The sequence below is a fragment of the Aromatoleum toluclasticum ATCC 700605 genome, assembly GCF_000378245.1.
Lineage (GTDB): Bacteria > Pseudomonadota > Gammaproteobacteria > Burkholderiales > Rhodocyclaceae > Aromatoleum > Aromatoleum toluclasticum.
Genome location: NZ_KB899494.1, coordinates 344447 through 402117 on the forward strand (window position 1 = coordinate 344447; position 57671 = coordinate 402117).

The window sequence follows — 57671 nt, forward strand, 5'->3', positions numbered from 1 at the left end:
CACCGAGCGCGTGCGGCGCCTGGAGCGTGAAGGCGTGATCACCGGCTACCACGCGCACGTGAATCCGCATGCGCTGGGCAAGAACCTGCTGGTGTTCGTCGAGATCAAGCTGTCGGCGAAGTCGGGCGAGGTGTTCGATCGCGTGAAGAAGGAGCTGAGCTTCGTGCCCGAGGTGATGGAGTGTCATCTCGTGTCGGGCGACTTCGACTATCTCGTGAAGGCGCGCATCACCGAGATGGGCGAATACCGGCGTCTGCTCGGCAACATCCTGCTCAAACTGCCGTCGGCGGCGGAGTCGCGCAGCTACGTGGTGATGGAGGAGCTGAAGGAGACGCTGTACATCCCGGCCGAGTGAGCGGCCTCAGATCAGGCCGGGGATGTCGGGGCGGAACAGGCTGTCGGCGATCGGCGCGTCGTATTCGACCGACTCGATGACCGAGTGGCCGGTGTAGCGTCCCATCGCGTAGTGGTGTTCGACGGCGGCGTAGAGACGGCCGTCCGTTGTGCGGAAGTCCTCATACACGGTACCGAACACCATCTCGCTGCCGCCCGGGTGGGTGAGGATGCCGCGCGAGCGCAGGATGCGGCCCGACTCGGGGTCGACTTCGGCGACCACGCGCAGCTTGTCGCCGAGCGGCATTTCGACGAAGTGCAGGCGCGTGTCGCCGATGCGGTGCTCGCCGCCGTCGCGCAGTTGCTCGCGTGCCGCGAGCAGGTTCCACGGCAGGGCGACACGTGCCGCCTGCAGGATCAGCGCGCTGCGGAAGGCCTCGCTCATCGGCCTGCTGCTCTGCCAGGCTGCCGGGCCGTCGATGATGCGGGTCTCGACGCCGGAACGGTAGTGGATCTCGATGCGGAAGCGTTCGGCGCCGCGGTAGGCGCGCAGCAGTGTGCCCTCGCCGCGGCTGTGCGAGAGCGTGCGTCCGCGTTGCAGGATGGAGCTGGGCAGCGTGAGCGTGCCGTAGGCGCGTTCGATGCGTTCGAGCAGGGGGCCGAGTTCGGCCGCGCCTGCCGCGCCGGCGAAGACCAGCACCGTTGCAGCGACGAGCAGCCGCAGCCAGGATGCCGGGCCCGACACGCCGCGCATCGCCTTATTCCTTCTTCCAGCGGTTGTGACCGATGAATTCTTCCCAGTCGAGGAAGCCGTCGCGGTTCTTGTCGAGCTGGTCGAAATTGTCGTTCAGGTAGGGGCGGGCGTTGACTTCCTCGCGCGACAGCTTGCCGTCCTTGTTGGCGTCGGCGCTGTCGAAGCGCTCGATGGCCTTTTGGCGCGCAGCGCGGCCGACCTCGCCGAGGTGGTCGTCGCGGTCGAGCGAGGGAATGCGCGACTGGGCTGCCGCGGTGAGAGGGGTCGCCAAGGGGGCGGCCAGCGCGAGCGCGAGCAGGGTGGCGGCCAGGGGGTGGGCTGGGGAGTTCATGATCGCTTTGATGCGGAGGCGAGAGTTGTCGCCGGCCTGCGGTGGACGCCGGAGCATGGGGGGATGTTCCGCCAAATCACCTGCGCTGGCAATCGTGGCGGGGCGAATGTCCCCGCTTGCGCTGGCCGGAGGTGTTCCACCCTGTAACAACTGTGTCGCCGGCCGCTTGCCCGCTGTGTCAAAGCGGATCACTTCTGTGTGGCGATATGGGGGTAATGCGTAGCGAAAATCGCGAAAAATGCGGCGAAAGTGCAGTAATCCGGAATTGGCCCGGAGTTTGCGAAGTGCGCCCAGGCCCGCCGATCGGCGCGGCTGTACGCACCGGTTGTCGCCCTTCGGGACAGGGGCGCGGGGGCGGAACGCAAACAAAGAAGGCAGCAAAACCAAAGGCCAAGGAGGAAAACATGACTATTCGTGCGAAATCGGGTGTATTGAAGCGGACGGCGATGGCGGGCGCACTGTGCGCGCTGGGGCTGGGGCAGGCCCATGCAGTGAGCTTCACGCAGGGCGACTCGACGATCGACATCAACGGGACGATCAACGGCTTCTATTCGAACCGCACGTCCGAGTCCGGCGGCGTGAAGACGACGAACTCCGCGCTGACCAACGGCCTGCTGCCGGGCTGGATCAACTTCGTGTTCACGACCAAGGTCGATGGGCTGGACATCAAGGCGCACGTGGGTTTCGCGCCCGGCATCAACGACAAGTCGGACGTCGTCGGCCTGCCGAGCAACCCGGGCTGCGGCGGTGCGACCGGCTGTGACAGCCCCTTCTCGCAGATCGATACCCGCAACCTGTACTTCCAGTTCGGCGCGCCCGACTGGGGCACCGTGAAGCTCGGCCGCGACATCGGCCTGTTCGGGCAGAAGATCATCCTCTCCGACATGACGCTGCTGGGCCTGGGCGGCAACAGCTACGCGGCGACGCCGTTCAACACCACCTTCGGCATGATCGGCCACGGCTACATGTACACCGGCTTTCAGCCGCAGATCACTTACACGACGCCGACCATGGGCGGCTTCTCGGCTTCGGCCGGCATCTTCGATCCGAACAAGTTCGCTGGCGACGAAACGCAGGATCCGGGCTTCCAGGCGATGCTGAACTACGACTGGAAGGCGGGCGCGAGCACGACCGGGTCGCTGTGGGCCGGCTACGTCCATCAGGGCACGAGCGGTGACGGCAGCTTCGACGCGAACGGCTACGAGCTCGGCGCGAAGATCGGCGTCGGCAACTTCGAGGCGGTGGCCTACGGCTTCGATGCGAAAGGCCTGGGGCTGTCGACGGTCGGCGCGCTGTACTTCTCGCCCTTCGAGAAGACCAAGGGCAAGGGCTACTTCGTGCAGGGCACGTACAAGTTCGGCAAGACCAAGGTGGGCCTGAACTACGGCGAGAACCGCGACAGCAGTGGCACGCTGACGGAGACCAACAAGTTCCGTTCGGCGACCCTCGGCGTGTATCACAGCCTGAACAAGTACGTAACGCTAGTGGCCGAGTACAACCGCGAGAAGGGCACCGGGGCGGACATCTTCCCGGGCGACCTGAAGACCCGCACGATCTCGCTGGGCGGCATCCTGTTCTTCTGAGTCAAGTAACCCGGTGGGCAATAATGTGATCTCAGGTTGAGTTCTGCACGATTGCTCCCAGAAGTCTCCGCTTCGCTCCGCCGTTCCGCTGGCGCGGAGCGGTGCTCCGCGAAAACCCCTGCTGCACCCCCTTCAAGGGGAGGGTTGGGGTGGGGATGGGTTAGACGAAGGCAGCAGAAACCCATCCCCCTCCTGACCTCCCCCTTGAAGGGGGAGGGACCACGTGCCCAGGCAGACTCCATGTACTTGACTGCCGCCATGGCTAATGGGCATGCGGACGGGTATGGCGGGAATCCCGATATAATCGGAAGTGCGTCGCATCCCGTGGCGCGCCGCCCCTCATCCTTGCCGCCGTTCCGCCGACCTTGATCGAGAATCGACCCGCCAGACTCCTTGTCGTCGATGACGACCCGGTGACCCGTGCCCGGCTCGAAGCCTATTTCTCGAACGAGGGCTACGAGGTGCTGGCCGCCGCGAACGGCGAGGACATGTGGCGCTCCCTCAATTCGGCGCCCATCGACGTCGTGTTGCTCGATGTCGGCCTGCCGGGCAAGGACGGGCTGGAGCTGGCGCGGGAGCTGCGCGCCCATGACGAGCGCCTGGGCATCATCCTCGTGACCGGTCGCAACGACGACATCGACAAGATCGTCGGTCTCGAATCGGGCGCCGACGACTACGTCACCAAGCCCTTCAATTCGCGCGAGCTGCTTGCGCGCGTGAAGATCATCCTGCGCGGCAACCGCAATCGGCCGGCGACGCAGGAGCGCAATGCCTACCGCTTCGGCGGCTGGACGCTGGACGTCGCCCACCGGCGCCTCGTCGCGAGCGACGGCAGCCGCGAAAGCCTGACGCGCGGGGAGTTCGAGTTGCTGGCGAGCTTCGTGCGCCGGCCGGGTGTGGTGCTGAGCCGCGACCGGCTGATGCAGACGGTGAGCCACCGCGCGTGGGATCCCAACGACCGCACGATCGACGTGCTGATCTCGCGCCTGCGCGAGAAGCTCGAGGACGATCCCAAGCAGCCCGAACTGATCGTGACGGTGCGCGGCGAGGGCTATCTGTTCGCGGGCGACGTCACCCCGGTCTAGGCGGCGCTTCCTGCTGCTGCGCGGCGAGCCAGTCGTCGAGTGCCGCGCAGGCTTGCCGGCAGTCCGTGCGCAAGGCCTCGATCATCGGCGGGAGCACTTCCCTGTTCGTCGCCGGGGCCGTCGCGGCGCTCTCCAGGCGGTGCGATGCCGCCATCACGCGCAGGAAACCCAGGTTGCCGGCTGCGCTGCGCAGGCGGTGGGCGCGCTTGCCGAGCGCCTGCCGGTCGTCGGTCGCGAGATGGCCGTCGAGCTCGTTCAGGGCGGCGTCGGCGTCCGCGCGGAACAGCGCCAGCAGGCGCGCGAGTGTGGCGGCGCCGAGGCTGTCGAGCTCGCCGGCGAGGTAGTCGAGGTCGAGCAACCCTTCGTCCGTTCCCTTGCCCGCGCCCGGTTCGGCCTGGCGGGGCGTTTCGTCGGCGCATCCGGCCGTGGCTGCGGCGAGGGCGCGGGCGAGTTGCGCACGGTCGAAGGGCTTGCTGAGGAAGCCGGCCATGCCGGCGCCGACGTAGCGTTCGACGGCGTCGGCGGACACGTGCGCCGACATCGCGATGACCGGCACCGCGGCCCAGCGTCCGCCGTCGAGCGCGCGGATGTCGCGTGCCACTTCGACCCCGGACGCCCCCGGCAGGCTGATGTCCATCAGAACGGCGTCGATCGGCTGGCGGCGCTGGCCGAGGAGCGCGATGGCCTCCTCGCCGTCGCCGGTGACGAGCGGGCGGTGGCCGAGCGATTCGAGATAGCGCACGCAGACGATGCGGTTGATCTCGTCGTCCTCGACCAGCAGGACGTCGAGCGGGCGTTGCGCGGCGTCGGGGCGCGTGTCGGCGGCCTGCTGCGGCAGGGCGTCGGCCAGCTCGAAGGCGATGTCGAAACCGACCTGGGTTCCCTGCCCAGGGACGCTTTCCAGCCCGATACGGCCACCCGTCAGCTCGACCAGCCGCTGGCAGATCGCGAGCCCGAGTCCGGTGCCGCCGGGGCGGTGGTGCCCGGCGTCCTCGACCTGCACGAAGGGCTTGAACACTTCCGCGCACTGCTCGGGCGGAATGCCGATGCCGGTGTCGGTGACGGTGAAATGCAGCTGCGTTTTTCCGGCCGCTCCGGCCGGTGCGCTGCGCACGGAAACGGTTACCGAGCCTTCATCGGTGAACTTGATCGCGTTGCCGATGACGTTGAGCAGGATCTGGTTGAGCTTGCGCCGGTCGCCGACGAGGATGTCCGGCACCTCGGGGGCGATGTCGCGCACCAGCGCGATGCCTTTCGCGCGCGCCGCGACGCCCTGCAGCGCGAGCATGTTGTCGATGGTGTCGCGCAGCGCGAACGGCAGGTGCTCGAAGTCGAGCTTGCCGGCCTCCAGGCGCGAGAAGCTCAGCATGTCCTCGAGGATCTCCAGCAGGGTCGCGTTGGCGTAGCCGATCATGCGCACGTATTCCTGCTGGCGCGCGTCCAGGCCGGTGTCGCGTAGCAGTTGCACGCTGCCGCTGACGCCGGAGAGCGGCGTGCGCAGCTCGTGGCTGAGGGTGGCCAGGAACACGGCCTTGGCGCGGTTGGCTTCCTCGGCTTCGCGCCGCGCGACCGCATGCTCGGCGACTTCGTGTTCGAGCAGGGTGTTGCTCTGTTGCAGTTCGGCGGTGCGCGTGGCGACCTGCTCCTCCAGTTCCTGCTGGTGGCGCAGCAGTTCGCCTTCCAGGCGCTGGCGCTCGCGCGCGTTGTCGCGGAACTGCTCCAGCGCGCGGGCGAGCGGGGTGAGCGGGTCGTTGTCGCGTGTGGTGATGCGGACGTCGAAATCGCCCCGTGCCAGCGCGCGCACGGCACTTTCCATGCCCTGCAGCCGGCCGAGCACGTGATAGCGGAACAGCACCCACAGGGTCGCCATGAGGGCGACGAAGAGCAGCGCGCCGACCGCGAGGAAGCCGATGATGCCGCGCTCGACGGCGCGCTTCGAGTGGTCGCCGGCGACGTCGATCGCCTTGTGGGCAGCGGCGACCATGGCGCCTGCCTGGTCGGTGAGCCGTGCTGCCTGCACGCCGCCATCGTCGCGCAGTTGCATGAAGTTGTGCACCAGTTCCAGGCGCTGCCGCCGGGTGGCGAACAGGCCGTCGGGCGTCGTCGCGGTCGCGAGCACCGTGTAGTGCGCGACGCCGCTCGCCTTGCGGCCGGGGTCGATGATGTCGTCCAGGCGGCGATGCAGGATTTCCAGGTTGTCGTCGAAACCGGACTGCAGCGTCGCGAGAGCGTCCGGGGCGTCCTCGCGTTCGAGGCGTTCGAGCAGCGTCTTGAGGTTGAAGCATGCCAGCTGGAACTCGCCCATGCGCTCCATGCGGTCGAAGTTGACCTCGACGAGGCGGTCGAGCGACTCGAAGACGCGTTCCTTGGGCGGGTTGCGCTCGATCAGCGGATAGAGGCTGGAAATCGTCGCCGTCGTCGCGGTCGAGGCGTTGGCTGCGAGCGATTCCGACAGCATCACCAGCGCGAGCACGGCCTGTTGCTGGCCGGCGAGCAGCTCGCGTTCGCGCCGGTCGAGCGCGAGGCGCCGCCGCACGTCGTCGGCCTGCCTGCCGAGGTTGGTCGCGATCGCATCGAGGGTCGACGCGACCGCAGTGCCGAGTGCGGGCTCGAAGCGACGTTGCTCAAGTCGCTGCAGCAAGCCGTGCATCTCGGCGAGTTGCTCGCCCGCGGCCTGCTGCAGGCGATCGACCTCCGCGGGCGACTCCGCTCGACCCAGCCGTTCGACCACGACGCCGACCCGCAAGTTGAGGCGTGCCACGGCCTGCACTGCGTCCATCGCGGGCACCGCGTCGTCGATGATCGCGCGCTGCGTCGCGACCACCTGTTGGAAGCTGAACCACGCGATCGTGGCAACCGTGAATGTCAGCAGAGCAGCCGCGCCCAGGACGAGGACGAGCTTGCCGATCAGGCCGAGGCGCGCATCGAGGCGTGCGATCCAGGCTTTCATCTAACGTGTGCGTCCGGTCGGGGCGGGGCTGGCGGCATGTCGGAATGGCGCGTGGGAGGAATTTCCCGTGGGAGCGGCTTCAGCCGCGAATGGGCCGCGACGCGTGCGATGTCGCCGATTCGCGGCTGAAGCCGCTCCCACACGAACCTCTGCCTCGTGGTTCGTGCGAGGGCTCTGGACTTTGTCCCCGCATGGCGATTGGAATACCATTTTGCGCGCAAGGCGCGAACTCAGGCAACGCGGGTGTTTGCGCCTTGCCGCGGCGGCAGTCGTGCCGCCGGCGCACCTCACTTCCTCCGGGACACCTGCATGCGGCATTTTCCTGTCGTCTTCGCGAGCGCGCTGCTGGGACTGGCCGGCGCTGCCGCTGCGGGCGCGGCGTCGCGCGAGATCACGCGCTGGGAGGCGCCCTACGACTATTCTCAACCGGGCGTGGCGGTGCCCTACGTGCCGGCCAAGACGGCCACGCGGCGCTGGACGCTGTGCGCGGCCTTCCCGCACATCAAGGACGCCTACTGGCTGGGGGTGAACTACGGCATGGTCGACGAGGCGCGGCGGCTGGGGGTGGCCTTGCGCCTGGTCGAGGCCGGCGGCTATCCGAACCTGCAGATCCAGCGCGAGCAGCTGATGGCCTGTGGCAGCGACCCGGAAGTCGATGCGGTGATCCTCGGCACGGTGTCCTACGACGGCCTCGCCGACGTGATAGCCGAGGTCGGGCGGCGGATCCCGGTGCTCGCGACGGTCAACGACGTCGCGGCCGAGGGCATCGCGGCCAAGGTCGGCGTGTCGTGGTACGAGATGGGGCGGCTCGCCGGTGAGTATCTCGTGCGACGCCATCCGGGAGGCGGCGGCGAGATCCCGGTCGCGTGGTTTCCCGGGCCGCAGGGCGCGGGCTGGGTGCCCTTCGTGGATCGCGGTTTCCGCGAGGCGATCGCGGGCAGCCGTATCACGGTTCGCACGACGGCATGGGGCGACACCGCCAAGTCGATCCAGCGCAACCTCGTGCAGGGTACGCTCGACCAGCATCCGGAAGTGCGCTACGTCGTCGGCAACGCGCTGATGGCCGAGGCGGCGATCAGCGTGCTGCGCGAGCGCGGGCTGCAGGAGCGCATCGGCATCGTCGCGACCTACTTCACGCCGGCGGTGTATCGCGGCATCCTGCGCGGGCGCATCCTCGCCGCGCCGTCGGACGCGCCGGTGCTGCAGGGGCGGCTGTCGGTAGGCCAGGCGGTCGATCTCCTCGAAGGACGGACGGTTGCGCGGCATGTCGGCCCGCGCGTGCAGGTCGTCGACCGCGCCGCGCTGAAGCGCATCGAACTCGACGATTCGCTGGCGCCGAGCTCTTTCTTGCCGCAGTTCCGCTACCCGGCCACAAAGACGCAGTAAGCCCGGCTGGAGGTAAAACCTCCCGGCCGGGCTTCGCGGGCGAGACGCCCCCGTCGGGGTGTCGCCGCTCACATTGCCGCGGCGTCCTTCGCGTTTTTCTCGAGGAAGTCGAGCACGATCTTCTTCTGCGCGTCGTCGAGGCCGGCGCGCGGGAACATGCTCTGCGTGATGCCGTGCCACTGCTTCTTGGTGTAGTCGCCCGGTTCGCGCGGCACATGGCACAGCGTGCAGCGTTCGTAGAAGAGCTTCTCGCCCGGCGTCATGCTCGCCATCGTCGCGCCCTTGAGTGCGGCGGCGCGTTCGTAGAGCTTTAGGCTCGCGACGTCGAGCGCGAGCTTGCCGGCCTTCTCGAACGGTGGCGGCTCGTAGGCGCGGTTTTCGGACTCGGCGTCGGTGCACTTCTTCAGGCTCGCGATGCAGGTGTTCGCGCTGGTCGCCTGGCTCAGGCCGCTGGAGGCGACGCTGGTCGTGATCATGTTGATCGCGCCGCTGTTGCAGCGTCCGCGCGAGTCGAGCTGGATCCAGTTGCCTTCCTCGAGGCTCACGACGCCCTTCATGATCTGGTCGGTGACCACCGCCCCTGCGATGAGCGCCCCGCGCTCGTTGTGAAGCTCGACGAGGTCGCCGCTCTTGATGCCGTTCGCGCGAGCGTCCTCGACGCTGATGCGCACATGCTGGCGGCCCTTGACGTTCTCATATTTGCGCACGTCGGCCTGCGCCATCTGCGAATGCACGCGGTTGAAGGGGTGGGGGCTGACGACATGCACCTGGCCGGGCTTCGCGTTGCCGAGGTATTCCTGCGGCTCGAGGAATTTCGGGATCGGCGGGCAGTCGGGCACCTTGAAGCTGTCGATCTCCGAGCAGAACAGCTCGATCTTGCCGGACTTGGTGTGCAGCGGGCTCTTCACCGGGTCGGTGTAGAAGTCGCCGTGGCGCACCCAACCGCGCATCTTCTCGGGCACGTCGATCTTGACGATGCCCTTCTCCCAGAACTCGTCGAAGGGCACGGTCGGGTTCGTGCGGTCGTAGGACTCGCGCAGGATCTGCGGCACGGTCTTGCCTTCGCTGAACTGGAAGCCGACGCCCATCAGGTCGCCCAGGCGGCGGAAGATCTCGAAGTCGTCGAGGCTCTCGCCATAAGGCTGGATCACCTGGCGCATCGCGTAGATCTTGTCGTTGCTGTAGGTGCCGCCGCTGCTCATGTCGTCGCGCTCCAGCGCGGAGGTCGCCGGCAGCACGATGTCGGCGAAGCGCGACGACGCGCACCACCACGGATCCTGGCAGATCACCGTGCGCACCTTGCCGTTCATCGCGCGCAGCAACTCGTTGGTGTTCTGCTGGTGCGACATGAAGTTGTTGCCCGCGTTGTAGATCAGATGCACGTCGGGATAGGTGTGCGTCGCGCCGTCGCGGGTGTATTGCTTGCCGGGACTCATCAGCATCTCGCTGATGCGCGAGGCGGGACAGCGTGCCTTGATCGGATTGCGACCCTGCGACAGGCCGACCGGCATAGCGTGCGTGGATTGCGGCATGCCGCCGCCGCCGTAGTGCCAGCTGAAGCCCACGCCCTGGCCGGGCTTGCCGATCTTGCCCAGCATGGCGGCGAAGTTGATGATCGCCCAGTGCGTCATCTCGCCGTGGTGCGCGCGCTGCAGCGCCCAGGCGCCGGCGAACTGCGTGCGCTTCGACGCGAAGAGTTCGGCCAGTTCGACGATCTTCTGCGCCGGGATGCCCGTGATCTTCGCGGCCCATTCCGGGGTCTTGGGCGGCGTGCCGTCGGCGTCCTTGCCGAGCAGGTAGGGCAGGAACTTGTCGAAACCGACCGTGTATTTGTCGAGGTAGGCCTTGTCGTGCCTGCCCGTCGTGTAGACGTGGTAGGCCATCGCGAGAAAGAGCGCCGTGTCCGTGTTCGGCACGATCTTCACCCACTCCGAGCCGAGCGCCTCATCGGTGGTGGTGTACTGCGGGTTGATCGAGATGAACTTGACGCCGCGCTCCTTGATGAGCTGCCAGCGCGGGAACATCTGGTGGTCGGCCACCGTGTATTCGATGCGGTTGTTCTTCCACGGGTCGCAGCCCACCCACACCATCACCTCGGTGTGCTCGGCCATCACTTCCCAGGCGGTCTGCGGCGAATACACTTCCATGTCGCCGATGATGTGCGGCAGGCTGACCTGCGAGGCGCCGCCGGAATAGTCGCCGGTGGTTACCGAATGCCCGCCGATGAGGCCGAAGAGCCGCCCTTGCAGCACCTGCGGACGCAGCAGACCGGCGTGCGACCAGCCGCCGTAGGAGCTGCTGAAGAGCGATTCGTTGCCGTGCTGCTCGGCGGTCGTGAGGATCGCGTTGGCGGTGATCGCGAGGATCTCGTCCCAGGTCACGCGCACGAAGGGCTCCTTGCCGCGCAGCTGCGGCTTGGTGTCGCCGGTCGGATTCGCGAGGTAGGACTTGCGCACCATCGGGTACTGCACGCGCGTCTTGTGATACACGCGGCTGATCAGGCCTTCGGTGAGCATCTTGGTCGGCATCGCGTCGATGTCCGACAGCGGTTGCACGCCGACCAGTACGCCGTTCTTCACGACCGCCTTGAACGGACCCCAGTGGCTTGCGCTCGGGATCACTACGGTGTCGGCGCCGAACACCTCGCTCGCGCCGAACCAGGCCAGACCATTGGCGGCGACCGCCGAAGCGACGGAAGCCTTCAGAAATTCCCTTCTCGACATGCTCATGATTGCATCTCCATCAGTGCCGGTTGCTCGATTGCTTTCCCGATCACCATGCTAGGGAGCGCCGATGAACAGCAGTCGCCGATTTGTAGGTCCCCGGTGGAGATTCGTTAACCCGTGTTAACAGGGCGCCCGCGCATTAACGTGCGCGCGCCCGCGGACGCAGCGAAAGCCCCGATCACACAAGGAAACCCTTGCTTTTGTCGGGTTTACAAAACGCTGCCTGCATTCACATTGTTCGGTGCCGCCGTTCATGTCGCCTCCCCATCATGCAATCCGAACGAGTCCGGAAGATTCGGTACGACTCGCAAGGACTTGCAACCACGATGAGGGAGTCAATCATGAAAACGCGTTATTCCAGAATGCTGCTGGCCGGGGCCGCACTCGTGCTGACACAGGCCGCAGTGGCCGAGGAAAAGCCGGTTGTGCTCGGCGGCACGATAGGCGGGTCGGTGAAGTTCGCCACCGACTACGTCTTCCGCGGCGAGTCGGAGACGGTCAGCGGCGAGATTCCCGCCGTGCAGGCCTCGCTGACCTGGACGCACTCGAGCGGCGTCTATCTCGGCTATTTCGGTTCGACCAACAAGTTCGAGGGCTCGCCGGACATCTACGCGGTCGTCGGCCCCTATCTCGGCAAGTACGGCAGCATCGGGGATACCGGCTTCAACTACAACGTGATGGCCTTCTCGTACCAGTATCCGGGCGCCAACCGCTACAACTACAGCGAGCTGTACATGTACCTCGACCGTAACTTCGGGCCGGTCAACCTGAAGCTTGAAGTCACGCCGACGCTCGACGACTGGTTCGGCGTCGATGGCTGGAAGGGTGTGAACTACGCGATCCATCCGAAGCTCACGCTCGGTGACGGCTGGGGCATCGACGGCTCCTTCGGTTACCAGGAACTGACGGGCCATGGTGCCGAAGGCTGGAAGCACTGGAACGCGGGCGTCACGAAATCGATGTGGGGGCTCAACTTCGACCTGCGTTACCACGACACCGACATCGACCGCAGCCACAAGGTGTATGGCAGCCATGACGGGCGCAAGATCTTCAAGGAACGGGTCGTGTTCGCCGTGTCGAAGAGTTTCTGAGCAGTTCGGCCGTGCACGACCGGTCGCGCACGGCCGAAACTATTGCTTGCAGCATGCGGTCATAGCAGGGTTATGCTTTCTGCCCTTTCCTGCGCATTGCTGCATACCTGCCGATGACCGACCCGACGTACGAGGCGCAACGCGCCGTGGCCACCGAGCTGGTGGCCCTGACCCTGCTGGCGGACGGCGTGCTCGCCAGCCGCGAACTCGAGGCGCTCGACCGCCTCGGTATTTCCAGGCTCCTGGGTGTCGAACGCGACACCCTGATCCAGGCCGTCATCGACCATTGCCGCCGCCTGCTGCAGCGGCCCGAGCGCGTCGACCCGGTGCGCATGGTGGACATCGAGCGCTTCGAGATGATGCTCGACCGCATCACCGATCCCGTCCTGCAGGAGATGGTGTGCCGCGCGATGCTGGTGCTGTCGAAAGCCGACGGCGTCATCTGCCTGCCCGAGCAGACCTTGTTGCGCGACGCCCTGACGCGCTGGGGAATCCCGCTCGAGAAACTGCGTGACTGATTCATCCCGCACGAAGCGGATCGCGTCCGGGTGGCGCTGACGGGCGCTGCCGGCGCGTACGAATGGTCGTATGATGGATCGCGGGCAACGGGCAAACACATACCGTTCGGGCTGAGCCGTCGAAGCCCTGCCAGTGCCCTTCGACAGGCTCAGGGCGAACGGCTGTAATCGATGGTCGCCTGCTTGATGGCGGACGCGGGTCCGTGGGGCGTCGGGCGCGACGGGCCGGCCCGCAGGCGATCGGGGGAAGCATGTTCAGACTGACCCGCTATTTTTCGATTGCGAGCGGAATCGCCGTGCTGGTGATTTCGCTGCTGTTCCTGTGGGGCTACCGTAGCAGCGAGATCGCCGAGCGCACCGAGATTTCCGGTACGCGCAACGAACTGCTCGCGCGCACCGTCGCGAACGCGGTCTGGCCCGAGTTCGGCGCGGCGCTGATGGATTCGGAAGGCCACGACGCGCTCGCGCTGCGCGAGCGCGAACTCACCGCGCGTTTGCGCGAACGGATCCGCGAACTGTCGGCAGGCGTGCCGGTGATCAAGATCAAGGTCTACGACCTGAGGGGCACGGCGGTGTTTTCGACCGTCGTGCGCGAGATCGGCGAGGACAAGAGCGGCAATTCCGGCTTCCTCGCGGCGCGCGGCGGCGTGAAGATGAGCGAGCTCGTCTATCGCGGCCGCATGAGCGCGACCGAGGGCGAGATCGAGAACGTGAACGTGGTGTCGAGCTACATCCCGATCCGCCCCGATCCGGACGGGCAGGTGAAGGCGGTGTTCGAGCTGTACACCGACGTTTCGGGCGACATCCGCGAGATCGACGCCGATTCGTGGCGGCTGCTGCTGGCGATCGCGGCGGGCTTCGGCGCGCTGTACGCAACGCTGCTGCTGGTGGTGGGGCGCGCCGACCGCATCCTGCGCCGGCAGTATGGGGCGCTGCGCGAGAACGAGGCCAGCATCCGCACGCAGAACGAGGCGCTGGAGACGGCCAACCGGCGCCTGCACATGGCGGCGAGCGTGTTCGAGCGCAGCATCGAGGGCATCGTCATCACCGACCCGGCGCAGCGCGTCATCGAGGTGAACCGCGCCTTCACCGAGATCACCGGCTACACGCCCGAAGAGGCGATCGGCGGGACGCCTCGCCTGCTGTCGTCGGGCTGGCACGACGAGGCCTTCTACGACGAGATGTGGAAGACCGTCAACGAGCGCGGCTACTGGCAGGGCGAAGTGACCAACCGGCGCAAGAGCGGCGAGATCTACCGCCAGTGGCTGACCCTGTGCGCGGACTACAACGACCGGTACGAGGTCGTGTATTACATCGGCATGTTCTACGACATCACCGAGAAGCGCCAGAGCGAGGAGCGCATCGCGCGCCTGGCCTACTACGACGCGCTGACCGGGCTGGCGAACCGGCGCCTGTTCGAGGACCGGCTGGAAAACGCCGTGCTGCTCGCACGGCGCCAGAATTCGAGCCTGGCGGTGCTGTTCATCGACCTCGACCGCTTCAAGCCGGTGAACGACAGCCTCGGCCACAAGGCCGGCGACGCACTGCTCAAGCAGGTGGCCGCGCGCCTGAGCGGCATCGTGCGCGACTGCGACACCACCGCGCGTCTGGGCGGCGACGAATTCGGGGTGCTGCTCGCGGGCGAATCCTTCGATCGTCGGCAAGTCACGGCCGCCGTCGCGCAGCGCATCCTCGACGCCCTGGTCACGCCCTTCGTCATCGAGGGGCGGGAGATCGCGACCGGGGCGAGCATCGGCATCAGCTTCTACCCGGAGGACGGCAGCACGCCCGAGGTGCTGACCAAGCACGCCGACGTCGCGATGTACCAGTCCAAGCGTGCGGGACGCAACCGCTACCGCTTCTTCGTGCCGTCGATGAACGAGGGCGCGCTGGAGCGCCTCGGGATGGAAGAAAGCCTGCGGCACGCGCTGGCGCGCGACGAGTTCGAGCTGCACTTCCAGCCCAAGGTGGAGACCGCGAGCGGCGCGATTACCGGTGCCGAGGTGCTATTGCGCTGGCGCCAGCCCGGACGCGGCCTGGTGCCGCCGGCGGAGTTCATCCCGATTGCCGAGGAGACGGGCCTGATCGTCGACATCGGCGCGTGGGTGCTGGAGCAGGCCTGCCGCAAGGTGGTCGAATGGGGCGAGCGCCTGCCGGCGGGTTTCCGCGTGGCGGTGAACCTTTCGGTGCGGCAACTGCAGGGCGACATCGACGAGACCGTGCGTGAGGCGCTCGCGGCGACCGGTGCGGATCCCGCGCGCATCGAGCTCGAACTCACCGAGCGCATGCTGATGGAAGACACGGAACGCGCGATCGGCCTGATGGACCGCCTTTCAGCGCAAGGCGTGCAGCTTGCGCTGGACGACTTCGGCACCGGCTATTCGTCGTTGTTCTACCTCCGGCGCTTCCCCATCCACCGCCTGAAGATCGACCGCTCCTTCGTCGGCGAGCTGCCGAGCGACCGCAGCTGCGCCGCGATCGTGCAGGCGACGATCGCGCTGGCGCGCAGCCTCGGGCTGGAAGTGATCGCGGAAGGGGTCGAGACGACCGAGCAGCGCGACTTCCTGCGCGAGGCGGGCTGCCCGGAATGCCAGGGCTACCTGTTCGGACAGCCGGTCCCGGCCGACGCGTTCGCGGCCCTGCTCGACACGCATCGGCCACAGGCCCGCACGTCGTGAACGGGCGCGCAAACTTGCGGCCGCCGCACCAGTCTACGACAAAGGCGTTGCGGTAATATTGCGCACCTTCCGGTGCATGCGGCGCCGCCGCACGGAGGTCCGCCCGCCGGAGTCGTCCTGTCAATGCGTGTCCGAAAACTGCTCAAACCTCTGGCGATACTCGCAGGCTGCCTGCTGTATGCGGTGCCCGACTGGCTTACCGACGAATTCGGCTCGGTGACGATAGACCAGGTGCTCTACCACCTGCGCTTCGGCACCGAAGGCCTGATGACCAGCGATCCCGAACTGACCCGTCGCTTCCTGTGGCGCGCGCTGGCGCTGCCGCTTGCGCTGGCGATGGTGCTGTGGGGGCTGGACGAGTGGGTGAACCATCTGCGCACGCATCCGGAGAAGTGGCCGGTGCCGTGGCTGCGCCGCGGCTGGTACTGGCTGCGCGTCGGCATGCGCCGCTTCGGTCGCGCGCTGCTGCGCTTCACGCGCCACGGTGTTTCGCGTGCGATCCCGCTGGTCGTGCTCGGGGCGGGCGTCGCCTATTTCATCGACAGCTTCTCGCTGGCGCGCTACGTGCGGGCCTACTTCGGCGAGGACTATTTCGCCGGCTCCTATGTCGATCCCGGCCGCGTTTCGGTCAAGCGCGGCAAGGAACAGCCGAAGAACCTGGTCATCATCTACGTCGAGAGCCTGGAGTCCACCTATTCCGACCCCAACCTGTTCGGACACGACCTCCTGCACCGGCTGAACGCCTACAAGGGCAAGCCGCGCGTGGTGTCCTTCGACAGCTACCGCGAGATGCGGGGCGCGCACTTCACGATCGCCGGCATCGTGTCGACGCAGTGCGGCCTGCCGCTGAAGTCGGTGGCGCTGTTCGGCGGCAACGCACAGGGCGAGCAGGTCGAAAGCTTCCTGCCGAGCGCGCGCTGCCTCGGCGACATTCTCGCGAGCAACGGCTACACCAACGTCTTCCTCAACGGCTCCAGCCTCGCCTTCGCCGGCGTGGGCAAGTTCTTCAAGGATCACCATTACAGCAAGGTGATGGGACGCGAGGAGTGGGTGAACCAGGGTGAGCGGCCCGAGCTGATGAGCGGCTGGGGGCTGTACGACGACGACCTGTTCCGCCACGCGCGCAGCGAGCTCGATACGCTGATGAAGGCACGCAAGCCCTTCAACCTCACGGTCCTGACGATCGACACGCACCACCCCTACGGCCACCTTTCGTCGACCTGCGAGCGTCAGGGCTACCAGGACTTCGAGGGTATTGTCGAATGCACCGCGGGGCAGGTCGCGGACTTCATCGAATACATCAACCAGAAGGGCTGGTCGGATCGCATCGCGGTGCTCGTGCAGGGCGACCACCTCGCGATGGGCAACACCTCGTACGACAAGCTCGTGACGAATCCGAACCGGCGCGTGTACAACCTGCTGATCGGCGCCGACAAGAAGCTCGTGAAGAACACCGACGAGGTCACGCACTTCGACATGCTGCCGACCATGCTGAGGATGCTCGGCTTCGAGGTCGAGGGCGAGCGTGCCGGCCTCGGCTACGCGGCGATCGGCCCGGCCAACGTGCCGCGCCCGCCGGACCGCATCGCGAAGATGACCGAGCAGCTGATGAACTACAGCGCGACGTATCGTGCGCTGTGGGATCTGCCGGTGACGCCGCCCGTGGCCGCAGGGGCCGCGGATGTGGTCGTGACGCCGGTGCCGGTGCCGCCGCGTCCGCCCGCGCGCACGACCGTGCAGCGCGACATCGCGCACGACCGCTGAACGACCCGCCTCAGGCAGCGTCCTGCGGGCGGTTCACCTCGACCGAGACGTGGATCAGCTCCTCGTGCGGCGCTAGCGCGCGCTTGATCGCGGTCGGCGTGATGGTCGGGTCGCCGGTGAGCACGCTGACGATGGCGGCGAAGCGGTTGCGGCCGACGCGCCACACGTGCAGGTCCACGATGCGCGGGGCGTCGGGCCAGTGCGGGTGGCTCGCGAGCGCATCGCGGATCTCCGCGACGACCGGGTGATCCATCTCGCGGTCCAGCAGCACGCGGCCCGTGTCGCGAAGCAGCCCGCGCGACCAGCGGGCGACGAGCACTGCGCCGACGATGCCCATCACCGGGTCGAGCCAGTTCCAGCCGTACAGCATCCCGCCGAGCAGCGCGACGATCGCCAGCACCGAGGTCGCCGCGTCGACGACCACGTGCAGGTAGGCGGCGCGCAGGTTGAGGTCGTGATGTCCGTGGTCGTGGTGTGCGCTGCGGTCGTGGGCATGGCCGTGGGCATGGTCGTGGCCGTGATGCGCGTGCCCGGCGTGGTCATGCCCGCCGTGCGAGTGCTCGCCCGCGTGGTTGAGGATCAGCGCGCACACGACGTTCACGACGAGGCCCAGCACCGCGACGGTGATCGCCTCGGGGAAGCGGATGTCCTGCGGCGCGAGCAGGCGCTCGACCGAGCCGATGACCATCGCGAGTGCGACGCCGATGAGGAAGATCGCGCTCGCGAAGCCGGCCAGGATCTCGATTTTCCACGTGCCGAAGGCGAAGCGCGGGTCGTCCGCGTAGCGTCGCGCGGCGGCGTAGGCGAGCGCCGAGAGGCCGATCGCGAGCGTGTGCGAGCTCATGTGCCAGCCGTCGGCGAGCAGCGCCATCGAGTTGAACCACCAGCCGGCGGCGATCTCGACCACCATCGTGATCGCGGTGATCAGCAGCACGATGCGCGTGCCGCGCTCGCCGGCGACGTTACCGTCGTCGAAGCTGTGGTTCGGGGTCCAGTATTGCGGGGATTCGGGGGACATGGGGTGTAGGCGTCGGTCTCTATGTCAGCAGTCTACATGCACGGCGAGCCATACGGTCGCCGGGCCGGTCGATTCGACGCGGTGGCGGCGGTGCGGCGCGATCGTGGCCCAGTCGCCCGCGCGCATCTCGCGCCGTTCGCCGTCCGCGAACGCGAGCACGGCCTCGCCCTGCACGACGACCACCCACTCGGCCTCGTCCTGGTCGTACCAGAAGCCGGGCGGACTCGCGTGGCCGTGCGAGACGATGCGTTCGATGCGCGTGCCGGCGCGTTCGAACAGGGTGTCGAAGCTTTCGCCGCCGCCGGGTGGCGGCAGAGGGTCGAGGAGATTGCCGCGGTCGGTCATCGCTGCGGGTGCGGGAGTCGGAGATGCGCAAGTTTATCAATCCGGCGCAAGGGTCGGCGGTCGATCGCCACCATGCCGTCGAATTGCGGCAGGCTATAATCAGCGCGCGATAGCAACCCCTCTGCGTGCCGCACGGCGAGGCAGAATAGCGAGATCAAACGGAATGATCGAGATGTCGGGTACGGCGCCGAGCATATTGCTGGTGGATGACGAGGCGAGCATTTTGTCGTCGCTGCGTCGTCTGCTGCGACCTTCGGGCTACACGATCCACCTTGCCGAAAGCGGAAAGGCGGGTCTCGAAGTGCTGGAGCGGGAGCACGTCGACGTCGTCATTTCGGACATGCGCATGCCGGAAATGGACGGCGCGCAGTTTCTCGAACACGTGCGAAACCGTTGGCCCGCGGTCATCCGGCTGTTGCTGACCGGTTATGCCGACATCAGTTCGACGGTCGACGCCATCAACCGCGGCCAGATCTATCGCTACATCGCCAAGCCGTGGGATGACAAGGACCTGATGCTGGTCCTGCGCGATGCGCTGGAGCGGCGCCGCCTGGAAAGCGAAAACGAGCGGCTGCAGGCCCTCACGCAGGCGCAGAATGCCGAATTGAAGGAGCTGAATTCGGGACTCGAGCAGAAGGTGCAGGAGCGGACGCGCGAACTCGAGCAGGCCAACGCCTCGCTCAAGGTCGCGAACGAGCGGCAGAAGCAGAACTTCCTCGTGTCGATCAAGACCTTTTCGGGCCTGATGGAGCTGCGCAGCGGCGGCGTGGCGGGTCATGGGAGGCGGGTCGCGGATCAGGCTCGCAAGCTGTCCGCGCACCTCGGCGTGGAAGCCAAGGGCCAGCAGGACATCTTTCTTGCTGGCCTGCTGCATGACATCGGTAAAATCGGTTTCTCGGATGCGATGCTCGCAAAATCGGTCGCCAGGATGAACGGCGAGGAGATGGGGCTGTACCGCAAGCATGCCTTGGCCGGCGAATCGGCGCTGATGCCGCTCGAGGAACTCAAAGGCGCTGCGCACCTCATCCGCTCGCATCACGAGCGCTTCGACGGCCAGGGCTTCCCAGACGGCCTGCAGGGGCTCGCGATTCCGCTTGGCGCGCGCATCCTCAGCGTCGTCAATGATTACGACGGCTTGCAGATCGGCACGCTCGCGGACAAGCTCCTGAACCGGGACGAGGCGCTGGCGATGCTGGTGCACTCCCGCGGCAAGCGCTACGACCCCCAGGTCGTCGATGCCTTCGTCGAACTGCTCGGCGGTGTCGCGCAGGAGCCGCCGTCGCGCGATGTCGCCGTGGCGGCGGCCGATCTCCAGTCCGGCATGGTGCTCGCGCGCGATTTGGTCGGGCGCGATGGTGCGTTGCTGCTCGCCGCCGATTACGTCCTCGACGAGTCGCTCGTGCGCCAGATCCAGAATTACGCGCGTCGCGAGGGCATTGCCCTGATGCTGCATGTGCGGGGCGACAAATGAAGAACATGAAGAGCGCGTCGTCGCCCGGCCTGGCAGCGGGCCTGCCTGAGCGACACCGCAGTGATAGCGAGGATGACCGATGAGCCGAATCCTGATCGTCGATGACGAGGAAGCAATCCTGAAGTCCTTGCGGCGGGTGCTTTCCCTGACGCCCTGCATGGTCGGCGACCGCGTATGCTCGCTGACCGTGGATACCTTCAGCGTCGCCGCCGAGGCGCTCGAGAAGGCGCGCCACACGGCCTACGATCTGGTGCTCTCCGACTACCGCATGCCGGGCATGGACGGGGTCAGTTTCCTCAAGGCCTTTCGCGAGATCCAGCCCGACGCCGCGCGGCTCATCCTGTCGGGCTATGCCGATCTCAACGGCCTGATCGGTGCGATCAACGAGGCCGGCATCAGCCGTTTCATGTCCAAGCCGTGGAACGACTACGAGCTGGTCGCGGCGATCGGGCAGGCGCTCGCGCTGCGCGAGCTGTCGCTCGAGAACCAGCGGCTTGCCGACCAGGCGCGCGTCGCGATGGGGACGCTGTCACCGGCCGAGCTCGAACGCCGGCGCCTCGAGTCCGAGGAGCCGGGCATCACCCATGTCATCTGGGGCGAAGACGGCTCGGTGCTGCTCGATGAATCCCTCCTCGACGAGCCGGGCAAGGGGTTTTCCTGATGCCGGAGCTCGAGCGCGACGCCGGGCGCCTCACCTTCAAGCTCGTGTATTACGGCCCGGCCCAGGGGGGCAAGACCACCAACCTGATGCAACTCCACGACCGGGTCGGCGCCGAGATGAAGGGCGAGCTGATGACGCTCGAGACGCAACATGATCGCACGCTGTTCTTCGATCTGCTGCCGCTCGGCTTTCGCGCGCCGTCGGGACTGACGATCCGCTTCCGGCTGTTCACCGTGCCTGGCCAGGTGGCGCACGACGGCACGCGCAAGGCGGTGCTTTCGCGCGCCGACGGCGTCGTGTTCGTTGCCGACTCGCAGCGTACCGAGTCGATCAACAACGGTGAATCCTTCCAGAACCTGGCCGAGAACCTCGGTCGCGTGGGCCTCGATATCGATCGCCTGCCGCTGGTGGTGCAGTTCAACAAGCGCGATCTGCCGGCGATCCTGAGCGAGGACGAGGTGCGCGAGCGTTACGAGGGGGCGCCTTGGCCGCTGGTGTTCGCCACGGCGATCCGCGGCGAGGGCGTGCTGCAGACCTTCTCTGCGCTGCTGAGCGGCGTGTGGCGGGCCTACGCGCAGGAGCTCGAACTCGACCGCACCCACGGGCTGAGCGAGGCGTCCTTCGTCGCCGCCGCCACGGGAGGTGCCGAATGAGCGTGGAGCCGGGATTCGATCGCGAATTCGTGCTCGCCGAGCTGATCGCGCCGCGCGATGCCGACGAGATCTGCACCCAGCTCGTGGCGGTGCTCGGTCGGCCCGTTGCGTTGCTGGACGCCGCGGGAGCCGTTTTCGGCGGAACGCTCGCGGGTGAAGGAAGCGTGCAGGCGCCGCTGACGCTCGAGCTCGAGCCGGTCGGTTTCCTCGCCTGCGCGTGCGACCCGGCCGTGCTGAAGGGGGCCGCGCGCGTCGTGCGCTGGGGGCTGCTGTCGCGGGCGCGCTTTCGCATGGTGTCCGACCTGCACCTCGAGGCGGTGCGCGCCGACTATGCCAAGCTGCAGCAGCAGAACGAGGCCTTGAAGGCGTCGGAGGCGAAATACCGCGAACTTGCGGAGGTCCTCGATGCCAAGGTCAAGGAACAGGTGCGGATCATCGACGAGCGTCAGCGCCAGCTCTACCAGGCCGAACGCCTTGCATCCATCGGCCAGCTCGCGGCGGGCGTCGCGCACGAGATCAACAATCCGCTCGGCTTCGTCAATAGCAACCTGTCGACGGCGGAACGCTACGTCGCCCAGTTCGCCGCACTGCGCGATGCGGTGCCCGCGGAGAAATGGAAGGCGGCGGATCTCGATTTCGTGCTGGAGGATTTTGCCGAACTGCTCACCGATTCGCAGCAGGGCGTCGCGCGCATCGCGCGCATCGTCAAGGACCTGAAGGGTTTCTCGAGCGTCGATCAGCCCGACGTGCAGCTCGCCGACATCAACGGCCAGCTGGAGTCGCTGTTCGCGGTGCTCGCCGGGCAGAAGCCGCCGGGGGTGACGCTGAAGAGCGAGCTGTCGCCGCTGCCGCCGCTGATGTGCCTGTCGGGGCATCTCAACCAGGCTTTTCTCAACATCCTGCAGAACGCGTTGCAGGCGGCGGGAGAGAGCGGTACGGTGACGCTGCGCTCCCTCACGACCGGCTCGCACATCGTCGTGCAGGTCGACGACAACGGACCTGGCATTCCCGACGAGGTGCTGCCCTACATCTTCGATCCCTTCTATACGACGCGCGGCGTCGGCGGCGGCACCGGGTTGGGGCTGACCGTCGCGCGCGACATCGTGCTCACGCATGGCGGCACGATCACCGCCATGACGCGCCCCGAAGGCGGAGCGCGGGTCACGGTGGAATTGCCGCTCTAGGATCCGGATGAGCAATTACTCCGCCTTCTTCACCGGTCAGAAAGATGCCGCCGCGCCGGCTGTGCCGGCCGCAGCGGCGCGGCCGCGCTACCGCATCCTGTTCGTCGACGACGAACCGGCCATCCTGAAGGCGCTGACCCGCATCTTTCGCGCCGAGTCATACGAGATCCTGAACGCCGGCAGCGGCGCCGAGGCGCTCGCGCGGCTCAAGGAAGCGCCGGTGCAGGTCATCATCAGCGATTACATGATGCCGGGCATGAATGGCGCGGACCTGCTCAAGCAGGTCAAGAACCTGTACCCGGAGACCATCCGCATCATGCTCACCGGCCATGCCGATACCGGTGCGGTGATGGGCGCGATCAACGATGGCGCGGTGTACAAGTTCATCCTCAAGCCGTGGAACGACGACGACCTGCGCGTCACCGTATCGCTCGCGCTCGAGCAGTTCGACCTGGTGCAGAAGAACCGCGCGCTGAGTCTGGAGAATGCGAAGAAGACGAAGGAGATCTCGGCGCTGTCGCGCATGGCGGTCTCCAACCGCAGCCAGCTCGGCACGATGCTGCACAAGAAGGGCTTGATCACCAGCGCGCAGTGGCAGGAACTCACCCGCCAGCAGGGTATCCAGAAGGAACCGCTGATCCGCCTGCTGCTCGACCGCGGCTGGGTGGCGGAGAAGACGCTGCGCAAGATCCTGCGCGAGGAGCTGCTGGTCGAAGAGGTGTCGCTCGGAGAATTCCGGGTGGATGCCGCGGTTGCGGAGCTGATCCCGCGCAGCTTCTGCCGCAAGCAGCTGATCATGCCGCTCAAGCTCGAGGGGCGGCGCCTGATGCTGGCCGTTGCCGATCCGATGGATGCCGGCCTGATCGACGACATCCGCTTCACCGCCGGCCTCGACCTGAAGGTCGTGATGGCGGACGCGGCGGCGATCGAGGCGAAGATCGCCGAGGTGTACGGCGACGACGAGGGCGTCGATATCCGCGACCTCGAGACCATGATCGGCGTCGTCGATCCCTACGAGGGCATCGAGATCGTCATCGACGACGACGAGGCCGTGCCGCTCGACGAGTTGCTGGCATCGACCAACGAACCGCCTGCGATCCGGCTCGTCAACGCGATCCTGCTCGAGGCGATCCGGCTGGGCGCGTCCGACATTCACATCCAGCCCAGGACCAAGAGCGTCGTCGTGCGCCTGCGCATCGACGGCGTGCTGCAGGACAAGATCCAGATTCCGCACGCGCTGCACAGCCCGCTGGTGTCGCGGCTGAAGATCATGGCCGAGCTCGACATCTCCGAGCGCCGCCGCCCGCAGGACGGGCGCATCACCGTGAAGTCGCCGCTGCGCATCGTCGACCTGCGCATCTCGACGCTGCCGACCATCAACGGCGAGAAGGTCGTGATGCGCATCCTCGACCGCAATTCTCAGGTCCTGAGCCTCGCCGGCCTCGGTTTCGGCGACGCCGGGCTGGCCAAGGTGCGGGTGATGGTCGACAAGCCGCAGGGGCTGCTGCTGGCGACCGGCCCCACCGGTAGCGGCAAGACCACCACGCTGTATTCGCTGCTGCAGGCCAACGCCTCGCCGGCGAAGAATTACATCACCATCGAGGATCCGGTCGAGTATTACCTCGACAATGCCGGACAGGTGCTGGTGCGCGAGAAGATCGGCCTCACCTTCCCGGTTGTGTTGCGCTCCATCCTGCGCCAGGACCCCGATGTCGTGCTGATCGGCGAAATCCGCGATTACGAGACGGCCGAAGTCGCGTTCCACACCGCATTGACCGGGCATCAGGTACTATCGACGTTGCATACGAACTCCGCGCTTGCAACGATCGCACGGCTGCTCGATCTCGGCCTCAAGCCCTTCATCGTCGCCAGTGCCCTCGAAGGCGTGATCGCCCAGCGCCTGGTGCGCCGGATCTGCCGCCAGTGCCGGCGCCAGGTCGAGGTCGACCGGACGCTCGCCGCGCGCCTCGGACCGCGTTTCGACTCGTTGCAGACGGCGTTCGTGGGGGAGGGCTGCGTCCAGTGTGGTGGCAGCGGCTATCACGGGCGGCTCGGGCTGTACGAGATCCTGTTGCCGGACGAGAACATGCGAGACCTGATCACCCGCAGTGCCAGCATCCGTGAAATCACCTCCCACGCGCGCTCGACCGGTCACGAGTCGTTGTGGGATGACGCGCGGAAGAAGATCGCGCTCGGCGACACCACGCTCGAGGAGGCCCTGCGTGTCCTCGGCCCGGAGCCGGAATGAATCGTACAACGTCAGCGACAGGAGCCTCCGGGATGGGAGAGGCCGTAGAGATGCAGGCCCTGATGACGGGCAACAAGGAATTCGACGAGCGCCTCGGGAGCCTGGTCGCAGGATTCGAGGCGCGGATTGCGGGATTGACGCGCGAGCTGGAGCGCGAGCGCGAGCTGATGGCCGAACTGGTTGCGCGCGTGGAGCGAACGCAGAGCCAGTTGCTGCAGTCCGAGAAGATGGCCGCGATCGGCCAGCTCGCAGCGGGCGTCGCGCACGAGATCAATAATCCGGTCGGTTTCGTGGGGTCGAACCTCGGCTCGCTCGGTTCCTACGTGGATCGCCTGTTCGGCCTCCTCGCGGCCTACGAGCAGCTCGAACAGGCGCTGCCGCCCGAGCATCCCGCGCGCGCCGCGATCGCGAAGGCGCGCGAGGCGGCCGAGCTCGACTACCTGCGCGAGGACATTCCCGACCTGCTGCGGGAGTCGGCCGACGGGCTGTCGCGCGTCAAGCACATCGTCAACGACCTCAAGGACTTCTCGCGTTCCGATGCGGGCGAATGGCAGGAGGCCGACCTCAATCGCGGTCTCGAGAGCACGCTCAACGTGGTGTGGAACGAGATCAAGTACAAGGCCCAGGTCGTGCGCGAGTTCGGCGAACTGCCCAATGTGCGCTGCATCCCGGCGCAGATCAACCAGGTCTTCATGAACCTGCTGGTCAATGCCGCGCAGGCGATCGATACGTCGGGAACGATCACGCTGCGCAGCGGCGCCAGCGACGAGCAGGTGTGGATCGAGATCATCGACACCGGCAAGGGCATGTCGCCCGACGTGCAGGCGCGCATCTTCGAACCCTTCTTCACGACCAAGCCGGTGGGCAAGGGGACCGGTCTCGGACTGTCGATCTCGTCCGACATCGTGAAGCGGCACAAGGGCGTGCTCGAAGTGCACAGCCAGCCGGGCGCGGGCACGCGTTTTCGCATTGTGCTGCCGCTGCGCACGGCTGACGCGGAACAGCAGCCTGCCGGGACATGAGCGCCCCCGCCCGTCCGCCCGGAGGGGGCGCTAATCTTCCTCCCGGGGAGGATGTCGTCCCGCGACAGGAGGGTATTCCGGTGAGCGCCCCGACCGTACGCCACCCCGACGACGACCTCTTCCGCACCCTGGTCACACAGTCGCGGCGCGGCATCATCGTCACCGACCCGGACGAGATCATCCTTTTCGCCAATCCGGCGGCGGAGCAGATTACCGGGTACAAGGCTGAAGAATTGATCGGCAGCACGCCCGAGATCCTGAAATCCGGGCAGACCTCCGCCGAGGTCTATCGTGACCTCAAGCGGGCACTCGACGCCGACCAGATATGGCATGGCGAGTTCGTCAATCGGCGAAGGAACGGCGAGCTGTATCTCGAGGCGCGGACCATTTCGGCAATCCGCGACGAGACGGGCGCAGTGCGTTACTACGTCTCCATCAGCGAGGATCTCGCCGAGCGGCAACGCTACGAGCGGCGCATCGAGCATCTGGCGACATTCGATCCCTTGACCGGCCTCGCCAATCGCGCCGCGTTCATGCGTGCACTGTCGGCGGAACTGGAGCTGGCGCGGCGCGACAGGCAGGAGCTGGTGCTGCTCAACGTCGATCTCGACGATTTTGGCGCGGTGAACGACCGCCTGGGTGCGGACCATTCGGACCGCGTGCTCACGGAAATGGGCGCGCGCCTGCGCGACACCCTGCGGCATGTCGATCTGGTCGCGCGGCTGAGCGGGGACAATTTCGCCGTGCTGCTCGGGAAGTCCGCGCCGGGCACGGAGCCGGACAGTCGCGAGATCGCCGACCGCCTGCTCGGGACCATCGCCCGGCCCTTCACGATTGGCGACAGCGCGGTCGAGCTCTCCGCATCAGTGGGCATTGCCGGCTACCCCGCCGATGCCGGCTCTGCCGACGAACTGCTCGGCTGCGCGCGCAGCGCGACGCACGACGCCAAGGCGCACGGGGGTAATCGGGCGTGCCGTTTCGACATCGGCATGGCCGAACGCAACAGCGAACTGCGTCGCCTGCGCGAAGAGTTGACGCATGTCGCGGAACGCGGCGAGCTGGTGTTGCATTTCCAGCCGCAGGTGAGCTTGCATTCCGGGCACATCGTCGGCGTCGAAGCGCTGGTGCGCTGGAGCCACCCCGAGAGGGGCCTGATGTTGCCGGCCGCCTTCATCCCCCTCGCCGAGGAGTGCGGCAGCATCGTCGCGATCGATGCCTGGGTGCTGCGCGAAGCGTGCCGGCAAATGAGCGCCTGGCGGGAGGCCGGACTCCCTCCGATCCGGATGGCGGTCAATTTCTCGGCGCGCCAGTTCCGGCAGCGCGCGCTACGCGAGATGGTTGCCGAGGCGCTCGCTGCACAGGATGCCGATCCTCGCTGTCTCGAGATAGAAATCACCGAGGGCGCGATGATGCAGGACATGACGGCCGCGATCCGCATCACCGCGCAGTTGAAGGAACTCGGCGTGCGCCTGTCGCTGGACGATTTCGGCACCGGTTATTCTTCCCTCGCCTACCTGTCGCGCTTCCCGATCGATGTGGTGAAGATCGACCAGTCCTTCGTCCGCGACATCGTCACCAATCCGGCCAATGCCGCCATCGTCCAGGCGACCATCGCGATGTCGCAGAAGCTCGGCAAGCTGGTGATCGCCGAAGGGGTCGAGACCGAGGAGCAGCTGCAGTACCTGCGGCGCAGTGAATGCGACGAGGTGCAAGGCTTCCTCTTTTCGCCAGCGGTTCCCGCCGACGAGGTCGCGCGCATGCTGCGCGAGGGGGCGCGGCTCGATGTCGCAGGGCTCCGCGAGGCGCAGGCGCGCGAGACCATCCTGCTGGTCGACGACGAGCCGAGCATTCTCTCGGCCTTGCGCCGCACGCTGCGCCGCGAGGGTTACGACATCCTCGTCGCGGGCAGCGCAGAGGAGGGCTTCTCGGTGCTGGCGAAACAACCCGTGCAGGTGATCGTTTCCGACCAGCGCATGCCGGGAATGAGCGGAACGGAGTTCCTGTCGCGGGTCAAGATCCTGTATCCCAGGACGGTGCGCATGGTGCTGTCGGGCTATTCGGAGATTTCGGCGGTGACCGACGCGATCAACCGTGGGGCGATCTACCGCTTCCTCAGCAAGCCCTGGGACGACGAACAGCTCAAGGACGAGATTCGCGGGGCGCTGCGCGAATGGCGCGAGCTGTATGGTCGGGGGGCGGCGTGAGCGCCGCGGCCTGTTCAGTCCTCGACACTCGCCGAGCCTTTGATCGGTAGCCACACGCGCACCGCGGTGCCACGTCCGGGGGCGCTATCGACCTCGAAGCGGCCGTCGTGCCGGCGAACGATACTGTAGCTGACCGACAGGCCCAGGCCGGTGCCCTCACCGACCGGTTTGGTCGTGAAGAAGGGGTCGAACATGCGCTGCCGCTCGTGCGCCTCCATGCCGCGTCCCGTATCCCGGATCTCGATGCACACTTCGTCGCCGGACTGGCGCGTGCTGACGGTGATCGTGCCGCGGTGCCCGATCGCATGGACCGCGTTGAGCAGCAGGTTGACGAATACCTGATGGATCTGTCCGGCATGGCAGCGCACTGCCGGCAGCGGGGCGTAGTCGCGCACGACATCGGCCTTGTCGGCGATCGTCGCGTGCATGACGTTGAGGGTGCTCTCGAGCCCCTGCACGAGGTCCGCCTCGGCCGGCTCCCTGCCGTCGTCGACGCGCGAGAAGTCCTTCAGGTCGGCAACGATGCGGGCAATCCGCCGCAGCCCGTCGCGGCTCTCGGCAATCAGCGTGTGCAGGTCGTTGCGCACGAAGTCCAGATCCGCATCGTCGTGCAGTCGCGTCGCCGCGCCGCGCAGGTCGCCGTCGGATTGGCGGTGAATCAGCGTTTCGTAGCCGTCGATCAGCGTGAAGATGTCCTGCAGATATTTCTCGAAAGCGCCGATGTCGGACTGGATGAAGGCGATCGGATTGTTGATCTCGTGCGCGACGCCGGCGGCAAGCTGTCCCAGGCCGGCGAGCTTCTCTGCCTGCAGCAGCTGCCCCTGGGCCTCGCCCAGGCGCACGTTCGTTGCCTGCAGTTCGGTGATGGTGTCGCGCAACAGGCGATCCTGCTCGAGACGCTCGGTGATGTCGTGGAACACGACGACGCAGCCGAACGATTTTTCCGCGTCGCGCAGCGGCGCGCTGGTGTACTCGACCGGCAGGCTGCTCCCGTCCTTGCGGAAGAAGACCTCGCCGACGCGCGTGCTGACCCGGCCGGTACGGCGCGTCTCGGCGATCGGGCAATCCGCCAGCGCATACGGCCGGCCGTCGGCGTGGTGATGGTGGAACAGCGCATGCGCGGGCAGGCCCAGTACCTCGTGCTCCGCGTAGCCGAGCATCGCGAGGCCGGCAGGGTTGGAGAACATGATCCGTCCCTCGGCGTCGACGCCGTAGAGGCCTTCGGCGAGCGACTCCAGGATGGTTTGCTGGCGGCGCATCAGGACGGTGATGGACTCATGGCTGTCGTTGAGATGCGCGGCGGTGCGTTTGATCGCATCCGCGATCCGCGCGACCTCGGTTTCGCCCGGACGATGCGGCATCCCGACCGCCCCCGCCCCTGCGGCCACCTGATCGAGCGCGTTCTCGACCATGACGATGCGGCGCATGACGTAGCGCAACAGTCCGATTGCGAAGCCGCCGAGGAGCACCATGCCGGCGGCGAGCAGCGAGCCGACCGCAACGATCGAGTGATGTCGCGAGATTTGCAGCTCCTGACGTGCCAGGCCGATGTGGTGCTCCTGCAGTGTCGCGAGCTCGCTCAGATTGCGGAACAGCACGGGCTGCAGCCCGGCCCAGTCGATGCGGAGCAGCCGTGCCAGGTCATCTCCATTGTTGTTGCGGCTGGCCGTTTCGGCCCGTTCGAGGAAATGCCACAGCGCAGGCAGCTCGTTCTCGAGGTCCGCGATCAGGCGTGCTTCTTCCGTGCCCCGCACCCAGCTCAGGTGTTCACGCTTGAAGGTTTCCCAGCCGGAACGGATCCGTGCGCCTTCCACGGCCAGGCGTTCGGGCTCTTCGACAGCCGATTCGGTCCCCAGAAGCTCGGCCTGCAAGCGTGTCTGCACGGACAGCAGGTGGCGTTCGACCTCGCGCAGCGCGGTGGCTGGTGCCAGTTCATGATCGAAGATCCGCTGCTCCGCGCGATCGGTGTGCTGCTGCGAAAACACGAAGACCAGCGACAGGGCAAGCATCACGAAGCCGGTGAGCAGCACTTGAAGCGCGAGGTAGCGGCGGATGCTCAGCCCTCGGGGCATGTCGGGTCCATCGGGGCGTAAAGAGCTTCGTATTTTAATTCACGGGCACTGCGTTGCCAGCAATTGTTGCACGCAGGGCAATCGCACCGATGCAGTCGGCCGTCGTCCCCAGGATCCACGCGGCGAGCTCGCCGGCGCCCGGAGCGCGCATGATCCTGCATCGACCCCGGGCGCGCCGGCCTTTACGATGCGGCGATGCGGGATGTAACCTCTTTCGTGCCAATGACGCTCAAATGCGATGACCGGGGAGCCGCCGTCCCATCCGGTTCCTGATCGTTCGGCGGTTAAAACATATCGATGCGGGATCAGGAATGCCGGAAGACAACATCGTCACGATGGATCAGTTGCGAATCGGACTCTACGTCGTGCTCGATCTCAGCTGGTTTCAACATCCCTTCGCCTTCAGCCAGTTCAAGATCAAATCCGAGGATCAGATCCGGGACATCCGGAACCTCGGGCTGAAGACGGTACGCTACAACCCGGCGCTGAGCGATATGCCCGCAGGGCAACAGCCTGCGGGCGTGGCGCCGGTGACGGCGTCGCGCACCGCCCCCGAACCGGGGGCAGAGGTGGCCGGCACCGGGGCGGCAGCCGCTCCCGTGCCGGAATCGAACCCGGAAATCCAGCCGGCGCTCGCGGCCAAGCGCGCGCTGGTGGAGCGGATCCGGACGCAGCGTGAGGCGGCCGCGCGCGTCGAGACCGCGTTCGTGAATGCCGCGAGGGCGATTCGCGACATCGAGCGGAATCTGTATTCGAATCCCAGGGAAACGGTGCAGCAGGCAACGCACCTGGTGACCCAGATCTCCGATTCGATCCTGTGTGCGCCTGATCTGGCCATTCACGTGATGGGCGATCGCACCGGCGACGAGGAGCTGTATTTTCACTCGCTGAACGTGGCGATGCTGTCGATGATGATCGCCCGCGATATCGGAGTGCCCCAGGAGGTTTTCGGGGCTCTTGGCATGGGGGCGCTGCTTCACGACATCGGACGCAAGGAGGTTCCCGACAAGATCTTGCTCAAGGCCGAACCGCTGACCCAGGCGGAGCGCAATCTCTACCAGATGCACTGCCGGTTCGGTGTGGAAATCGGCCGCCGTCTGCAGCTGTCCGCGCCCGTGCTTGACATCATCCAGGACCACCACGAGATGTTCGACGGCACCGGCTATCCGGCCGGCCTCAAAGGGGATGCGATCGGCATCATGTCGCGCATAGTTGCAGTTGCGAACTACTATGATGAGCTCTGCAACCCGGTGGATGTTGCGAGCGCGCTGACGCCGCATGACGCACTTTCGACGATGTTCGCGAAGTTGCGCAGCAAGTTCGATCCGCGCATGCTGCAGGCATTCATCCGTTGCCTCGGCGTCTATCCTCCCGGGACGATCGTGCAACTCTCGAACGGTCCGATTGCAATGGTGGCGACGGTGAATACCGCCAAGCCGATGAAGCCCGTAATCGTCATCTATGACGAAAATATTCCGAAGGAGGAGTCGATCCTGGTCGATCTGGCAAGGGAGCAGGACCTGAATATCGCAAAGGCGATCCGTCCCGCCCAGGTTCCTGTCGAGATCTATAACTACCTGAGCCCCCGCAAGCGTGTCAGCTATTATTTCGATGCAGGAAAATCCGGACAGGAGCCGGTAGCCCGATGAGCAGCCTTTCCGATCTGATGCTGGATCACAGCGCCGAGATGATGCTGCTGGTCGATCCCCGGTCCCTGCGCATCGTCATGGCCAATCAGCTTGTGACCCCGACTCTCGGTTATCCGCGCGCGGAGCTGGTCGCGATGACCATTACGGACATCGAAAGCTCGTTGCAGGACGTTTTCTATTGGGAGGACGTGCACAACGGGCAGTATCAGGACATCGAAGGGCAGGAAGGGCTGTATCGCTGTGCGGACGGATCGATGTTGTCGGTGGTGAAATCGGTCCGGGTCGTCGAGCATGAAAATGCGCCCCTCATCCTTGTCCTGGCGCGTGATACGCGGCACGAACGCCAGGTCGAGGACACGCTCGAACAGACGCTGTCCCAGCTGCGCGCAACCCTCGAGTCGACCGGTAACGGAATTCTCGTGATCGACTGGCAGGGCCATATCACCAACATGAATCGGCTCTTCAGCAGCATGTGGGAGATCCCCGAGGAATTGCTGCTGGCGGGCAACGATGCGGCGATCCTGGAATTCATCGCCGGGCGCGTCATGGAAGGCGAGCTGTGCCGCGCACGCCTGCGTGCCACCGTGGATAGTGCCGAGACGGAAGATCTGCATCGATTGACCGATGGGCGTGTATTCGAGTGCAAGTCCCGTCCCCAGTACATTGGCGAACGCATCGTCGGCCGGGTGTTCGGGTACAGCGATATCACCGAGCGCACGCGCGCGGAGGAGGCTCTGCGGGAGTCACGGGACCGCCTCGAAGACCGGGTTCGCGAACGCACGGCGGAGCTGGAGAAGACCAATGCCACCTTGCAGGGCGAGAAACAGCATCAGCAGACCTTGATTCGCAAACTCGAGGAGGCGCACAACCAGTTGCTCCAGTCGGAAAAGATGGCGTCGATCGGCCAGCTTGCAGCGGGGGTCGCGCACGAGATCAACAACCCCGTCGGTTTCGTGAATTCCAACCTGGGGACGCTGCAGCGCTATGCGGAAGACCTGCTGCGTTTGCTGTCCGCGTACGAGAGCATCGAGGGTTCGCTGACGCCGGAGCAGGGGGAGGCGATCGCGCGCGTGAAGGAGGAAATCGACGCCGCTTACCTGCGCGGGGATATCAGCGACCTGCTGACGGAATCGCTCGACGGTTTGCAGCGCGTCAAGCGCATCGTTCAGGATCTGAAGGATTTCTCTCACGTCGACAAGGCCGAACGCGAACTGGCGAACCTTGAAGCTGGGCTCGAGAGCACGCTCAACGTCGTCAGGAACGAGATCAAGTACAAGGCCGATGTCGTGAAGGAGTACGGGAGTCTGCCGCCGATCGAGTGTTTCCCGTCGCAGCTCAATCAGGTGTTCATGAACCTGCTGGTGAATGCGGCCCACGCGATCGATGACCGCGGGCTCATCACGTTGCGCACCGGCTATGACGAGAAAGTCGTCTGGGTCGAAGTCGAAGATACGGGAAAGGGAATCCGGCCGGACCACCTGAGCCGCATCTTCGAGCCGTTTTTCACGACCAAGGAGGTCGGCAAGGGGACTGGTCTCGGCCTGTCCTTGTCCTACGGAATCGTCAATCGACACCATGGGTGCATCGAGGTCAGGAGCGAGCTCGGGAAAGGTTCGGTGTTCCGGGTGGTCCTGCCTCGCAATCTGCCGCCCGACGCCGTGGCGTCAGAGGCGGCCGGGGGGCGCGCGGGGGGCGTGCGGGGATGACAGGATGATCGGCGAGCAGTCGGTATTCATCGTCGACGACGATGAGTCGTTCCTGAATGCGGCCCGTCGGGTTTTCCGGTCTGCGGGCTTTCGCGTCGAGACCTTCGAGAGCGCCGGGGCTTTTCTGTCCGCCTACCGACCGTGCGACGAAGCGTGCCTTATCCTCGATCTGCGAATGCCGGGAGTCGGCGGCCTCGAACTGCTCGAACGCCTGCGGGAAAGGCAGATCGACCTGCCGGTCATCATCTACACCGGCAATGCGGACGTGCCGGTCACCGTGCGCGCGATGCAGGCAGGAGCCTTCTCGGTGGTCGAGAAACCATTCAGCGACGAACTGCTGATCGCGCGGGTGCGGGAGGCGATCGCCAGCAGCCGCACACGGCGTGTCCGTAACGCGACGATCGCCGAAGCGCGGGCGAAACTCGCGGCGCTGACCGAACGTGAGCGCGAGATCGCCCGCTGTCTTGCCGACGGGCTCTCCGCGCCGCAGATCGGCGCCCGGCTGGGGATCAGCGCGCGGACGGTCGAGGCCCATCGCGCCAACCTTTTTCGCAGGCTCGACGTCACGTCGATCGCGATCGTGGCCCGACTCATGTTGTGGGCTGACCTGGGCGGCGACTGAGTTGCGCTTGTCCCTCTTCAGCATCCGCGCCGAGCGTGACGATGGGCGCAGGGCGAGCGGCGTCATCCGAGCGGCAGATGAATAATGATGATCGCCTACGTGATTTCACGTAGGCGGTCGCGTGATCTTGCGAATTTCCGCAATCCGCGCTGCATATTATGCTGGATCCATCTTCGGAGATGGTCCATATGCATACTCATTTTAATTCCTGTAGGGCGGCACTTTCGCTGACGCGCGTGTGCGCTGTTGCCCTTCGCGCAACGGGCCGGTGGCGCGCCGCGGGCAACTTGCTGTTGGCGCTGTCCGCCACCGGCGCCCAGGCCGAAATGCCCGCAGCGCGCCCTGCCAGTTGGGTGTGCTGGTACGCCGACGGGACATCTCTCGCCTGCCGACTGGGGCCTGAGGGCCTTTCCATGCCTTCCCCTGCCGATTTGTCTGCCGGCGCCGAGGACTCCGCCATCGTGCCCCCCGCCGGTAGGCGACCGCTACCGGAGATCGTTCGCACGATCCTTCTGCAGCCCGAGAAGCTTGCCGGCAGGACCATTTCGATCCCCTTGTTCACGGAGGCTCAGGACATGGATTTCGCGCGCGAACTTGCGGAGGCCGTGATGTGCGGGACACGCAGGCTGTGCCGCGTGCTTTTCCTCGGTTCGTCGGCCGAAGTTGCGCTTGCGCTCGATACCATCGAGGATCCCGCCCTCAACTGACCGTGCGTTTTCATTGCCGGCCGTGACCTGCTGTTACAATGCTTCTGTCCTGAGCTGCAGGAAATTGACCTGAATGAGTGGACATGGCGAGGTTAACGTTCGGGAGTCCGTGGCGGCGCGCCAAGGGGGTGCGTCATCCGAAGCCGCTGCAGACGATCCGTGCGGGCGCATCTTCGATGCGATCGGCTTGCGCCGGCGCGCGGGCGACGAGGCGAGGCTGAGCGGCTGGCTGCGCCCGCGGCTGCGCGAGCTGCGCCTAGCTTCCGTCGAAGCCTATGCGGATCTGCTCGCGGCGGGGGACGCCGCAAGCCGCCATGAGCGCGAGCTGGTGATGGAGCGATTCTCCACCGGCGAAACCTACTTCTTCCGCGATCAGGGTCTGTTCGAACTGCTGGCCACCCGCATCCTGCCCGAGCTCGTCGCGCGCCGCTCGGAGCAGCGCTCGCTGCGGTTGTGGAGTGCGGGCTGCGCGAGCGGGGAAGAGGCCTATACGCTGGCGATGGTGGTCGACGAAATGGCGCCGCGGTTGGCCGGCTGGGACGTGCGGATCCTAGGAACCGATATCAACGGCGCTGCCATTGCGCGTGCCTGTGCCGGCACGTACGGCCAATGGTCCTTCCGCGCGCTGGATGAGACGCGCACGGCGCGCTATTTCCGCAAATGCGGCCGCGAATGGCAGATCGATGAGTGCTTGCAGGCGATGGTCGATTTCGAGCGCCGCGACCTGATGCAGGACGAGGCCGGTGAGGGTGGAACCGATGCCGGCGGGTTCGACCTGGTCCTGTGCCGGAACGTGTTCATCTATCTCACATCGTCCGCGGTGACGCACATTGCCGGAAGACTGGCGGCAGCCTTGTCGGCAGGGGGGTATCTCGTTCCGGGGCACGGCGAGTTGCTGGGCTGCGTCCCGCCGGAGCTGGAGGCTGTCGCCTACCCCGACGCGACAGCGTATCGCAGGCCGGTCCCGTCGCCTGTGCGGCCTGCGCCGGTCCGCGCGCCGTCGGACCCTCCGCGGACGGCGCCGGCGGCACCCTCCGCGGGCGACCCGTCCCTGCGGCAGCGCAGTTTCGGGCGCGGACCTGCGGCGGAGCCGGATGCGGGGCCGGATGAGGTGCTCGCGAGGGCCTGGCGCGACGCCGACCGCGGTGCGGCGGACGTGGCACGGGCTGCATGCGCGCGGGTGATTGCCGTTTCACCGCTCGATCCGCGCCCGTACTTCCTGCTCGCGCAACTTGCCGAGGAGCGCGGTGCGGTCGACGAGGCACGGACACTGCTGCGCAAGGTGCTGTATCTCGATCCGGGTTTCGTCGCCGCACATCTGGAACTGGCCGATCTGTGCGTGCGGGCGGGCGATGCGCGGCGCGCCGGGCAGATGCGTGCGCAGGCGCTGCGCGAACTGGAAAGGATGCCGTCGGAGATGCCCTTGCCGGTGCCGCCGCATACCACCGCCGGCACGCTGTTGCAGAGTCTGAGGGCAGGCGATGGTGCCGCTCGCGGCGGACCGGAGGAGGCCGCGCGTGGCTGATCTGCACCTCCTGTTCCTGCACCGCGGGGTGCGTTACGCGCTGGATGCCGCGCTGGTGCAGGAGCTTGTCTGGCTGCCTGAACTGTCTGCCGTGGCCGAGGCGTCGCCGCGCGTGATTGGGGCGTTCAACCTGCGTGGCCAGGTGATTTCGGTGATCGACCTGGCGTTGTGTTTCGGGCAGGGGCGGTCGGATTTGCACATCGGCGATGCGGTGGTCGTCGTGGCCATCGATGGCGTGCACTTCGGCATCCTCGCCAACGAGGTGCTCGATGCGGCGGCGATCGCGTCCGGCGACATCGAGGATCTGCGCGACCACCATGGCCTGCCGGGCAACGCGGCGCCGCTGGTGTCCGGCGTCGCCATGAGCGGCGCAGACCTAGCGATGGTGCTCGACACCCGCGCACTGCTTGCCGACGCCGCTGCCAGGGCCGCGGCGACGACCGTACCGCCGGCCGGCACCGCGGCAGGCGGTACGGGAGGCCAGGATGCCGTGGCCGAGACGTTTCGCGCGCGCGCCGACAGGATGGCCTGCCCGCAGGAAGCGCCGGCAGCGGCCGGCAGTGTGCGCTTCGTGCTGATCGGTCTCGATGGCGGGCTCTTTGGCGTTCCGGCGGGAGTGGTGTGCGAGATCGTGCACCTGCGCGGCGTCCGGCCCGTGCCGTGTTGCCCGGCACACATTCTCGGCAGCATGAACCTGCGGTGTGACGTCCTGACCGTGGTCGACCTGCGGCCGGTCCTCGGTCTGCCGGCGCGACAGCCGCTCGCCGAGGTCGTCGTCGTGCGGGTTGGCGAACTGGCGGTCGGGCTTGCAGTCAGCGAGGTCCATGACGTCGTCACGGCCGGCGCGAGCGAGTCCGCAGTGCCCTCCACCGGCGATTACGACCTGCCATTTTGCCGCGGCCCCATGCGGGCGGACGGACGGATTTTCAGCATCATCGACATCGAGGCCATGCTTGCGTCGCGCGTACTGCACGTCGCCGACGGGCCTGACCGGGACACAACGGAGCTCGGCAACGCGGCTCCAGACGCAGGGGACCAACAATGATCGGAACGCTTAATCTGCGGCAACGCATCCTGGCGGGCTACGTGGTGCCGCTGCTCCTGATGGTCGGCGTCGCGTTCGCCGTGTACCTGCAGACGCAGCGCCTGCAGGCACTATCCGCCGACACGGTTGCGGCGGGTGGAGCCGTCGCGTTCGCAAAGGAGGCCCACGTGGGGCTTGCGCAGTACCAGCGGGACATGCGCGGCTATCTGATCGCCCGTGACCGCAACACGCTGGAGACTGCGGCGCAGAGCATGGCACGCGCGAGGGAAAGCCTCGATTCGCTTGCGAAGTTCCTGACGAGCGCCGAGCAGCGCGAGGTCCTGGCCCGCCTGCTGAAGACCGTCGATGAGATCGTCGGCATCGCCGACAGGTACCGCGACCTGGTCGACGCCGGCAACACGGCCAAGGCGCTGCAGTTCTATCGTCAGGCGAATCTCACCGAACTGAGCGTCCGCGTCGATGCCCTGATCGATGAGATCGAGGCGCACGAGCTCGACATACTGACGCAGCGCGACGCCGAGCGGGCCAGTGCCTCGACCAGCCTGGTGTCGGTCACACTGGGAGCGACGGTGGCCGCGATCCTGCTGGCGATCGGTATCGGCCGCGCGCTGGCGGTACGCAGCACGCGCACGATCAGCGAATCGGTGGCGCAGGTGAGCACCGCGTCGACCGAGATGGCGGCGACCGTGGATGAGCACGAACGCACGGTCACGCAGCAGGTGGCGGCGGTCAGTGAGGTGTCGGCGACGGTGGAGGAGCTGGGGATGTCGGCCCGCCAGTCGGCAAGCCAGGCCGAATCGTCCGCTGCCGCCGCGCTGCAGGCGCTGGAACTCGCCCGCCACGGCAACCTCGCGGCGGACGAGGCAGCGAAGAGCTCGGCGGGCATGAAGGAGAAGATCGACTCGCTGGCTCACCGAATTCTCAGCCTGTCGGAACAGGCGGGACAGATCGGCGGTATTGCCAAGGTGGTCGGAGAACTCGCGAGCGAGACGAACATGCTGGCGCTCAACGCGGCCGTGGAGGCGGCGCGTGCCGGGGAGCAGGGCAAGGGCTTTGCCGTGGTCGCCAGCGAGATCCGCAAGCTTGCGGTGCAGAGCAAGAAATCCGCCGAGCGCGCCGACGCGCTGGTCACGGAGATTCAGAATGCGACCAACAGCGCGGTGATGGTTACCGAAGACGGTTCGCGCAGCGCCGACGAGGTCATGGCGACAGCAAGCCGTGTCGCCGAGGCCTTCGATGCGATTGCCGGAGCCGCGAACAACGTCTCGGAGAATGCGCAGCAGGTGATGCTCAACAGCAAGCAGCAGGCTGCGGCCCTGAGCCAGGTCACCGATGCGATGCAGAGCCTCGCCGCGGGGTCGCGCCAGATGGCGGCGGGTACCGAGCAGACGAAGGCGGGCATCGAGAACCTGAAGCAGGTCGCGCACGGGCTGAAGGCGATGGTGTGACGGTGGCGACGACGCGGAGCTCCGCGGCATGATTGCAGACGAACGCCTGCAGGATCTGTTCAGGCAGGAGAGCAGCGACTACCTGCAGCGGCTCGACGACGGCTTGCTGCGGCTGGAGCGCGATGCCGGCGAGGATGCGGCCGTCGAGGCGCTGTTCCGCGACGCTCACAGCCTCAAGGGCGCGGCGCACATGCTCGGCCTGCACGCGGTGGAGTTGCTCGCACACAGCCTCGAGGACATGCTCAATGCCGCGCGCCATGATGTCGAGACGCGTGGCCCCGAGCATGTCCAGGAAATGCTGCGCCAGCTGGGGGACATCCGCGGTGCTGTGGCCGATGCGCTGGCGGCGTCGGCGGGCACGGCCCCGGCGCGGGGGCCGGGCGCGGCGGCAGGGGCGCCGGCACCGGCATCACCGCGCCCGCCCGCCCCCTCGCCCGCGCTCGACGCGGTGCGCATCGACGCCCGTCGGCTCGATACCCTGCTCAACGCATCCGGCGAGCTGGCGACCGGATGTACGCGCATCGCGCGCCGGCTGGCCGACGTCGATGCGATCGTAGACCGCTGCGAGGAGTTGCGGCGTGCGATCATGAACGAACCGGCATCCGCAGGGCCGGGGGCACTCGCGCTGCTGGCGCCGGTCGAGGCAATGCTGGTGCGCCTGCGTGCGGCAATGGACGACGACCATGCGCAGCTGCAGCGGGTCAGCGGCGAACTCGGCGAGGGCGTCCGGGCGATCCGCCTGCTGCCGTTGGCGAACATCTTCCGCCAGTTTCCGCGCATGGTGCAGGAGCTCGCGCGCAGCCAGGGCAAGCCGGTCGAGCTGGTCATCGAAGGCGAGGACGTCGGTGCCGACCGCCGCATCCTCGAGGAAATCCGCGATCCGCTGATGCACCTGCTGCGCAATGCGGTTGACCACGGCATCGAGTTGGCGGACGAGCGTGCGCGGGCGGGAAAGCCGGCCGTCGGCCGCATCGGCCTGCGCGCGCGGCGTACCGAAAGCGCCCTCGAAATCGTTGTGGACGACGACGGGCGCGGCCTCGACGAGGAGGCGATCCGGCAGGCGGCGCTGGAACGCGGGCTGGAAAGCGCTGCAACGCTTGCGACGATGACGCCGGCGCAGCAGCGTGCGCTGGTGCTGCGCGCGGGCCTGACGACGACGCGGCACGTGACCGACGTCTCGGGGCGCGGCATCGGGCTGGATGTCGTGCGCGAAGCGGTCGAACGCATGAAGGGCTCGCTCGCGCTCGATTCTGCGCCCGGGCGCGGCCTGAGGCTCACGCTGCGTCTGCCGGTGACGCTGGTCACGGCACGCATCCTGATCGTCGAGGCCGACCGTTGCCCCTATGGCCTCCCGGTGGAGCACGTGCGGGGATCGCGCAGGCTTGCCGCGGCCGATATCCTGCTGCTCGACGGGCGCGACGCCATCCTGTTCGACGACCGGCCAGTGCCGTTGGTGGCGCTCGCCGATCTGATCGAACGGCCTGCGGCGCGGGTTGCGCCCGACGCTGGCGCGAGCGCTTGCATGGCCGTGATCCTGGAGGTGGCGGCCGGGTGCTTCGCGGTCGCGGTCGAGGCGCTGGTCGACGAGCAGGAGGTCGTGCTCAAGGCGCCGGGGAGTCTGCTCGAACGGGTACGCAACGTGGCCGGCGCAACGATCCTCGACAGCGGGGAGATCTGCATCGTGCTCGACCCGCCGGATCTGTTCGCGTCGATCCGGCGCCGGTCCGGGGGCACGGGCGCGCCCGCCCCGGCCCCGCAACGGCGCAACCGGGTGCTGCTGGCCGAGGACAGCATCACCACGCGTACGCAGGAAAGCCGCATCCTGGAAGCGGCGGGCTACGAGGTCGTCACCGCGGTCGACGGCCTCGATGCGCTGCGCAAGCTCACGCGCGGCGAATTCGACGCGGTGGTCACCGACGTCAACATGCCCAACGTCGACGGCCTCGAACTGGCCCGGCGCATCCGCTGCGAAGTCCGTCACGCCCACCTGCCCGTCATTCTCGTGACCTCGCTCGCGTCCGATGAGGATCGCATGCGGGGGCTGGAGGCCGGCGCGAACGCCTACATCACGAAACCCGGTTTCGACCAGAAGGAGCTCATCGAATGTCTGGAGCGCCTGATCTGAGCCCCGCACGGGGGGGCCGGCCATGAGCGGCGCTGCGCGGCGGCGGCCGATCCGCGTGCTGCTGGTCGACGATTCGACGCTCGCGCTCGAGATCGTCCGGCGCATGCTCGAACACGAGCCGGCGATCAGCGTCTGCGGCACCGCGCACGACGGCGCCGAGGCGCTGGCGCTGATCCCGCGGCTCATGCCCGATGTCGTGTGTACCGACCTGTACATGCCCGGGATGGGCGGACTCGAGTTCACCCGCGAGGTGATGGCCCTCCATCCCGTGCCCATTCTCGTGCTCAGCATTGCGGTTCAGCGCGAGCACGCGGACACGATCTTCGAGATGCTCGATGCCGGCGCGGTGGATATCGTCGCCAAGCCGCGCGGGGGCTTGTGCGAACCGTCCGCGGGGCTTGCCGGCGAGCTTGCGAGCAAGATCAAGGTGGCGGCGGGGGTCGTCGCCCTGCGCCGCCGTCGCCACCGCGCCGCGGCCGTCGCCGCCGAGCCGCTACCCCTTGCTGCGGCGCGTTCCGGCCTGCGCCCGCGCATCGTCGGCATCGCCGCTTCGACCGGCGGGCCTCAGGCGATCGAAACGGTTCTGCATCACCTTCCGCGCGATTTTCCGTTGCCCGTGTTGTGCATTCAACATATCGCAGAGGGCTTCATGGAAGGCTTGGTGCAGTGGCTGGCACGCTCCGCGTCGATTTCGGTGTGCATCGGGCAGGACGGTCGTCCGCCCTTGCCGGCGACGGCGTATTTCGCACCCGACGGCATGCACCTGGAGCTCGACGCGCACGGATGCCTGCGCTGCTCGCCGGAGCTGCGCGGCCAGCAGCATCGCCCGTCGGCGGACCTCGCGCTCGCGTCGCTCGCGCGCGTGCATGGGCGCGACGCGATCGGTGTGGTGCTGACCGGCATGGGGCGCGACGGCGCGGCCGGCCTCGCAGAGATCGCGGCGGCGGGCGGCGCGACGATCGCCCAGGATGAAGAGACGAGCGTGGTATTCGGCATGCCCGGCGCGGCGATCCAGAATGGCGCCGCGAGGCTCGTGCTGCCGCTCGGGCAGATCGCCCCGGCGCTCGAACGGCTGGCGCACGGCGAATCGCCCGCGCATCCGACTGTTGCCAAAGGACATGCACGATGACACCCGATGCCCCACCCCCGCCGGCAGGCGCTCCCGCCGCGCCCGGTCCGGTGCTGATCGTCGAGGACAGCCCGGTACAGGTGGAAATGCTGCGGCGCGTCGTGGAAGGGGCAGGTTACGAGGTGATGCTGGCCGGCGACGGTGCGGCGGCGCTGGCACTGGCGCGCGCGCGGCGTCCCGCGGCGGTGGTGAGCGACGTCAACATGCCGGTCATGGACGGCTACGAGCTGTGCCGGCGCCTGCACGGGGAGGCGGGCCTCGCCGATGTGCCGGTGATCCTGCTGACTTCGCTGGCCGATACCGGCGATGTCATCCGCGGCCTGAATGCGGGGGCCGACTGCTATGTCACCAAGCCTTATGACGAAACCCTGCTGCTCGCGAGCCTGCGATCGCAGATCGACGTGCCGCCCACGACGTCCGGGGCCGACGCGGGCCACCCGATGCGGCTGCGCATCGGCGACGATGTGCACGAGGTACAGGCGCGCGATGCACGCCAGCTGGTCGGTCTGCTCGTGTCGACCTACGAAAGCGCGGTGTACCAGAACCGCCAGCTGCGAAGCGTGCAGGAGCGGCTGCTCGCCGCGAACCGCGAGCTGGAGGATTCGAACCGCACCCTGGAAGCGGCTTATGCCGAACTGCGCGAGACGCAGTCGCGCCTCGTGCAGTCGGCGAAGATGGCTTCGCTCGGCGAACTGGTGGCCGGGGTGGCGCACGAGATCAACAACCCGCTGGCCTTCGTACTGAATCACCACGCGACGGTGTCGCGGGCGCTCGTGCAGATCGAGGCGGAGGCGCGGCCGCATCTGTCCCCGGAGCGCGTGCGCCTGCTCGACAAGGCGCGCGAGCGTCTCTCCGACATGGCGGGGGGACTCGAGCGCATCCGCGACCTGGTGGTCAAGCTGCGCACCTTCTCGCGGCTGGATGCGGGCGAGATCCGCACGATCGACGTCGAGGAGGCGATCGAGTCGGTGCTGACGCTGCTGCAGCACCGGCTGCGGGAGCGCATCCGCGTGACGCGCCGCTTCGGGCCGCAGTGCAGCCTGGATTGCTATCCGGGGCCGTTCAACCAGGTCGTGATGAACCTGCTCGCCAATGCGGTCGATGCGATCGACGCCGCTGCGCGCGAGGGCGAATGCGAGGGGGAAATCGCCATCACGACCTTCCAGGATGAAGAGATGATGCACATCGAGATCGCCGACAACGGCAAGGGCATGTCCGACGCGGTTCGCGAACGGATTTTCGAGCCCTTCTTCACGACCAAGGGGGTCGGTGAAGGGACAGGGCTGGGGCTGTCGATTTCGTTTGGCATCGTCCGGCAACATGGCGGAACCCTCGAAGCGTTCAGCGAGGAAGGCGTAGGCACGCGCATGCTGGTCCGCCTGCCGCTGCGGCAGACGGCGCCCGGCGCCGCGACGAACACGGGAGCGGAAACATGACAGCTAAGACCTCCTTTGCAGCACCGATGCCCGAGGCGCCGTTCGCGCCCGTCGGCGAGCGCCCGGTGGTGCTGGCCGTGGATGACGAGCCGCAGATCCTGGCGGCGATCGTCGATACGCTCGAGGACGAATGCACCGTCCATACGGTGCCGTCGGCCGAAGCCGCGATGGCCCTCATCCCGACCCTGCCGGAGCTGTCGGTGCTGCTGTCCGACCAGCGCATGCCGGGGATGTGCGGTGACGAGCTGCTCGCGCGGGCGAGGGGCATGTCACGCGCCGCGGCGATCATGGTCACCGGCTATGCCGATCTCGATGCGGTGGTGCGGGCGGTGAACCAGGGGCGCATCTTCGGCTATATCACCAAACCGTGGAACCAGGACCAGCTGCGCCTGATGGTGCAGTCGGCCCATGCGCATTACCGCCTGCAGCGCGAACTGCTCGCCGAACAGCGTCTGCTGCGCGAGTTCATGGACAACACCACCGATCTGGTCTCCTATCAGGACGGCAGGCAGCGCTTCATCCGCGCCAACCGGCGGTATGCCCAACTGCTCGGCTGCGATGCGCCGGAGGCGCTTGCCGGCCGTACCGTCGCGGAGCTGCTGCCGGATGCGGAACCGAACGGGCTGTGGGATCCGGCCGAACACGCGCGCGTGCTGTCGAGCGGCGAACCGTCATCCGAACAGTGTGCCCGCATCCGTATGCCGGGCTCGGAGGAGTGGCGCTGGTATTCGACGACGCGCGCACCGATCCGCAACGACCGTGACGAAGTGGTCGGCGTGGTCGGCATCTCGCGCGACGTCACCGACCGTCTCGGTGCGCTCGAAGCCCTGAGGCTGCGCGAACGGGCGATCGAGGCGAGCGTGAACTCGGTCACCATCGTCGACTGCCAGCAGCCGGACCTCCCTATTGTGTACGTGAACCCCGCATTCGAGCGCATCACCGGCTATCGCGCCGAAGAAGCCCTGGGGCGAAATCCGCGCTTCCTGCACGGAGACGATCACGACCAGCCCGGCCTGCGCGAGATCGGGATGGCGGTCCGCGAGCGGCGCCAGGGCCATGCGATCTTCCGCAACCACTGCAAGGACGGGCGGATCTACTGGGCGGATCTCCACATCGCCCCGGTGTGCGACGACACGGGCCGCTGCACCCACTTCGTCGGCATCCAGTACGATGTCACGGAGCGGCTGCGCTATCAGGCCGAGCTCGAGCGGCACGCCAATTTCGACAGCGTCACCGGGGTCGCAAACCGTAACCTACTCGACGACCGTCTCGCGCAGGCGCTGGTGAATGCCAATCGCCACCGGCGTTCGGTGGGCGTGCTGTCGATCGATATCGACCGCTTCGGCAGCATCGTCGGCTCGTTCGGCCATGCGGTGGGCGACGGCATCCTGCAACACGTCGCCGCCCGCCTCACGGCACTGGTCCGCGAGGGAGACACCGTCGCGCGGGTCGGCATGGACGACTTCGTCGTGGTGCTGGGCGATCTGGCCAGTGTCGACGCCGCAGCCCTGATCGTGCGCCGGGTTCTCGACGACATTGCCATTCCGTTCGTTGTCGAGGGCCACGAGCTTGCCGTGACCGCAAGCGTGGGCGTGTGCATCTACCCCGGCGACGGCGACAGTCCGGCCGTGTTGCTGCAGCATGCCAACATCGCGCGGCTCGAAGCACGCAGCGCCGGCGGCAACCAGTACTGCTTCGATACCCCCGCGATGAATGCGGCAATGCTGCAGCGCCAGGCGCTCGAGCACGCGCTGCGCGGTGCGCTCGATCGCAGCGAATTCGTTCTGCATTACCAGCCGCGGGTGAGCCTGCAAAGCGGCGCCATTGTCGGCATGGAGGCGCTGCTGCGCTGGCAGCACCCGGAACTCGGACTGGTGCCGCCGATGGAGTTCATCCCGCTCGCCGAGGAGGCCGGCCTGATCGTCCCCATAGGGGAATGGGTGCTGCGGGCCGCATGCCGCCAGATCCGCGGCTGGCTCGGCGGCGGGATCGTGGTCCCGCCGGTGGCGATCAACCTCTCGGCCCGGCAGTTCCATTCGGGGCAGCTCGATCGCATGATTGCCGAGGCGCTGGCGGCAGAGGGCCTGGACGCGTCGCGGCTCGAACTCGAGATCACCGAGAGCACGGCGATGGTCGACGTCGACGACGCGGTGGCCACGATGCAGAAGCTCAAGACGCTCGGCGTATCGCTCGCGCTCGACGATTTCGGCACTGGCTATTCGAGTCTGGCCTGCCTCAAGCGCTTTCCGCTCGACTACCTGAAGATCGATCGCGCCTTCGTGCGCGACGTGACGACCGAGCCCGGCGATGCCGCGATCTGCATCGCGACGATCCAGCTTGCGCACAGCCTGCGGCTCAAGGTGATCGCCGAGGGGGTCGAGAACGAATCCCAGATGGAATATCTGCGGCGGCGCGGATGCGACGAGATGCAGGGTTATTACTTCAGCCGGCCGGTGGACGGCGAGGCGCTCGCGGCGATGTTGCGCGACAGGGGGCGCATGAACCTCGCCTCCGCGGTCAAGGATGCGCCTGAGCGGACGCTGCTGCTGGTCGATGACGAACCGCACGTCCTGAACGCGCTCAAACGCCTGCTGCGCCGCGACGGCTATCGCATCCTGACCGCCGAGTCGGCCCAGGAGGGGCTCGAAATCCTCGCCAGACATCCGGTGCACGTCCTGCTCTCCGACGAGCGCATGCCGGGCATGAACGGCAGCGAGTTCCTCATGCGCGTGAAGGACCTGCACCCCGGGACGGTGCGCATGGTGCTCTCGGGGTACGCCAATGTCGATGCAATAACGCGTGCGATCAATAACGGGGCGGTGAGCAAGTTCCTGCTCAAGCCGTGGGATGATGACGAACTGCGCGTCACGATCCGTGAAGCGTTTGCGCGCGCCTGCAGCGACGAAGCGCAAATATAGATCGCAGGCAGGCTCGCCTCAGGCACGCGCGGCCCGAGTGAGCGCATTCAGGGCACAAGGCATGGTGGGCACGATCCGGGACGGGCAGGAAGTCGGTATCGACGCGGGGCTTTACGCCGGCTTGCGGGAGCTTGCCGCGGGCACGTTCCCGAAGCGCTGCGCCACCTGCGGCCGCAGCTATCGCGACGCCGACGATTACATTGCGCAGACGCAGCGGGTGGGCAGCGGCCGCAGCGGCCTCAAGCAGGCGGTGGACGACGACGGCCAGGTGATCGTCGAGTTGTTCCGCAATTGCGTGTGCGGCTCGACCCTGATGGACTGCTTCCGCGACCGCCGCGATACCAGCGAGGCGGGACTGCGGCGCCGGGCGCGTTTCGGCGAACTGATTGAGATCCTGGTGGCACAGGGGCTCGAGCGGGAACGGGCGCATGCCGAATTGCTCAAGGTCCTGCGCGGGGAGCCCAGCGCGATCCTGAAGGCGGAACCGCGCAGCACGGCGGGCACTCCGGGAAAACCGGAATGAGCCGACGGCTCCGCGTGAATGCGGAGCCGTCGGCCTTGCTGCTTACTCGACGTGATAGCGCCGCTGCACGACGCGGAAGCGGTTCGCGACGAAGGCGCTGTCGGACAGGCTCGCGTTCGCGGCCGGGTTCATGCCGACGCCGTGGAAGTCGGAGAAGCCCGCCGACTGGTTCACGAACACGCCGCCGGTGAGGTTGATCGACAGCGCGACGCCGGTGCGCCACGTGGCCTCGGTCATCGCGTCGACGACCTCCGGCTGCGTCGAGTAGATGCCCACCGTGAGCGCGCCGTGTTCGCGCACGATGCGTTCCGACAGCGCAACCGCGGCGGCGCCGTCGGCGGTCTTCACGACGAAGGCGATCGGGCCGAAGCGCTCTTCCATGTAGGCCTTCTCGTCGGCAGCGTCGCACGCGAGCAGCACCGGGCTGCGCACTTCGGCGCCGGGGAACTCGGCGTGGGCTATCTTCGTCGAGGCGCGCACGACGCGGCCATGTTCGGGCGCCTCGGCGATGCGGCGCAGCGTGTCGGGCGACTGGATCGCGCCCAGCACGGCGGTCGCGACCGCCGGGTCGGCGAGGAACTTGTCGATGGATGTGGCGAGGTCCGCGCACACCTCGTCGTAGCTCTTGTGCCCCTGGTCGGTGGCGATGCCGCCCGCCGGCACGAGGATCGCCTGCGTCGTCGTGCACATCTGGCCGGAGTACAGGCACAGCGTGAAGGCGAGGTTCCTCAACATCGCCTTGTACTGGTCGGTGGATTCGATGACGACGTTGTTCACGCCGGCGAGCTCCGCATACACCTGCGCCTGTTTCGCGTGGGCGATGAGCCACTGGCCGAAGCTGTTGCCGCCGGTGAAGTCGATCGACTTCACGGCCGGGTGAGTCGCGAGCGCCTGTGTGGCTTCGTGCTTGTCGAAGGCCGCGAGCGTGACGAGGTTGGGGTCCAGGCCGGCCTCGGCGAGCACTTCGCGCGCGATGCGCACGGTGATCGCCGCGGGCAGGATGGCGTTCTGGTGCGGCTTGACGATCACCGGGTTGCCGGTCGCGAGCGCGGCGAAGAGTCCCGGGTAGGTGTTCCAGGTCGGGAAGGTGGCGCAGCCGATCACCAGCGCGACGCCGCGGCCGACGACTTCGAAGTGCTTCTTCATCTTCAGCGGCGGGTTCTTCCCCTGCGGCTTCTCCCACACCGTCTCGTGCGGGATGAACTTCATCTCGCGGTACGCGTAGGCGACGGCCTCGAGGCCGCGGTCCTGTGCGTGCGGGCCGCCGGCCTGGAAGGCCATCATCCAGCCCTGGCCGGTGGTGAGCATCACCGCGTGGGCGATCTCGAAGCTGCGCTTGTTCAGACGGTCGAGGATCTCCAGGCACACGCCGGCGCGGCCCTGCGCGCCGATGCGCTGCCAGCCGGGTATCGCGGCCTGCGCGGCGGCGATCAGCGCGTCGGCGTCGCACACCGGGTAACGTACGCCCAGTTCCACGCCGTAGGGCGAACGCTCGCTCGCCATCGAGCCGCTGCGGCCGGGCTGGTCGAGGGCGAAATCCTGGCCGAAAGTGGCCTCGACGGCGCGGCGGCCGTCTTCCTGTGCCGTCTCGCCGTACACCTTGGGACTGGGCATCTCGGGGTAGGGCGTCCAGAAGCCGCGGGCGTGGATCGCCTGGACGGCGGCTTCGAGGGTGGCGTGGTGCTTGTCGAACAGCTGGGCGGGCGTGGTGCTGGACGCGGCGTGGGACATCGAGGGTCTCCTCTGGTGGCGGGTCGGGGCTTCTGCGGCCCCTGCGGATCGGTGGTGCTGACCTAGTTATAGCGGGCGGCGCATTGCTGCGCTGCGGGGAAACTTGTCAAGCAAAAAACTGTTGTCTTTTGATCTGGATCAAGCTTACTATTGATTGACCGGTCGGTCAAACAAAGGCCGGGCTACAAAGAAAGCTCGGAATACCGGGCGCTGACCCCCGCCGACAGGAGGCCTCGAAGCCTGCCGGGCGATCCGAAGAAGGAGACTCTGCAGAAGCGCCGCGTGAAGCATGTGGGGCGTTTGTGCAGAGGGATGACAGGAGGAGACATGAGCAGCAGCGAGTTTGGCAACAGCGAGGTGGGCAGCAGCGGTTGGAACATGCAGGGCGAGACGATCCGCCTCGATGTGGTCGAAGGCGTCGCGACGCTGACGCTGAACCGACCGGACCGGCTGAATTCCTTCACGAGCCTGATGCACGAGGAGGTGCGTGAGGCGCTGGCGAAGGTGAAGGCAGGCCGCGCCGCGGGTGTCGTGCGCGTGCTGGTGCTGACTGGCGCCGGGCGCGGTTTCTGCGCCGGGCAGGACCTGTCGGACCGCGCCGTGGCGCCGGGTAGCGCGCCGGTGGACCTGGGCGACTCGGTCGAGAAGAACTACAAGCCGCTGGTGCTCGCGTTGCGCGGCCTCGAACTGCCGGTGATCGCCGCGGTGAACGGCGTCGCGGCCGGCGCCGGGGCGAGCATCGCGTTAGCCTGCGATCTCGTGTTCGCGGCCGGCTCGGCGAGCTTCATCCAGTCCTTCAGCAAGCTCGGCGTGGTGCCGGATACCGGCGGCAGCTGGATCCTGCCGCGCCTCGTGGGGCCGGCTCGTGCGATGGGCATGGCGCTGCTGGGCGAGAAGCTGTCGGCCGAGCAGGCCGAGGCTTGGGGCCTGATCTGGAAATGCGTCGATGACGAGGCGCTGCTGCCGACGGTGCAGCAGGTCGCGGCGGGCCTCGCGAAAGGGCCGACCTTCGGCTACGCGAAGACCAAGCAGGCGCTGTGGGCGAGTTCGACCAACGACTTCGAGACCCAGTTGAACCTCGAACGCGACCTGATGACCGTGTGCGGCAACTCGAACGACTACCGCGAAGGCGTCGCCGCCTTCATCGGGAAGCGCACCCCGAACTTCAAGGGTGACTGAATGAGCTCACTCGGGAAGGACGTGAAGGTGCTGGTCATCGGCGCCGGCGCGATGGGCAGCGGTATCGCCCAGGTCGCGGCGCGCGCGGGCCACACCGTGTACCTGTACGACGGCCGCGTCGAGGCGATCGCCGCCGGGCGCGCGGCGATCGAAAAGGATCTGAAGTTCCTCGTGTCGAAGAACCGGCTCGATGCGGTCGAGGCGGAGGCGGCGCTGGAACGTGTCGTGCCGGTCGCGGCGCTTGCCGATGCGGCCGATGCGGGCCTCGCGATCGAGGCGATCGTCGAGAACATCGACGTCAAGCGCAAGCTCTTCGCCGAGCTGGAGCGCACGCTGGGCACCGAGGCGATCATCGCGAGCAATACTTCGTCGCTGTCGATCAACGCGATGGCGGCCGGTCTCGCCCGTCCCGGCCGGCTGGCCGGCCTGCACTTCTTCAACCCCGCGCCGCGCATGGCCCTGGTCGAAGTGGTGTCGGGCCTCACGACCGACCGCGAGGTCGCCGAGTGCCTGCATGCGACGGCGCGCGACTGGGGCAAGGTGCCGGTGCATGCGGCCTCGACGCCGGGTTTCATCGTGAACCGCGTTGCGCGTCCGTACTACGCCGAGGCGCTGCGCGTGCTCGCCGAGCACGAGGCGGGGCCCGCGACGCTGGACGCGATCCTGCGCGAAGGCTGCGGCTTTGCGATGGGCCCCTTCGAACTGATGGACCTGATCGGCCACGACGTGAACTTCGCGGTGACGAAGTCGGTGTTCGACGCCTTCTTCGGCGACCGCCGCTTTGCGCCCAGCCCGTTCCAGCAGGAGCTCGTTGCTGCGGGGCGCCTCGGGCGCAAGACCGGGCGCGGCATCTATGAATATGGCGAACTCGCCGCAAAGGCCGTCCCGCAGGACGAGCCGGCGCAGGACGGCGAGCCGCGCATCACGGTGGTCGGCGACATCGGTGCGGCGGCCCCGCTGCTCGCGCGCCTCGAAGCGGCCGGCATCGAGGTGCGGCGCGAGGCGGGCATGCACGGCAGGCGCGGCTGGATGCAGATCGGCGCGGCGCGCGTCGCGCTGACCGACGGGCGCACCGCGACCATCCGCTCGGACGAGGAGCAGGTGCCGAACCTCGTGCTGTTCGACCTGTGCCTCGACTACTCGACCAGCACCCGCATCGCGCTGACGCGCGCCGACCAGTGCGGCCTGGGCGCGCTGCGCGTGGTCACCGGCACTTTCCAGAAGGCAGGCTTCAAGGTCAGCGTGATCGACGACGTCGCCGGGCTGATCGCGCTGCGCACCGTCGCGATGCTCGCCAACGAGGCCGCCGATGCCGTGCTGCAGCGGGTGGCGAGCGCGCGCGACGTCGATACCGCGATGCGCCACGGCACCAACTACCCCAAGGGCGGTCCGCTCGCGTGGGCCGACCAGCTCGGCGCCGGCTTCGTCGTCGAGGTGCTCGCGAACCTCAAGGACCACTACGGCGAGGAGCGCTACCGCGTGTCGCCGCTGCTGCGCCGCAAGGCCTGCAACGGGGAGGCGATGTATGACTGAGGCGGGCTATCGCGACATGACCAACGGACTCGACCCGCAGGCCCTCGCGGAGCGCGTGCGGGACGTGATGTCGGAGAACGACCGCGTGCTGCACGCCAACGGCATCCGTTTCGAGGCGGTCGGCCCGGGCTACGCGAAAGTCACGATGACGGTGCGCGAGGAGATGCTCAACGGCTTCGACATCTGCCACGGCGGCTTCATCACGGTGCTCGCCGACTCGGCCTTCGCCTATGCGTGCAACAGCTACAACGAGCAGACCGTCGCGTCCGGCATCAGCCTCGATTTCATGGCGCCGGGCCGTCCCGGGGAGCGCCTGTGCGCCGAGGCGAAGGAAGTGTTCGCCGCCGGCCGCACCGGCGTGTACGACATCAGCGTCACCAACCCCAGGGGCGAGCTGATCGCTGTGATGCGCGGCAAGTCCTACCGGCTGAAGGGAAGGGCGGTCGTCGAGTTGTGAATTGAATCGCGTTTGACGCGGGTCACGCCGGCCTCCCCATGATCGGGGAATAATCCCGGCGTCCTACGAAACCCGCGCAAACGGAAGAAACCAGGAGGAGAGAGGAATGCCCGTAAAGACCCCGTCGCCCGGCGACCTGGAAGCGATCGAGAAGGCGAGCCAGGACGAGCTGCGCGCGCTGCAGCTCGAGCGCCTGAAGTGGAGCGTACGCCACGCCTACGAGAACGTGCCGCACTACCGCAAGGCCTTCGACGCCAAGGGCGTGCATCCGGACGACCTGAAGACGCTCGCCGATCTGGCGAAGTTTCCCTTCACCGCGAAGAGCGACCTGCGCGACAACTACCCCTTCGGCATGTTCGCGGTGCCGCGCGAGAAGATTGCGCGCGTGCATGCTTCGTCCGGCACGACCGGCAAGCCGACCGTGGTCGGCTACACGCTGAAGGATATCGACACCTGGGCCAACGTCGTCGCGCGTTCGATCCGTGCGGCGGGCGGCCGTGCCGGTGACATGGTGCACGTGTCCTACGGCTATGGACTGTTCACCGGCGGCTTGGGCGCGCACTACGGCGCCGAGCGGCTGGGCTGTGTCGTGGTGCCGATGTCCGGCGGCCAGACCGAGAAGCAGATCCAGGTGATCCAGGACTTCCGCCCCGACATCATCATGGTGACGCCATCCTACATGCTGACCATCCTCGACGAGATGGAGCGCATGGGCATCGACCCGAAATCGACCTCGCTGAAGGTCGGCATCTTCGGCGCCGAACCCTGGACGCAGGGCATGCGCGAGGCGATGGAGGCGCGCTCGGGACTCGACGCGGTCGACATCTACGGTCTTTCCGAAGTGATGGGGCCGGGCGTCGCCAGCGAGTGCGTCGAGAGCAAGGACGGGCCGGTGGTGTGGGAAGACCATTTCTACCCCGAGATCATCGATCCGCAGACCGGCGAAGTGCTGCCCGACGGCGAGGAAGGCGAGCTGGTGTTCACGACGCTGACCAAGGAAGCGATGCCGGTGATCCGCTACCGCACGCGCGACCTCACGCGCCTGCTGCCGCCGACGTCGCGCAGCATGCGGCGCATGGCCAAGATCACCGGGCGCTCGGACGACATGCTGATCATCCGCGGCGTGAACCTCTTCCCGACGCAGATCGAGGAGTTGATCTGCCACATGCCCCAGCTCGCCGCCCAATACCTGCTGGAGGTCGACAAGAAGGGCCACATGGACACGCTCACCGTGAAGGTCGAGCTGGACCCGGACGCGGTCGTCGGCCGGCATCCCGAGCAGAAGGAGGCGATCGGCGAGGAGCTCGCACATCGCATCAAGACCTTCATCGGCGTCTCGGCGAAGGTCGTCGTCGGCGAGCCGTTCTCGATCGAGCGCGTGACGATCGGCAAGGCGAAACGGGTCATCGACCACCGCCCCAAGGAATAAGAGAGGAGGAGACAACAGAATGTATACCCAAGCACTGGACATCCCGCAGCAGAACGTCGACAAGGCGCCGCGTGCGGTCGAGAATCCCGCCTACCAGGCCGAGTTCGACGCAAAGATCGACGCGGGCGGCTACATCGAGGCCAAGGACTGGATGCCCGAGGCCTACCGCAAGACGCTGGTGCGCCAGATCAGCCAGCACGCGCACTCCGAGATCGTCGGCATGCTGCCCGAAGGCAACTGGATCACGCGCGCCCCGACGCTCAAACGCAAGGCCATCCTGCTCGCCAAGGTGCAGGACGAAGGCGGCCACGGGCTCTACCTCTACGCCGCGGCCGAGACGCTGGGCGTGTCGCGCGACGAGCTGCTCGACGCGCTGCACACCGGCAAGGCCAAGTACAGCTCGATCTTCAACTACCCGACGCTCACCTGGGCGGACATCGGCGTGATCGGCTGGCTCGTCGACGGCGCCGCGATCATGAACCAGATCCCGCTGTGCAAGTGCAGCTACGGGCCTTATGCGCGCGCGATGGTGCGCATCTGCAAGGAGGAATCCTTCCACCAGCGCCAGGGCTACGACCTGCTGCTGGCGATGATGAAGGGCACCGACGAGCAGCGCGAGATGGTGCAGGACGCCGTGAATCGCTGGTGGTGGCCGTCGATCATGATGTTCGGCCCGCACGACAAGGATTCCCCCAACTCGGCGCAGAGTTCGCGCTGGGGCATCAAGCGCATCTCCAACGACGACCTGCGCCAGAAGTTCATCGATGCGACGGTCGAGCAGGCCAAGGTGCTGGGCGTGACGATGCCCGACCCGGAGCTGAAGTGGAACGCCGAACGCGGCCACCACGACTACGGTGCGATCGACTGGGACGAGTTCTGGAACGTCGTCAATGGCCACGGCCAAGGCAACGTCGATCGGCTGGCCGCGCGCGTGAAGGCGTGGGAAGACGGCGCCTGGGTGCGCGAGGCGGCGCTGGAGCATGAACGCAAACGGGCGGCGCGCGAGCATCGCGCGGCCTGACAGGATTATCCCGAACACACCGACAGAAAGGGCGGCCCCGGCCAGCCCTCATCAGAGGAGAAGAGACATGGAACGCAAGGAATGGCCGCTGTGGGAAGTCTTCGTGCGCAGCCGCAACGGACTCGATCACAAGCACTGCGGCAGCGTGCACGCCCCCGACGCCAAGCTCGCGCTGCAGGTCGCGCGCGACGTCTACACCCGCCGCCAGGAAGGCGTGAGCATCTGGGTGGTGCAGGCCGACCACATCGTCGCCTCGGACCCGGACGCCAAGCCCGAGCTGTTCGATCCGGCGGAAGACAAGATCTACCGGCACCCGACCTTCTACCAGCTGCCCGACGAAGTTAACCACATGTGAGAGGGCCGCAAAGATGACCACCCCCAACCCTGCACACATCGAATACCTCACGCGCCTCGGCGACAACGCGCTGATCCTCGGCCAGCGCATGTCCGAATGGTGCGGTCACGCGCCCGTGCTCGAAGAGGACATGGCGCTCGCCAACATGTCGCTCGACCTGATCGGCCAGGCGCGCATGCTGCTCGCGCACGCCGGCCAGCTCGAAGGCAAGGGGCGCGACGAGGACCAGCTCGCCTTCCTGCGCACCGAGATGCACTACCGCAACCTGACGCTGTGCGAGCTGCCGAACGCGGATTTCGGCCGCACGATGGTGCGCAACTTCCTCTTCGCGAACTTCCAGGTGCTGCTGTGGGAACGCCTGCTCGCGTCTTCCGACAGCGAACTCGCCGCGATCGCCGCGAAGAGCATCAAGGAAGCGCGCTACCACGCCCAGCACGCCGGCGACTGGGTCGTGCGCCTGGGCGACGGCACGGCCGAATCGCACGAGCGCACGCAGGCCGCGCTCGACTACCTGTGGCCCTACACCGCGGAGTTCTTCGCCGCGAACCCGAGCGACGAAGCCGCCGCCGCGGCCGGCTTCGGCCCCGCGTGGAGCGAGCTCGAAGCCGCGTGGGAATCGGTGGTCGTGCCGGTGCTCACCGAGGCGACGCTCACCGTGCCCGCGCGCACGCCCTTCAAGTCCTTCGGCAAGTTCGGCCGTCACAGCGAGCACCTGGGGCATCTCTTGTCCGAGATGCAGTACATGCAGCGCACCTACCCGGGCGCGCAGTGGTAAGTGCGATGATGCTGACCGAATCCCAGGCCTGGGAAGTCCTCCACGCCGTGCCCGACCCGGAGATCCCGGTGATCTCGGTGACCGAGCTCGGCATCGTGCGCGAAGTCCTTGCGCGCGACGGCGGCCTGCACGTCGTCGTCACGCCGACCTATTCCGGCTGCCCGGCGACCGAGGTGATCTCGCAGAGCATCGTCGACGCGCTGGTGGCCGCCGGGGCAGGGGTGGTCGAGGTCGAGACGCGCCTCGCGCCCGCCTGGACCACCGACTGGATCACCGAGCCGGCGAAGGAAAAGCTCCGCGCCTACGGCATCGCGCCTCCCGGAGGGGATGCGCCGGTCGGTGGCGCCCAGCCCATCCGTTTCGTCCCGCGCAAGCTCGCCTGCCCGCGCTGCGGTTCGACCGACACCACGCGCCTGTCGCAGTTCGGTTCGACGGCGTGCAAGGCACTGTACCGCTGCCAGAGCTGTCTGGAACCATTCGAGTACTTCAAGCCAATCTGAGAACTCATGAATAAATCTGCTGCGCTTGGCATCTCGCGTTCAGGCGGTGCTCGCAATCCTCACGTACTTGAGTACGTTCCGGTTGCTGTGCTCCGGCTGAACACGATCTGCCTGCGCTCGCGACGATTTCTTCACGAGTTCTAATCGCCAAGAGAAGCGATCGAGGAGACACAACTATGACGACGCACAGAACGCCGAAATTCCACCCCCTGAAAGTCGCCGAGGTGCGGCGCGAGACGTCCGAGGCGGTGAGCCTGCGCTTCGACGTCCCGGCCGAGCTCGCCGAGGATTACCGCTTCGAGCAGGGCCAGCACCTCAACCTGAAGGTCAAGGTCAATGGCGAGGAGCTGCGCCGCTCGTACTCGATCTGTTCCGGTGTCGATGATGGCGAACTGTGCGTCGCGATCAAGAAGATCAACGGCGGTGCGTTCTCGACCTGGGCCAACGACGGCGGCATCAAGGCCGGCGACGTGCTGGAGATCATGACGCCGGAAGGGCGCTTCCATACCCCGCTCGACCCCGCCCACGCGAAACACTATGTCGCGTTCGCCGCCGGCAGCGGCATCACGCCCATCCTGTCGCTGGTGAAGACCACGCTGCGCGCCGAGCCGCACAGCCGCTTCACGCTGGTCTACAGCAACCGCCGCCAGGCGAGCGTGATGTTCGCCGAGGCGCTCGAAGACCTGAAGAACCGCTACATGTCGCGCTTCACGCTGTACAACCTGTTCTCGCGCGAGGAGCAGGAGGTGCCGCTGTTCAACGGCCGGCTCGACGGCGAGCGCGTGCGCATGTTCCTCGACACGCTGATCCCCGTCGACACCATCGACGAGGCCTTCATCTGCGGCCCCGGCGGCATGATCGACGAAGTCGAGACCGCCCTGCAGGCGGCCGGCGTCGCACACGAGCACATCCACCTGGAGCGCTTCGGCGTGCCGGCGACCGCTCCCGAGCATCACGTCGAACCGGGTGACGCGACGCAGGCGAGGGTCACCGTGATCGCCGACGGCCTCAAGCGCGAGATGGAGTTCCGCGCCGAGGATCCGTCCATCCTCGATGTAGCGCTGCGCGCTGGCATGGACCTGCCGTACTCGTGCAAGGGTGGCGTGTGCTGCACCTGCCGCGCGAAATTGCTTGAGGGCAAGGTGCGCATGGACAAGAATTTCACCCTCGAACAGCCGGACGTCGATGCCGGCTACATTCTCACCTGCCAGGCGCACCCCCTCACTGATCGCGTCGTCATCAGTTTCGACGAGCGCTGAGCGCGCGACTGGCCCCGAATCAGGTACGACATCCGGCATGGCACGAGGCAAGGCACCCACTTTCGAACTGCAACGTGCGAGCATGCACAGGGCGGCGGCGGGCCTGTTCGCGGAGAAGGGTTTCCACAACGCTTCGATGGCGGCGATTGCGCAGGCCTGCGGCGTATCCAAGCCGCTTCTGTACCACTACTACCGCGACAAGGAACACCTGCTGTTCGACATCGCCGACAGCTATATCGACGAGCTGCTGGCGATCGTCGCGTCCGTGGAGGCGCGCAAGCTTGGCCCGGAGGCTCATTTCACGGAGCTCGTGACGCGGTTCATGGAGGAGTACGAGCACGCGCAGGACCATCACATGGTGCTGGTGCAGGATGTAAAGTTCCTCAGGGAGGAGCAGGCGGAGGGCGTCGCGGCGAAGCAGCGGCGCGTCGTCGCGGCCTTCGCCGACGCGCTCGCGCGGGTCGAACCGGGTCTCAAGGGGAGCAGGCTCGACAAGGCGGTCACGATGATCCTGTTCGGAAT

The 57671-nt window shown here is 67.0% G+C and carries 45 protein-coding genes (2 of these 45 running past the window's edge); 37 read left to right on the top strand and 8 right to left on the bottom strand.

Going from position 1 to position 57671, the window contains the following annotated elements; genetic code table 11:
• A protein-coding gene (locus F464_RS0109170) for a winged helix-turn-helix transcriptional regulator (protein ID WP_018989502.1) crosses the window boundary here: on the top strand, positions 1 to 355 show its 3' portion. Its footprint begins 110 nt before the window's first position; 355 of the gene's 465 nt are visible here — the last part of the coding sequence; the start codon falls outside the window, past its left edge; the stop codon is at positions 353 to 355.
• A gap of 6 nt (positions 356 to 361) precedes the next feature.
• On the opposite strand, the gene F464_RS0109175 is transcribed toward F464_RS0109170, so the two are convergent.
• Positions 362 to 1087 carry a hypothetical protein gene (locus F464_RS0109175; protein ID WP_018989503.1) on the bottom strand — a complete coding sequence of 242 codons (726 nt, stop codon included), beginning with the start codon at positions 1085 to 1087 and terminating at the stop codon, positions 362 to 364.
• Positions 1088 to 1091: 4 nt separating this feature from the next.
• Positions 1092 to 1418 (bottom strand): EF-hand domain-containing protein, encoded by a 327-nt coding sequence (locus tag F464_RS0109180; protein WP_040394792.1) that lies wholly within the window; start codon positions 1416 to 1418, stop codon positions 1092 to 1094.
• A gap of 404 nt (positions 1419 to 1822) precedes the next feature.
• Between F464_RS0109180 and F464_RS0109185 the strand changes: the two genes are divergently transcribed.
• Together F464_RS0109185 and torR are read left to right on the top strand one after the other, a co-directional pair.
• Complete coding sequence (locus F464_RS0109185; protein WP_026295871.1) at positions 1823 to 3001, top strand: porin; 1179 nt, start codon at positions 1823 to 1825, stop codon at positions 2999 to 3001.
• Between the two features lie 365 nt (positions 3002 to 3366).
• On the top strand, positions 3367 to 4086 hold the full coding sequence (gene torR, locus F464_RS0109190; RefSeq protein ID WP_026295872.1) for a two-component system response regulator TorR: 720 nt from the start codon (positions 3367 to 3369) through the stop codon (positions 4084 to 4086).
• On the opposite strand, the gene torS is transcribed toward torR, so the two are convergent.
• Positions 4073 to 7036 carry a TMAO reductase system sensor histidine kinase/response regulator TorS gene (gene torS / locus F464_RS28105; RefSeq protein WP_018989507.1) on the bottom strand — a complete coding sequence of 988 codons (2964 nt, stop codon included), beginning with the start codon at positions 7034 to 7036 and terminating at the stop codon, positions 4073 to 4075. The genes torR and torS overlap by 14 nt on opposite strands.
• 309 nt (positions 7037 to 7345) lie before the next feature.
• Here torS and torT point away from each other — a divergent pair, with 309 nt between their 5' ends.
• On the top strand, positions 7346 to 8422 hold the full coding sequence (gene torT / locus F464_RS0109200) for a TMAO reductase system periplasmic protein TorT (protein WP_018989508.1): 1077 nt from the start codon (positions 7346 to 7348) through the stop codon (positions 8420 to 8422).
• A gap of 68 nt (positions 8423 to 8490) precedes the next feature.
• On the opposite strand, the gene F464_RS0109205 is transcribed toward torT, so the two are convergent.
• A complete protein-coding gene (locus F464_RS0109205) occupies positions 8491 to 11151 on the bottom strand; it encodes a molybdopterin-dependent oxidoreductase (protein ID WP_018989509.1) in 2661 nt (886 codons plus the stop codon).
• A 338-nt stretch (positions 11152 to 11489) separates the two neighbouring features.
• Between F464_RS0109205 and F464_RS0109210 the strand changes: the two genes are divergently transcribed.
• The 4 genes from F464_RS0109210 (at position 11490) to F464_RS0109225 (ending at position 17199) form a co-directional block, all read left to right on the top strand.
• On the top strand, positions 11490 to 12239 hold the full coding sequence (locus tag F464_RS0109210) for a TorF family putative porin (RefSeq protein ID WP_026295873.1): 750 nt from the start codon (positions 11490 to 11492) through the stop codon (positions 12237 to 12239).
• Between the two features lie 113 nt (positions 12240 to 12352).
• Positions 12353 to 12757 carry a hypothetical protein gene (locus F464_RS0109215; protein ID WP_018989511.1) on the top strand — a complete coding sequence of 135 codons (405 nt, stop codon included), beginning with the start codon at positions 12353 to 12355 and terminating at the stop codon, positions 12755 to 12757.
• Between the two features lie 251 nt (positions 12758 to 13008).
• The gene (locus tag F464_RS28110) at positions 13009 to 15435 is read left to right on the top strand and encodes a putative bifunctional diguanylate cyclase/phosphodiesterase (RefSeq protein ID WP_018989512.1); all 2427 of its coding nucleotides are present in this window, start codon (positions 13009 to 13011) and stop codon (positions 15433 to 15435) included.
• Positions 15436 to 15558: 123 nt separating this feature from the next.
• On the top strand, positions 15559 to 17199 hold the full coding sequence (locus F464_RS0109225) for a sulfatase-like hydrolase/transferase (protein WP_018989513.1): 1641 nt from the start codon (positions 15559 to 15561) through the stop codon (positions 17197 to 17199).
• Positions 17200 to 17209: 10 nt separating this feature from the next.
• On the opposite strand, the gene dmeF is transcribed toward F464_RS0109225, so the two are convergent.
• Together dmeF and F464_RS0109235 are read right to left on the bottom strand one after the other, a co-directional pair.
• A complete protein-coding gene (dmeF, locus tag F464_RS0109230) occupies positions 17210 to 18217 on the bottom strand; it encodes a CDF family Co(II)/Ni(II) efflux transporter DmeF (protein WP_018989514.1) in 1008 nt (335 codons plus the stop codon).
• Between the two features lie 24 nt (positions 18218 to 18241).
• Positions 18242 to 18562: a cupin domain-containing protein gene (locus F464_RS0109235; RefSeq protein WP_018989515.1), complete on the bottom strand. Its 321-nt coding sequence runs from the start codon at positions 18560 to 18562 to the stop codon at positions 18242 to 18244.
• Positions 18563 to 18725: 163 nt separating this feature from the next.
• On the opposite strand from F464_RS0109235, the gene F464_RS0109240 reads away from it, so the two are divergent.
• The 7 genes from F464_RS0109240 (at position 18726) to F464_RS28115 (ending at position 28005) form a co-directional block, all read left to right on the top strand.
• Positions 18726 to 20033 carry an HD domain-containing phosphohydrolase gene (locus F464_RS0109240; RefSeq protein ID WP_018989516.1) on the top strand — a complete coding sequence of 436 codons (1308 nt, stop codon included), beginning with the start codon at positions 18726 to 18728 and terminating at the stop codon, positions 20031 to 20033.
• A gap of 79 nt (positions 20034 to 20112) precedes the next feature.
• Entirely contained in the window at positions 20113 to 20694 is a 582-nt protein-coding gene (locus F464_RS0109245) for a response regulator (protein ID WP_018989517.1), read from the top strand.
• Positions 20694 to 21347 (top strand): GTP-binding protein, encoded by a 654-nt coding sequence (locus tag F464_RS0109250; protein ID WP_018989518.1) that lies wholly within the window; start codon positions 20694 to 20696, stop codon positions 21345 to 21347. Before F464_RS0109245 ends, F464_RS0109250 begins: the two co-directional genes overlap by 1 nt.
• Positions 21344 to 22531 carry a sensor histidine kinase gene (locus F464_RS0109255; RefSeq protein WP_018989519.1) on the top strand — a complete coding sequence of 396 codons (1188 nt, stop codon included), beginning with the start codon at positions 21344 to 21346 and terminating at the stop codon, positions 22529 to 22531. Before F464_RS0109250 ends, F464_RS0109255 begins: the two co-directional genes overlap by 4 nt.
• A 7-nt stretch (positions 22532 to 22538) precedes the next feature.
• Complete coding sequence (locus tag F464_RS0109260) at positions 22539 to 24779, top strand: ATPase, T2SS/T4P/T4SS family (protein ID WP_018989520.1); 2241 nt, start codon at positions 22539 to 22541, stop codon at positions 24777 to 24779.
• Positions 24780 to 24811: 32 nt separating this feature from the next.
• A complete protein-coding gene (locus tag F464_RS0109265) occupies positions 24812 to 25801 on the top strand; it encodes an ATP-binding protein (RefSeq protein ID WP_232428865.1) in 990 nt (329 codons plus the stop codon).
• Positions 25802 to 25881: 80 nt separating this feature from the next.
• Positions 25882 to 28005: an EAL domain-containing protein gene (locus F464_RS28115; RefSeq protein WP_018989522.1), complete on the top strand. Its 2124-nt coding sequence runs from the start codon at positions 25882 to 25884 to the stop codon at positions 28003 to 28005.
• A 14-nt stretch (positions 28006 to 28019) separates the two neighbouring features.
• On the opposite strand, the gene F464_RS0109275 is transcribed toward F464_RS28115, so the two are convergent.
• Positions 28020 to 30077 (bottom strand): two-component system sensor histidine kinase NtrB, encoded by a 2058-nt coding sequence (locus tag F464_RS0109275; protein ID WP_018989523.1) that lies wholly within the window; start codon positions 30075 to 30077, stop codon positions 28020 to 28022.
• A gap of 311 nt (positions 30078 to 30388) precedes the next feature.
• Here F464_RS0109275 and F464_RS0109285 point away from each other — a divergent pair, with 311 nt between their 5' ends.
• From F464_RS0109285 to F464_RS28135, 12 genes are all read left to right on the top strand, one after another.
• Positions 30389 to 31726 carry an HD-GYP domain-containing protein gene (locus tag F464_RS0109285; RefSeq protein ID WP_018989525.1) on the top strand — a complete coding sequence of 446 codons (1338 nt, stop codon included), beginning with the start codon at positions 30389 to 30391 and terminating at the stop codon, positions 31724 to 31726.
• Positions 31723 to 33432, top strand: a complete 1710-nt coding sequence (locus tag F464_RS0109290; protein WP_018989526.1) for an ATP-binding protein — start codon at positions 31723 to 31725, stop codon at positions 33430 to 33432. Before F464_RS0109285 ends, F464_RS0109290 begins: the two co-directional genes overlap by 4 nt.
• Positions 33433 to 33436: 4 nt before the next feature.
• Positions 33437 to 34054 carry a response regulator transcription factor gene (locus F464_RS0109295; RefSeq protein ID WP_018989527.1) on the top strand — a complete coding sequence of 206 codons (618 nt, stop codon included), beginning with the start codon at positions 33437 to 33439 and terminating at the stop codon, positions 34052 to 34054.
• A 575-nt stretch (positions 34055 to 34629) separates the two neighbouring features.
• Positions 34630 to 34761, top strand: a complete 132-nt coding sequence (locus F464_RS31885; protein WP_269744902.1) for a hypothetical protein — start codon at positions 34630 to 34632, stop codon at positions 34759 to 34761.
• Positions 34762 to 34870: 109 nt separating this feature from the next.
• Positions 34871 to 36286, top strand: coding sequence for a CheR family methyltransferase (locus tag F464_RS28120; protein WP_018989529.1), 1416 nt, complete (start codon positions 34871 to 34873; stop codon positions 36284 to 36286).
• Positions 36279 to 37331 carry a chemotaxis protein CheW gene (locus F464_RS0109310; RefSeq protein WP_198292247.1) on the top strand — a complete coding sequence of 351 codons (1053 nt, stop codon included), beginning with the start codon at positions 36279 to 36281 and terminating at the stop codon, positions 37329 to 37331. Before F464_RS28120 ends, F464_RS0109310 begins: the two co-directional genes overlap by 8 nt.
• Positions 37328 to 38779, top strand: a complete 1452-nt coding sequence (locus F464_RS0109315; RefSeq protein WP_018989531.1) for a methyl-accepting chemotaxis protein — start codon at positions 37328 to 37330, stop codon at positions 38777 to 38779. Before F464_RS0109310 ends, F464_RS0109315 begins: the two co-directional genes overlap by 4 nt.
• 28 nt (positions 38780 to 38807) lie before the next feature.
• Complete coding sequence (locus tag F464_RS0109320; protein WP_018989532.1) at positions 38808 to 40904, top strand: hybrid sensor histidine kinase/response regulator; 2097 nt, start codon at positions 38808 to 38810, stop codon at positions 40902 to 40904.
• A 22-nt stretch (positions 40905 to 40926) separates the two neighbouring features.
• Positions 40927 to 42033 (top strand): chemotaxis-specific protein-glutamate methyltransferase CheB, encoded by a 1107-nt coding sequence (gene cheB, locus F464_RS28125; RefSeq protein WP_018989533.1) that lies wholly within the window; start codon positions 40927 to 40929, stop codon positions 42031 to 42033.
• The gene (locus F464_RS0109330; protein WP_026295874.1) at positions 42030 to 43469 is read left to right on the top strand and encodes a hybrid sensor histidine kinase/response regulator; all 1440 of its coding nucleotides are present in this window, start codon (positions 42030 to 42032) and stop codon (positions 43467 to 43469) included. The genes cheB and F464_RS0109330 overlap by 4 nt, the downstream gene beginning before the upstream one ends.
• Complete coding sequence (locus tag F464_RS28130; RefSeq protein ID WP_084600450.1) at positions 43466 to 46387, top strand: EAL domain-containing protein; 2922 nt, start codon at positions 43466 to 43468, stop codon at positions 46385 to 46387. The genes F464_RS0109330 and F464_RS28130 overlap by 4 nt, the downstream gene beginning before the upstream one ends.
• A gap of 61 nt (positions 46388 to 46448) precedes the next feature.
• Positions 46449 to 46910, top strand: coding sequence for a hypothetical protein (locus F464_RS28135; RefSeq protein WP_018989536.1), 462 nt, complete (start codon positions 46449 to 46451; stop codon positions 46908 to 46910).
• A gap of 42 nt (positions 46911 to 46952) precedes the next feature.
• Here the strand turns inward: F464_RS28135 and paaN are convergent, their stop codons facing one another.
• Positions 46953 to 48641, bottom strand: coding sequence for a phenylacetic acid degradation protein PaaN (gene paaN, locus F464_RS0109345; protein ID WP_018989537.1), 1689 nt, complete (start codon positions 48639 to 48641; stop codon positions 46953 to 46955).
• Between the two features lie 327 nt (positions 48642 to 48968).
• Between paaN and paaG the strand changes: the two genes are divergently transcribed.
• The 10 genes from paaG to F464_RS0109395 form a co-directional block, all read left to right on the top strand.
• Positions 48969 to 49820, top strand: a complete 852-nt coding sequence (gene paaG, locus F464_RS0109350; protein ID WP_018989538.1) for a 2-(1,2-epoxy-1,2-dihydrophenyl)acetyl-CoA isomerase PaaG — start codon at positions 48969 to 48971, stop codon at positions 49818 to 49820.
• Positions 49821 to 51353 (top strand): 3-hydroxyacyl-CoA dehydrogenase PaaH, encoded by a 1533-nt coding sequence (gene paaH / locus F464_RS0109355; RefSeq protein ID WP_018989539.1) that lies wholly within the window; start codon positions 49821 to 49823, stop codon positions 51351 to 51353. It begins immediately after the preceding gene.
• The gene (paaI, locus tag F464_RS0109360) at positions 51346 to 51810 is read left to right on the top strand and encodes a hydroxyphenylacetyl-CoA thioesterase PaaI (protein ID WP_018989540.1); all 465 of its coding nucleotides are present in this window, start codon (positions 51346 to 51348) and stop codon (positions 51808 to 51810) included. The genes paaH and paaI overlap by 8 nt, the downstream gene beginning before the upstream one ends.
• A 106-nt stretch (positions 51811 to 51916) precedes the next feature.
• Positions 51917 to 53239 (top strand): phenylacetate--CoA ligase PaaK, encoded by a 1323-nt coding sequence (gene paaK, locus F464_RS0109365; RefSeq protein WP_018989541.1) that lies wholly within the window; start codon positions 51917 to 51919, stop codon positions 53237 to 53239.
• 19 nt (positions 53240 to 53258) lie between these two features.
• A complete protein-coding gene (paaA, locus tag F464_RS0109370; RefSeq protein WP_018989542.1) occupies positions 53259 to 54260 on the top strand; it encodes a 1,2-phenylacetyl-CoA epoxidase subunit PaaA in 1002 nt (333 codons plus the stop codon).
• A gap of 67 nt (positions 54261 to 54327) precedes the next feature.
• The gene (paaB, locus tag F464_RS0109375; RefSeq protein WP_018989543.1) at positions 54328 to 54615 is read left to right on the top strand and encodes a 1,2-phenylacetyl-CoA epoxidase subunit PaaB; all 288 of its coding nucleotides are present in this window, start codon (positions 54328 to 54330) and stop codon (positions 54613 to 54615) included.
• Positions 54616 to 54628: 13 nt separating this feature from the next.
• A complete protein-coding gene (gene paaC, locus F464_RS0109380; RefSeq protein ID WP_018989544.1) occupies positions 54629 to 55390 on the top strand; it encodes a 1,2-phenylacetyl-CoA epoxidase subunit PaaC in 762 nt (253 codons plus the stop codon).
• Between the two features lie 8 nt (positions 55391 to 55398).
• Positions 55399 to 55890 carry a 1,2-phenylacetyl-CoA epoxidase subunit PaaD gene (gene paaD, locus F464_RS0109385; RefSeq protein WP_026295877.1) on the top strand — a complete coding sequence of 164 codons (492 nt, stop codon included), beginning with the start codon at positions 55399 to 55401 and terminating at the stop codon, positions 55888 to 55890.
• Between the two features lie 176 nt (positions 55891 to 56066).
• Positions 56067 to 57149: a 1,2-phenylacetyl-CoA epoxidase subunit PaaE gene (gene paaE, locus F464_RS0109390; RefSeq protein WP_018989546.1), complete on the top strand. Its 1083-nt coding sequence runs from the start codon at positions 56067 to 56069 to the stop codon at positions 57147 to 57149.
• Between the two features lie 37 nt (positions 57150 to 57186).
• Positions 57187 to 57671, top strand: partial view of a TetR/AcrR family transcriptional regulator gene (locus tag F464_RS0109395; RefSeq protein ID WP_018989547.1) — the 5' portion only. The gene runs 157 nt beyond the window's last position; only the first 485 of its 642 coding nucleotides appear in the window; its start codon is at positions 57187 to 57189; the stop codon falls past the right edge of the window.

Coding starts and splice junctions, on each gene's coding strand:
- paaA (WP_018989542.1), top strand. CDS start 53,259: ATGTATACCCAAGCACTGGACATCCCGCAGCAGAACGTCGACAAGGCG.
- F464_RS0109265 (WP_232428865.1), top strand. CDS start 24,812: ATGGGAGAGGCCGTAGAGATGCAGGCCCTGATGACGGGCAACAAGGAA.
- F464_RS0109175 (WP_018989503.1), bottom strand. CDS start 1,087: ATGCGCGGCGTGTCGGGCCCGGCATCCTGGCTGCGGCTGCTCGTCGCT.
- F464_RS0109260 (WP_018989520.1), top strand. CDS start 22,539: ATGAGCAATTACTCCGCCTTCTTCACCGGTCAGAAAGATGCCGCCGCG.
- paaH (WP_018989539.1), top strand. CDS start 49,821: ATGAGCTCACTCGGGAAGGACGTGAAGGTGCTGGTCATCGGCGCCGGC.
- paaB (WP_018989543.1), top strand. CDS start 54,328: ATGGAACGCAAGGAATGGCCGCTGTGGGAAGTCTTCGTGCGCAGCCGC.
- F464_RS0109225 (WP_018989513.1), top strand. CDS start 15,559: ATGCGTGTCCGAAAACTGCTCAAACCTCTGGCGATACTCGCAGGCTGC.
- F464_RS0109240 (WP_018989516.1), top strand. CDS start 18,726: ATGATCGAGATGTCGGGTACGGCGCCGAGCATATTGCTGGTGGATGAC.
- F464_RS0109245 (WP_018989517.1), top strand. CDS start 20,113: ATGAGCCGAATCCTGATCGTCGATGACGAGGAAGCAATCCTGAAGTCC.
- paaD (WP_026295877.1), top strand. CDS start 55,399: ATGCTGACCGAATCCCAGGCCTGGGAAGTCCTCCACGCCGTGCCCGAC.
- paaK (WP_018989541.1), top strand. CDS start 51,917: ATGCCCGTAAAGACCCCGTCGCCCGGCGACCTGGAAGCGATCGAGAAG.
- F464_RS0109250 (WP_018989518.1), top strand. CDS start 20,694: ATGCCGGAGCTCGAGCGCGACGCCGGGCGCCTCACCTTCAAGCTCGTG.
- F464_RS0109290 (WP_018989526.1), top strand. CDS start 31,723: ATGAGCAGCCTTTCCGATCTGATGCTGGATCACAGCGCCGAGATGATG.
- paaG (WP_018989538.1), top strand. CDS start 48,969: ATGAGCAGCAGCGAGTTTGGCAACAGCGAGGTGGGCAGCAGCGGTTGG.
- F464_RS0109215 (WP_018989511.1), top strand. CDS start 12,353: ATGACCGACCCGACGTACGAGGCGCAACGCGCCGTGGCCACCGAGCTG.
- F464_RS0109235 (WP_018989515.1), bottom strand. CDS start 18,562: ATGACCGACCGCGGCAATCTCCTCGACCCTCTGCCGCCACCCGGCGGC.
- F464_RS28135 (WP_018989536.1), top strand. CDS start 46,449: ATGGTGGGCACGATCCGGGACGGGCAGGAAGTCGGTATCGACGCGGGG.
- F464_RS0109315 (WP_018989531.1), top strand. CDS start 37,328: ATGATCGGAACGCTTAATCTGCGGCAACGCATCCTGGCGGGCTACGTG.
- F464_RS28110 (WP_018989512.1), top strand. CDS start 13,009: ATGTTCAGACTGACCCGCTATTTTTCGATTGCGAGCGGAATCGCCGTG.
- F464_RS0109205 (WP_018989509.1), bottom strand. CDS start 11,151: ATGAGCATGTCGAGAAGGGAATTTCTGAAGGCTTCCGTCGCTTCGGCG.
- F464_RS0109275 (WP_018989523.1), bottom strand. CDS start 30,077: ATGCCCCGAGGGCTGAGCATCCGCCGCTACCTCGCGCTTCAAGTGCTG.
- torS (WP_018989507.1), bottom strand. CDS start 7,036: ATGAAAGCCTGGATCGCACGCCTCGATGCGCGCCTCGGCCTGATCGGC.
- paaI (WP_018989540.1), top strand. CDS start 51,346: ATGACTGAGGCGGGCTATCGCGACATGACCAACGGACTCGACCCGCAG.
- paaC (WP_018989544.1), top strand. CDS start 54,629: ATGACCACCCCCAACCCTGCACACATCGAATACCTCACGCGCCTCGGC.
- F464_RS0109210 (WP_026295873.1), top strand. CDS start 11,490: ATGAAAACGCGTTATTCCAGAATGCTGCTGGCCGGGGCCGCACTCGTG.
- F464_RS0109330 (WP_026295874.1), top strand. CDS start 42,030: ATGACACCCGATGCCCCACCCCCGCCGGCAGGCGCTCCCGCCGCGCCC.
- F464_RS0109320 (WP_018989532.1), top strand. CDS start 38,808: ATGATTGCAGACGAACGCCTGCAGGATCTGTTCAGGCAGGAGAGCAGC.
- F464_RS0109285 (WP_018989525.1), top strand. CDS start 30,389: ATGCCGGAAGACAACATCGTCACGATGGATCAGTTGCGAATCGGACTC.
- F464_RS31885 (WP_269744902.1), top strand. CDS start 34,630: ATGGATTTCGCGCGCGAACTTGCGGAGGCCGTGATGTGCGGGACACGC.
- paaN (WP_018989537.1), bottom strand. CDS start 48,641: ATGTCCCACGCCGCGTCCAGCACCACGCCCGCCCAGCTGTTCGACAAG.
- F464_RS0109295 (WP_018989527.1), top strand. CDS start 33,437: ATGATCGGCGAGCAGTCGGTATTCATCGTCGACGACGATGAGTCGTTC.
- F464_RS28130 (WP_084600450.1), top strand. CDS start 43,466: ATGACAGCTAAGACCTCCTTTGCAGCACCGATGCCCGAGGCGCCGTTC.
- dmeF (WP_018989514.1), bottom strand. CDS start 18,217: ATGTCCCCCGAATCCCCGCAATACTGGACCCCGAACCACAGCTTCGAC.
- paaE (WP_018989546.1), top strand. CDS start 56,067: ATGACGACGCACAGAACGCCGAAATTCCACCCCCTGAAAGTCGCCGAG.
- F464_RS0109185 (WP_026295871.1), top strand. CDS start 1,823: ATGACTATTCGTGCGAAATCGGGTGTATTGAAGCGGACGGCGATGGCG.
- F464_RS0109180 (WP_040394792.1), bottom strand. CDS start 1,418: ATGAACTCCCCAGCCCACCCCCTGGCCGCCACCCTGCTCGCGCTCGCG.
- torT (WP_018989508.1), top strand. CDS start 7,346: ATGCGGCATTTTCCTGTCGTCTTCGCGAGCGCGCTGCTGGGACTGGCC.
- F464_RS0109255 (WP_018989519.1), top strand. CDS start 21,344: ATGAGCGTGGAGCCGGGATTCGATCGCGAATTCGTGCTCGCCGAGCTG.
- cheB (WP_018989533.1), top strand. CDS start 40,927: ATGAGCGGCGCTGCGCGGCGGCGGCCGATCCGCGTGCTGCTGGTCGAC.